This is a genomic window from Cetobacterium somerae (genome assembly GCF_022430525.1).
In the GTDB taxonomy this organism is placed as follows: domain Bacteria; phylum Fusobacteriota; class Fusobacteriia; order Fusobacteriales; family Fusobacteriaceae; genus Cetobacterium_A.
The window spans coordinates 1,095,759-1,153,429 of the sequence record NZ_CP092519.1; the positions used below are offsets into that span (position 1 = coordinate 1,095,759).

At 27.5% G+C, this 57,671-nt stretch carries 57 protein-coding genes (2 of these 57 cut by a window edge); 23 read left to right on the plus strand and 34 right to left on the minus strand.

Going from position 1 to position 57,671, the window contains the following annotated elements:
• Nucleotides 1-1,529, plus strand: partial view of a hypothetical protein gene (locus MKD34_RS04955; protein ID WP_240218507.1) — the 3' portion only. Its footprint begins 14,266 nt before the window's first position; 1,529 of the gene's 15,795 nt are visible here — the last part of the coding sequence; the start codon falls outside the window, past its left edge; the stop codon is at nt 1,527-1,529.
• A 515-nt stretch (nt 1,530-2,044) separates the two neighbouring features.
• Here the strand turns inward: MKD34_RS04955 and MKD34_RS04960 are convergent.
• Complete coding sequence (locus tag MKD34_RS04960; RefSeq protein ID WP_240218508.1) at nt 2,045-3,214, minus strand: MalY/PatB family protein; 1,170 nt, start codon at nt 3,212-3,214, stop codon at nt 2,045-2,047.
• A 190-nt stretch (nt 3,215-3,404) separates the two neighbouring features.
• Between MKD34_RS04960 and MKD34_RS04965 the strand changes: the two genes are divergently transcribed.
• The 4 genes from MKD34_RS04965 (at nt 3,405) to MKD34_RS04980 (ending at nt 5,575) form a co-directional block, all read left to right on the plus strand.
• Nucleotides 3,405-3,953, plus strand: coding sequence for a flavodoxin family protein (locus tag MKD34_RS04965; protein ID WP_240218509.1), 549 nt, complete (start codon nt 3,405-3,407; stop codon nt 3,951-3,953).
• Nucleotides 3,935-4,360 (plus strand): SDR family NAD(P)-dependent oxidoreductase, encoded by a 426-nt coding sequence (locus MKD34_RS04970; RefSeq protein ID WP_240218510.1) that lies wholly within the window; start codon nt 3,935-3,937, stop codon nt 4,358-4,360. The genes MKD34_RS04965 and MKD34_RS04970 overlap by 19 nt, the downstream gene beginning before the upstream one ends.
• Nucleotides 4,314-4,661, plus strand: coding sequence for an SDR family oxidoreductase (locus MKD34_RS04975; protein ID WP_240218511.1), 348 nt, complete (start codon nt 4,314-4,316; stop codon nt 4,659-4,661). The genes MKD34_RS04970 and MKD34_RS04975 overlap by 47 nt, the downstream gene beginning before the upstream one ends.
• Nucleotides 4,662-5,143: 482 nt before the next feature.
• A complete protein-coding gene (locus MKD34_RS04980) occupies nt 5,144-5,575 on the plus strand; it encodes a HEAT repeat domain-containing protein (protein ID WP_240218512.1) in 432 nt (143 codons plus the stop codon).
• Nucleotides 5,576-5,641: 66 nt separating this feature from the next.
• Here MKD34_RS04980 and MKD34_RS04985 read toward each other — a convergent pair whose 3' ends face one another.
• The 4 genes from MKD34_RS04985 to MKD34_RS05000 all read right to left on the minus strand — a co-directional run bounded on the left by MKD34_RS04985 (nt 5,642) and on the right by MKD34_RS05000 (nt 9,198).
• Nucleotides 5,642-6,310, minus strand: coding sequence for a cupin domain-containing protein (locus MKD34_RS04985; protein ID WP_240218513.1), 669 nt, complete (start codon nt 6,308-6,310; stop codon nt 5,642-5,644).
• 131 nt (nt 6,311-6,441) lie between these two features.
• Nucleotides 6,442-7,257 (minus strand): nitroreductase family protein, encoded by an 816-nt coding sequence (locus tag MKD34_RS04990; RefSeq protein WP_240218515.1) that lies wholly within the window; start codon nt 7,255-7,257, stop codon nt 6,442-6,444.
• A gap of 54 nt (nt 7,258-7,311) precedes the next feature.
• A complete protein-coding gene (locus MKD34_RS04995) occupies nt 7,312-8,790 on the minus strand; it encodes a helix-turn-helix domain-containing protein (protein WP_240218516.1) in 1,479 nt (492 codons plus the stop codon).
• Nucleotides 8,791-8,958: 168 nt separating this feature from the next.
• Nucleotides 8,959-9,198, minus strand: a complete 240-nt coding sequence (locus MKD34_RS05000) for a thioredoxin domain-containing protein (RefSeq protein WP_240218517.1) — start codon at nt 9,196-9,198, stop codon at nt 8,959-8,961.
• A 175-nt stretch (nt 9,199-9,373) separates the two neighbouring features.
• Here MKD34_RS05000 and MKD34_RS05005 point away from each other — a divergent pair, with 175 nt between their 5' ends.
• The gene (locus MKD34_RS05005; protein WP_240218519.1) at nt 9,374-11,932 is read left to right on the plus strand and encodes a DEAD/DEAH box helicase; all 2,559 of its coding nucleotides are present in this window, start codon (nt 9,374-9,376) and stop codon (nt 11,930-11,932) included.
• On the opposite strand, the gene MKD34_RS14145 is transcribed toward MKD34_RS05005, so the two are convergent.
• Nucleotides 11,924-12,040 (minus strand): winged helix-turn-helix transcriptional regulator, encoded by a 117-nt coding sequence (locus tag MKD34_RS14145; protein ID WP_407933859.1) that lies wholly within the window; start codon nt 12,038-12,040, stop codon nt 11,924-11,926. The two genes, MKD34_RS05005 and MKD34_RS14145, sit on opposite strands and share 9 nt — an antisense overlap.
• A gap of 184 nt (nt 12,041-12,224) precedes the next feature.
• Here MKD34_RS14145 and nfsB point away from each other — a divergent pair, with 184 nt between their 5' ends.
• Nucleotides 12,225-12,878, plus strand: coding sequence for an oxygen-insensitive NAD(P)H nitroreductase (gene nfsB / locus MKD34_RS05010; protein ID WP_240218521.1), 654 nt, complete (start codon nt 12,225-12,227; stop codon nt 12,876-12,878).
• A gap of 294 nt (nt 12,879-13,172) precedes the next feature.
• Here the strand turns inward: nfsB and MKD34_RS05015 are convergent, their stop codons facing one another.
• From MKD34_RS05015 to MKD34_RS05115, 22 genes are all read right to left on the minus strand, one after another.
• On the minus strand, nt 13,173-14,966 hold the full coding sequence (locus MKD34_RS05015; RefSeq protein ID WP_240218523.1) for an LlaJI family restriction endonuclease: 1,794 nt from the start codon (nt 14,964-14,966) through the stop codon (nt 13,173-13,175).
• 6 nt (nt 14,967-14,972) lie between these two features.
• Nucleotides 14,973-17,135: an AAA family ATPase gene (locus MKD34_RS05020; RefSeq protein ID WP_240218525.1), complete on the minus strand. Its 2,163-nt coding sequence runs from the start codon at nt 17,133-17,135 to the stop codon at nt 14,973-14,975.
• A 426-nt stretch (nt 17,136-17,561) separates the two neighbouring features.
• Entirely contained in the window at nt 17,562-17,867 is a 306-nt protein-coding gene (locus MKD34_RS05025) for a hypothetical protein (protein ID WP_240218526.1), read from the minus strand.
• Nucleotides 17,845-18,978: an HNH endonuclease signature motif containing protein gene (locus tag MKD34_RS05030; protein WP_240218528.1), complete on the minus strand. Its 1,134-nt coding sequence runs from the start codon at nt 18,976-18,978 to the stop codon at nt 17,845-17,847. Before MKD34_RS05030 ends, MKD34_RS05025 begins: the two co-directional genes overlap by 23 nt.
• Nucleotides 18,979-19,000: 22 nt before the next feature.
• Entirely contained in the window at nt 19,001-19,654 is a 654-nt protein-coding gene (locus tag MKD34_RS05035; RefSeq protein ID WP_240218530.1) for a M48 family metallopeptidase, read from the minus strand.
• Nucleotides 19,655-19,663: 9 nt separating this feature from the next.
• The gene (locus tag MKD34_RS05040; protein WP_240218531.1) at nt 19,664-22,858 is read right to left on the minus strand and encodes a type I restriction endonuclease subunit R; all 3,195 of its coding nucleotides are present in this window, start codon (nt 22,856-22,858) and stop codon (nt 19,664-19,666) included.
• Nucleotides 22,830-23,648, minus strand: a complete 819-nt coding sequence (locus MKD34_RS05045; protein WP_240218532.1) for a hypothetical protein — start codon at nt 23,646-23,648, stop codon at nt 22,830-22,832. Before MKD34_RS05045 ends, MKD34_RS05040 begins: the two co-directional genes overlap by 29 nt.
• Before the next feature lie 19 nt (nt 23,649-23,667).
• Nucleotides 23,668-24,930: a restriction endonuclease subunit S gene (locus MKD34_RS05050; RefSeq protein WP_240218533.1), complete on the minus strand. Its 1,263-nt coding sequence runs from the start codon at nt 24,928-24,930 to the stop codon at nt 23,668-23,670.
• 363 nt (nt 24,931-25,293) lie between these two features.
• Nucleotides 25,294-25,392 carry a RhuM family protein gene (gene rhuM, locus MKD34_RS14150; protein ID WP_407933860.1) on the minus strand — a complete coding sequence of 33 codons (99 nt, stop codon included), beginning with the start codon at nt 25,390-25,392 and terminating at the stop codon, nt 25,294-25,296.
• A gap of 211 nt (nt 25,393-25,603) precedes the next feature.
• Nucleotides 25,604-27,097 carry a type I restriction-modification system subunit M gene (locus MKD34_RS05055; RefSeq protein ID WP_240218534.1) on the minus strand — a complete coding sequence of 498 codons (1,494 nt, stop codon included), beginning with the start codon at nt 27,095-27,097 and terminating at the stop codon, nt 25,604-25,606.
• Nucleotides 27,098-27,676 carry a restriction endonuclease subunit S domain-containing protein gene (locus tag MKD34_RS05060; RefSeq protein ID WP_240218535.1) on the minus strand — a complete coding sequence of 193 codons (579 nt, stop codon included), beginning with the start codon at nt 27,674-27,676 and terminating at the stop codon, nt 27,098-27,100.
• Nucleotides 27,677-27,949: 273 nt separating this feature from the next.
• Complete coding sequence (locus MKD34_RS05065; protein ID WP_240218536.1) at nt 27,950-28,531, minus strand: class I SAM-dependent methyltransferase; 582 nt, start codon at nt 28,529-28,531, stop codon at nt 27,950-27,952.
• Between the two features lie 322 nt (nt 28,532-28,853).
• The gene (locus MKD34_RS05070; protein WP_240218537.1) at nt 28,854-29,438 is read right to left on the minus strand and encodes a hypothetical protein; all 585 of its coding nucleotides are present in this window, start codon (nt 29,436-29,438) and stop codon (nt 28,854-28,856) included.
• 109 nt (nt 29,439-29,547) lie between these two features.
• A complete protein-coding gene (locus MKD34_RS05075) occupies nt 29,548-29,925 on the minus strand; it encodes a GGDEF domain-containing protein (protein ID WP_240218538.1) in 378 nt (125 codons plus the stop codon).
• A 14-nt stretch (nt 29,926-29,939) separates the two neighbouring features.
• Nucleotides 29,940-30,095, minus strand: coding sequence for a hypothetical protein (locus MKD34_RS05080; protein WP_240218539.1), 156 nt, complete (start codon nt 30,093-30,095; stop codon nt 29,940-29,942).
• Nucleotides 30,096-30,146: 51 nt separating this feature from the next.
• A complete protein-coding gene (locus MKD34_RS05085) occupies nt 30,147-30,851 on the minus strand; it encodes a queuosine precursor transporter (RefSeq protein WP_240218540.1) in 705 nt (234 codons plus the stop codon).
• A gap of 1 nt (nt 30,852) precedes the next feature.
• The gene (locus tag MKD34_RS05090) at nt 30,853-31,818 is read right to left on the minus strand and encodes a nucleoside hydrolase (protein WP_240218541.1); all 966 of its coding nucleotides are present in this window, start codon (nt 31,816-31,818) and stop codon (nt 30,853-30,855) included.
• A 159-nt stretch (nt 31,819-31,977) separates the two neighbouring features.
• Nucleotides 31,978-32,289 carry a hypothetical protein gene (locus MKD34_RS05095; RefSeq protein WP_240218542.1) on the minus strand — a complete coding sequence of 104 codons (312 nt, stop codon included), beginning with the start codon at nt 32,287-32,289 and terminating at the stop codon, nt 31,978-31,980.
• A gap of 19 nt (nt 32,290-32,308) precedes the next feature.
• The gene (locus MKD34_RS05100; protein WP_240218543.1) at nt 32,309-32,635 is read right to left on the minus strand and encodes a cupredoxin domain-containing protein; all 327 of its coding nucleotides are present in this window, start codon (nt 32,633-32,635) and stop codon (nt 32,309-32,311) included.
• 43 nt (nt 32,636-32,678) lie between these two features.
• Nucleotides 32,679-33,053 (minus strand): GNAT family N-acetyltransferase, encoded by a 375-nt coding sequence (locus MKD34_RS05105; RefSeq protein WP_240218544.1) that lies wholly within the window; start codon nt 33,051-33,053, stop codon nt 32,679-32,681.
• An 11-nt stretch (nt 33,054-33,064) separates the two neighbouring features.
• A complete protein-coding gene (locus MKD34_RS05110; RefSeq protein WP_240218545.1) occupies nt 33,065-35,836 on the minus strand; it encodes an EAL domain-containing protein in 2,772 nt (923 codons plus the stop codon).
• A 24-nt stretch (nt 35,837-35,860) separates the two neighbouring features.
• Nucleotides 35,861-36,082 carry a thioredoxin family protein gene (locus tag MKD34_RS05115; protein ID WP_240218546.1) on the minus strand — a complete coding sequence of 74 codons (222 nt, stop codon included), beginning with the start codon at nt 36,080-36,082 and terminating at the stop codon, nt 35,861-35,863.
• Nucleotides 36,083-36,357: 275 nt separating this feature from the next.
• On the opposite strand from MKD34_RS05115, the gene MKD34_RS05120 reads away from it, so the two are divergent.
• Genes MKD34_RS05120 through MKD34_RS05160 form a run of 9 tightly spaced genes read left to right on the plus strand, consistent with a single transcriptional unit; the run spans nt 36,358 to nt 44,864 of the window.
• Nucleotides 36,358-37,410 carry a putative 2-aminoethylphosphonate ABC transporter substrate-binding protein gene (locus tag MKD34_RS05120; protein ID WP_240218547.1) on the plus strand — a complete coding sequence of 351 codons (1,053 nt, stop codon included), beginning with the start codon at nt 36,358-36,360 and terminating at the stop codon, nt 37,408-37,410.
• A gap of 13 nt (nt 37,411-37,423) precedes the next feature.
• Nucleotides 37,424-38,401 carry an ABC transporter ATP-binding protein gene (locus MKD34_RS05125; RefSeq protein WP_240218548.1) on the plus strand — a complete coding sequence of 326 codons (978 nt, stop codon included), beginning with the start codon at nt 37,424-37,426 and terminating at the stop codon, nt 38,399-38,401.
• Entirely contained in the window at nt 38,392-40,113 is a 1,722-nt protein-coding gene (locus tag MKD34_RS05130) for a putative 2-aminoethylphosphonate ABC transporter permease subunit (protein WP_240218549.1), read from the plus strand. The genes MKD34_RS05125 and MKD34_RS05130 overlap by 10 nt, the downstream gene beginning before the upstream one ends.
• Nucleotides 40,113-40,919, plus strand: coding sequence for a phosphonoacetaldehyde hydrolase (phnX, locus tag MKD34_RS05135; protein WP_240218550.1), 807 nt, complete (start codon nt 40,113-40,115; stop codon nt 40,917-40,919). Before MKD34_RS05130 ends, phnX begins: the two co-directional genes overlap by 1 nt.
• A 1-nt stretch (nt 40,920) precedes the next feature.
• Nucleotides 40,921-42,276, plus strand: coding sequence for a (R)-1-hydroxy-2-aminoethylphosphonate ammonia-lyase (pbfA, locus tag MKD34_RS05140; protein ID WP_240218551.1), 1,356 nt, complete (start codon nt 40,921-40,923; stop codon nt 42,274-42,276).
• On the plus strand, nt 42,269-43,381 hold the full coding sequence (locus MKD34_RS05145; protein ID WP_240218552.1) for a 2-aminoethylphosphonate--pyruvate transaminase: 1,113 nt from the start codon (nt 42,269-42,271) through the stop codon (nt 43,379-43,381). The genes pbfA and MKD34_RS05145 overlap by 8 nt, the downstream gene beginning before the upstream one ends.
• A gap of 3 nt (nt 43,382-43,384) precedes the next feature.
• A complete protein-coding gene (locus MKD34_RS05150; RefSeq protein WP_240218553.1) occupies nt 43,385-44,158 on the plus strand; it encodes a DeoR/GlpR family DNA-binding transcription regulator in 774 nt (257 codons plus the stop codon).
• Between the two features lie 40 nt (nt 44,159-44,198).
• Nucleotides 44,199-44,456, plus strand: a complete 258-nt coding sequence (locus MKD34_RS05155; RefSeq protein WP_240218554.1) for a thioredoxin domain-containing protein — start codon at nt 44,199-44,201, stop codon at nt 44,454-44,456.
• A gap of 24 nt (nt 44,457-44,480) precedes the next feature.
• Complete coding sequence (locus MKD34_RS05160; protein WP_240218555.1) at nt 44,481-44,864, plus strand: ankyrin repeat domain-containing protein; 384 nt, start codon at nt 44,481-44,483, stop codon at nt 44,862-44,864.
• A 14-nt stretch (nt 44,865-44,878) separates the two neighbouring features.
• Here MKD34_RS05160 and MKD34_RS05165 read toward each other — a convergent pair whose 3' ends face one another.
• On the minus strand, nt 44,879-46,099 hold the full coding sequence (locus MKD34_RS05165; protein ID WP_240218556.1) for a chloride channel protein: 1,221 nt from the start codon (nt 46,097-46,099) through the stop codon (nt 44,879-44,881).
• Between the two features lie 15 nt (nt 46,100-46,114).
• Entirely contained in the window at nt 46,115-46,963 is an 849-nt protein-coding gene (locus MKD34_RS05170) for a mechanosensitive ion channel family protein (RefSeq protein ID WP_240218557.1), read from the minus strand.
• A 150-nt stretch (nt 46,964-47,113) separates the two neighbouring features.
• Between MKD34_RS05170 and rd the strand changes: the two genes are divergently transcribed.
• Both rd and hcp read left to right on the plus strand, forming a co-directional pair.
• Nucleotides 47,114-47,272 (plus strand): rubredoxin, encoded by a 159-nt coding sequence (gene rd / locus MKD34_RS05175; RefSeq protein WP_240218558.1) that lies wholly within the window; start codon nt 47,114-47,116, stop codon nt 47,270-47,272.
• A gap of 72 nt (nt 47,273-47,344) precedes the next feature.
• Nucleotides 47,345-48,997 (plus strand): hydroxylamine reductase, encoded by a 1,653-nt coding sequence (gene hcp / locus MKD34_RS05180; RefSeq protein WP_240218559.1) that lies wholly within the window; start codon nt 47,345-47,347, stop codon nt 48,995-48,997.
• 16 nt (nt 48,998-49,013) lie between these two features.
• On the opposite strand, the gene MKD34_RS05185 is transcribed toward hcp, so the two are convergent.
• Nucleotides 49,014-49,739: a DUF305 domain-containing protein gene (locus tag MKD34_RS05185; protein ID WP_240218560.1), complete on the minus strand. Its 726-nt coding sequence runs from the start codon at nt 49,737-49,739 to the stop codon at nt 49,014-49,016.
• 140 nt (nt 49,740-49,879) lie between these two features.
• On the opposite strand from MKD34_RS05185, the gene MKD34_RS05190 reads away from it, so the two are divergent.
• Nucleotides 49,880-50,698 (plus strand): ZIP family metal transporter, encoded by an 819-nt coding sequence (locus tag MKD34_RS05190; RefSeq protein WP_240218561.1) that lies wholly within the window; start codon nt 49,880-49,882, stop codon nt 50,696-50,698.
• Between the two features lie 22 nt (nt 50,699-50,720).
• Here MKD34_RS05190 and MKD34_RS05195 read toward each other — a convergent pair whose 3' ends face one another.
• Complete coding sequence (locus MKD34_RS05195) at nt 50,721-51,362, minus strand: hypothetical protein (protein WP_240218562.1); 642 nt, start codon at nt 51,360-51,362, stop codon at nt 50,721-50,723.
• 192 nt (nt 51,363-51,554) lie between these two features.
• On the opposite strand from MKD34_RS05195, the gene MKD34_RS05200 reads away from it, so the two are divergent.
• Nucleotides 51,555-52,691, plus strand: a complete 1,137-nt coding sequence (locus tag MKD34_RS05200) for a M20 metallopeptidase family protein (protein WP_240218563.1) — start codon at nt 51,555-51,557, stop codon at nt 52,689-52,691.
• Between the two features lie 80 nt (nt 52,692-52,771).
• Nucleotides 52,772-53,206, plus strand: coding sequence for a hypothetical protein (locus tag MKD34_RS05205; protein WP_240218564.1), 435 nt, complete (start codon nt 52,772-52,774; stop codon nt 53,204-53,206).
• 40 nt (nt 53,207-53,246) lie between these two features.
• On the opposite strand, the gene MKD34_RS05210 is transcribed toward MKD34_RS05205, so the two are convergent.
• Entirely contained in the window at nt 53,247-54,104 is an 858-nt protein-coding gene (locus tag MKD34_RS05210) for a patatin-like phospholipase family protein (RefSeq protein WP_240218565.1), read from the minus strand.
• Between the two features lie 155 nt (nt 54,105-54,259).
• Here MKD34_RS05210 and MKD34_RS05215 point away from each other — a divergent pair, with 155 nt between their 5' ends.
• Both MKD34_RS05215 and MKD34_RS05220 read left to right on the plus strand, forming a co-directional pair.
• Complete coding sequence (locus tag MKD34_RS05215) at nt 54,260-55,966, plus strand: ABC transporter ATP-binding protein (RefSeq protein ID WP_240218566.1); 1,707 nt, start codon at nt 54,260-54,262, stop codon at nt 55,964-55,966.
• 19 nt (nt 55,967-55,985) lie between these two features.
• Nucleotides 55,986-57,509 (plus strand): ABC transporter substrate-binding protein, encoded by a 1,524-nt coding sequence (locus tag MKD34_RS05220; RefSeq protein ID WP_240218567.1) that lies wholly within the window; start codon nt 55,986-55,988, stop codon nt 57,507-57,509.
• Between the two features lie 3 nt (nt 57,510-57,512).
• Here the strand turns inward: MKD34_RS05220 and MKD34_RS05225 are convergent, their stop codons facing one another.
• Nucleotides 57,513-57,671, minus strand: the 3' end of a protein-coding gene (locus MKD34_RS05225; protein WP_240218568.1) for a thioredoxin family protein. 333 nt of this gene lie beyond the right edge of the window; 159 of the gene's 492 nt are visible here — the last part of the coding sequence; its start codon lies beyond the right edge, outside the window; its stop codon occupies nt 57,513-57,515.

The window sequence follows — 57,671 nt, forward strand, 5'->3', positions numbered from 1 at the left end:
ATGCCTATAATTTCAGTGGAGTTTTAAATTTTGCTGATTTAAATCCTGAAGTTTTCTCTCCTTATGGAAATGATATAAGAGCTTGGTATGAGAAAAAAGAATCAGGTTACTCTTTTGCTTCTGATTTAGGTGATAAAGAACTTGAAACTTACGGTAGTGAAATTAACTTCAGAAGTTCTGATAGAATGAAAGCAAAAATTAAATACGAAAGCATGGAGAAAAAAGACTATTTTAACTCTTTAATTGATAAAAAAGAAACTACAGGAATTCAATTAGAATATTTAATAACAGAAAGAATATCTGCAGGATTAGCTTTTAATCACGTTAAAGAGCTTGATCAAAATGAAATTGGATCAGGAGATTTAGTTGGAGCTAGAGTAGAATATGAAATTGACGAAGATACAACAGTTTATACAGAGGGACAAATCACTGTAAATAAAAACAGTAACTATGAAACTAACAATATTATAACTTTTGGTGGAGAGAAATCTTTAACTGAAAAGTTAACAGTAAATGGTAAAACTAGTTTTGGAACTAGAGGAAACTATACTGAAGTGGGTACTGATTATAACTTAACTGACGACTACACAGTGTATCTTGGATATAGTATGGATGGAGAAGAGGATATCAATAAAATTACTGGAGGACAAAGAGCTCGTTTAAATGACAAGATTAACATCTATCAGGAAAACCAATTTGTAAAAGAATCTGGAAGAAATGGAGTTATGCAATCTTATGGTGCTGACTATGAAATCTATGAAGATGTTACTTTTGGAGCATCTTTCCAACTTGGAAAAATTGAACTTCCTGATAACGAAGGTGAAAGTAAAAGAAAAGCAGTATCTCTATACTCAAGAATAGAAAAAGCTGATTTTATGTTAAAAAATAAAATTGAATACAGAGAAGAAAAAGAGGATCAAAAGATTAGGCAATATTTAACAACAAATACTTTTAACTATGTTTATAGCGATGAATATACATTTGCTGGAAAGATAAATTTTGCTTTTACAGATGATATTGAAAATTATAAATTTATAGAAAGTAGTATCGGATTAGCTTATAGACCTGTTGAAAATGATAAACTAAACTTTTTATCTAGGTATACTGTAATTTTAAATGAAGATCCTAATGATTCAGATAAATCAAAAGCTTATATTATAGAGTTTGAATCAATTTACTCTCTAACTGAAAGATGGGATTTAGGATTAAAAACAGCTTATCGAAAAGAGCAAGATACATATATTCGAGTTTCTGAAAACTCTATAGTTATAAATAATAATTTATACTTAATAGGATTAAAAGCTAACTATACAATTTTAAATGATTGGGATATATATGGACAATACCATTGGTTAGTAGATGAAAAAGAAAGTGATATTGCTTCTGGAGCTATTGTAGGAATTTACAAAAATATCCATCGAAATTTAAAGTTTGGAGGAGGTTACAACTTCTCTGGATTTAGTGATAACTTAGGTGTAGACGATTACAAAGCTCACGGATGGTTTATAAATGCAATTGGAAGGTTCTAAAAATAGTTTGATTTTATAAACTTTTTATTTCTTTAATTACACAGTAAAAGAAAAGCAACTCATAAATTTATGAGTTGCTTTTTTCCTTTATCTTTAGATACATTACTCTAGCACCATTATAACAGATTACTGTAAGTGGAATTTCTAAACTCTCAGCTATTTTTTTAATTATTGGATAGTGTACGTTCCTGTATATTCCTTTATTTTTGAATTACTACATGCTACAAATATTATAGTTATACTTAATAACATCATTAATTTTTTATTCATTTTTCTCACTTTCTAAAGAAGCTATCATCAACTCTATTAACTCTTCTAATGTTTTCCCTTTTGTTTTTTCTTTTAATTTTTGTTCTTTTTCACTTTTTAACATAAACTCCTCCTTTTTATGCACCTCTTTTTTATCATATTACTCTATTATTTTATAATTTTGTTAAAAATTACATGAAATAGTTATATTTAGTTGTATAATCATAAAAAATTTACATAAAATAAAAATGCATAAAAATAAAAGCTTATAATTCGTCAACTGCTTTTTTTAACTGATCCAATGCTTGTTTTAAAACACTTTTTGGACATGCAACATTTAATCTCATAAATCCATTTAAGTTTTTATCAAATGCTGTTCCACTATTTAAACCAAGTTTTGCTTTTTCAATCATAAATTTTTCTAACTCTGTATTACTAAGATTTAAAGCTCTGCAATCTAACCACATTAAGTATGTTGCATCAGGTGCATAAGTTTTAATTTCTGGGATATTCTCATTACAATACTCAACTACAAAATCAAAATTGTTACTAATATATGGTAACAGCTGATTTAACCACTCCTCGCCTTCGTTATAAGCTACCTCCATAGCAACAGAAGAAAAAGAATTATTACGATGAATATCTTTTGAAAACCACCATTTATCAAAATCATTTTTTAATTTATTGTTTGGAAAAACAACGGTACAAGCTTGTAATCCTGCCAAATTAAATGTCTTTGTTGCTGAAAAACAAGTTACTACTGTTTTTTTTGCTAAATCACTAACTGTCGCTGTTGGAATAAATTTTTTGTCATGAAAAATCAAATCTGAATGTATTTCATCGCTTATTAGTAAGACATCATTTTCTGCACAAAGATTTACAATTTTTTCAATCTCCTCTTTCTTCCATACTATACCTAGTGGATTATGTGGATTACAAAATAAAAACATTGATACTTTTTTTATTTTAGCCTCAAAATCCTCCCAATCAACAGACCACTTACCATCTTTTTCTACAAGATGATTTGTTAATACATGATTACCTGAATTTTGAACAATTTCATAAAACTCTCCATAAACTGGTGGTTGAATTAAAATACTACTTCCACTTTTACACCAAATTTCAGCCATCACTGTCATGGCAGGAACTACTCCTACAGAGAATGAACATAAGGATTTATCAATCTCCCATCCATTTCTTCGCTTTTGCCAATCACACCCTGCTTCGAAATAACTATCTGGTCTTGAAACATAACCAAATATACCCTCTTCGGCTTTATTTTTCAAAGCATCTATAATTGGTTGAGCAGTTTTAAAGTCCATATCTGCTATCCAAAGTGGTATTAAATCATCTGTTCCAAATTTTTTTATTCGTTCATCATATTTTGCACATCTAGTATTTGCTCTAGAAATCACTTCATCAAAATTATATTTCATCTTCTAGTTTTCAACTCCTTTTGTATTTATAATCAGATATTAACACGAAATAACATGGTTGTAAAATTGAATATGTAGATATATAATATAGAAAAAACGGTAATAATCTCTAGCAATAACTCTAGTTTTTCTGATAAATTGAAAATCAAATATATTTAATATTCTTAATTTTTTAAACAGGAGGTTTTTTATGAAAATTTTAGTTTTAAATGGAAGTCCTAGATTAGATGGCAATACTAAAACAGCATTAAATACTATTGTTGCTGGAATTAATAAAAACTGCACAAATTCTTTGGTCGAAATTTATGATGTTACAGAACATAAGTTAAGTGGATGTATCAATTGTGATGGTTGTAAATCTAACCATGGTAATTGCGTTCTTCCTGATGAAAGTGCTGATGTAATTAATAAAATTTATAATGCTGATACTATTATATTTGGTTCTCCTGTTTATTGGTGGGGAGTATCAGCTCAACTTAAAATGGTTATTGATAAAATGTACTCAAAAAGTGAGCAATTCCAAGAACAAAAAAAGAAAATAGGATTAGTTACTGTTGGAGCGGACGAACTTAAAGGTCCTCAATATAGAATAATTTCTGAGCAAATGGAATGTATATGTGAATACCTTGGTTGGGAACTTGTATTTTCTCATCCTATATCAGCATATGAAAAAACTGATGTTTTAAACAATAGTGACGAATTAAGAAAGTTAGGTGAATTATGGAAAAAGATAAGCTAAAGAAGATTTGCATTATCACAGGAGGAGCTGGTGGTATCGGTTATCATCTTTCTGAAGGATTTAATAAAAAAGGGTATAAAGTAATTGTTTTAGATATAAAAAAAGAAGAAGAGCTCTCAGAAGACATTGACTTTATTAAAGTGGATTTAAGATTAGAAACTGAAATTAAATATGCTTTTTCTAAAATCACAGAAAAATATGGAGCAGCCCATATACTTATAAATAATGGAGCTATTTCAAATTTTAATAAAAACATTGAAGATATTTCGATTAAAGAGTTTGATGATGTTATAAATGTTAATCTTCGTGGAAGTTTTATTTGTTGTAAAGAATTTATAGAAGTGAACAAAGGACAAATCTATGGTCGAATTAATAAATATAGCATCTACTCGTTGGAATCAAAATGAAGCTAATTGGGAAGCTTACGGTGCTTCAAAAGGTGGATTAATTTCTATGACTAATACCCTTGCTATATCTCTTTCTAAAACGCCAATCACTGTAAATGCTATAAGTCCTGGATGGATACAAGTAAATAATTATGGAAGTTTATCAGAAACGGATCATTCTCAACATCCATCAGGAAGAGTAGGAATTCCTAGAGATATTCTTAATGCTTGTTTATTTTTAGCTGATACTGAAAATGATTTTATTAATGCTGCAAATTTAGTCATTGATGGTGGTATGACTAAAAAAATGATTTATGAATAATAAATAATTTATAAATAAAAAAGTAGAGGGCAACCATCACAAATCCCTCTACTTCACTACTAAATCACCTTCGAATAACTTTAAAACTTTCAATCATTTTCTTAAAAAACTTTTTAAATCTCTTAATAGTAAAACAGTTTACTGACTTTAAATCTATTACCTCATATAATAGTTAGAAAAACAACTTCATGATTTGTTAAAATTAATTAAAATACTATTTTTCTTCATTTTTTAAAAATTAAAACATCTTTGAAACTGTGTGATGGCTATTTTTCTACTTTAAAACTTTTAAATTCTTTTCTACCTTCTAACTATTATTATAACTTTTAGACGTTTTTTTCTTAAATAAAAGTTTGAAAATTTTATTTTTTTTAAGTAATCAAAATTATTTATTATCTATTGTGCTTCTTTGAAAAAAGTTATATAATACTCTATAGTCTTAAAAATACTATATTGATAAAATATTCCTAGGAGAAAAATAAATGGAAACAATTATAAAAGATTTAAAAAATGAGTTATCTTATAAAACTAGATTAGAAGCTTTAGATAAAATTAAAGACTGCGATTTAAATGAGGATGAATATTTTCATATAAAAACTCTTGTAATTAAATTAGCGTTAACTGATAGAGTTTTTGCTGTGAAGCATGCTGCTTTTTTACTTTGTCAAAAAAATAAACTTAAAAAAAATAACGAACCTATTAACTTAGGAAAAAAGAATACAGGATATTCACCTAATGATGTTAGAAAAATGTTTTTAAAAATTAAAAGACAAACAGGAATGGAAACTTTGGACTTAGATCTTTTTAAAGAATACTTCCAAACTATCGCTCCTCAAATGTATGATGTTATGTCTTCTGAACATATGTATTTTGATAACTGGATAAGAGGTATTTTTAAATACTTATCTAAATAACTATAAATTTAAAATACCCCTTACTATATTTAAGTAGGGGGTATTTTTATATATTTATTTTTAAGTCTAATTAATTTCAATTAATAAAAATTTACTATCTGTCTTAGCTTTTATTTCATATAAAACATTATAAGGAATCACTATAATTTGATCTTCTTTTAAAATTTCTTTTTGATTATTAATAGTGATATCTAACTCTCCATCTAAATTTAAAACAAGCAATTCACCTTCAGTTTTATTATGCTCAATCTCTTCATTTTCAGATATAGCAAACATTAATGATGTTAGATTCTCTAAATTTAAAATTCTTTTACTAACAACTCCGCCTTTAAATCCAGTCACTATATCTTTCATTAAAAGTTCTTTTGAATACTCTAAATTTATAAACCCACCGATATCTTCATGTTTTTTTACTATTATCAGTAACATTTTAGATTTTTCTAAAGCTTTTAAAGCATGAGGAATATTTGCAGGCATTAATATCATCTCACCTTTTTTTACTTTGTGACCTATTTTATTTATAGAGATTTCTAACTCTCCATCTAAAACATAAACTAAAGCATCTGCTGGAGCACTATGTTCACTTAACATCTCCTCTTTATCAAAAGCAAAAACAGCTGAATTTAAAGAATTTTTTAAAGCAATCATCATACTATTTATTGTTTTTTCACCATAAGGAACTAAATCCTTTAAATTTATAACTTTATTATAATCCATATTTCTTATTGCATTCATTTTATTTCACCTCAATTTTTTATTAAATAAAAATTAAAACTATCTAAAATGAATTTTACCTGAATCTGAAGATAAAATATGTATCATATGTTACTTTTTTATATAAATAATCCACATTTTAAAAAATATTTTTATTTCCATATAATATCAGGACTTTTCCTAGGTACAGTTCTAAAATATTTTACATTTGGATAACCAATAGCCATACAAGAAACTATATTTTGATTTCCATTAATTCCCAAAAACTCTTTTATACTAGAATCTCTTTCACAAGCTCTTACAAGAAACCCACTAAAAACTGATCCTAATCCAAGTGTATCAGTCATAAGTTTCATATTAGCTGAAGCTATCCCCGCATTTAGAGAATGCTCTGATGTAACTATTATTAAAATTGGTGCTTTGTAGAATAGTCTATCATTTCCTAAAGGATTTGAAATATAATCGTTATACATTTCAATCCACATTTTGGCATATTTTATTTGTAACTTATTTGTTGAGCTTTCTAAAACTTCTTTTCCAAAATCATTCAATATTTCTAAAGTCATTTTTCTAAGCTCTTGAAGCTTATCTTTTACTACTATATATTTTACATTTTGCGTATTTCCAGAAGTAGGTGCAAATCTTCCAGCTTCTATTATTTTTAAAATCTTTTCATTTTCTATATCTTGATTTTTAAAATTTCTTATAGTTCTTTTATATTTTATAAAATTTAAAAAATTATCTGATTTAATATCAAAATCATTTTTATTATATTCAATTACTTCATTCATGTCGTAATCATCTGTCGAAATAGCTTTTACTGGGCAAATAGCAATACAGTGACCACACTTTACACAAGCATTATTCTTTATCGAGGCTTTTTTTTCAACAAATTCAATATCTTTTACTGGACAATCTTTTATACATGCTCCACAACTTATACATTTTTCAATATTCACTTTAAACATTTTTAAATCTCCCTTTTTATTAGTAATATTTATTTGAACTCTTTTATTGTATTCCTATTTTTTGAACAACCCATATTTTTCAAAATTTAAAAATAATACCTCCATAAACGGAATTTCAAACCATGGAATTTTTATGTTGTTTTCATTTTCACAATGAATATTTAAATAAAAAACTGCATCAAAATTATCATTTATAAAATCATAATCTAAATCTTCGACAAAATTGTAAATATTAATCTGTTTTATATAATAATATTTTTCTAAATGTGTTTTTAAAATATCTCCATGGATACTATTAAAAGATGAATCGATAATACAAATACTTTTATCCTTCGTTTTACAACTACTATCTATAAATTCCCAACAAATGTTTTTTATATACACTAATATATTAAAAATATCTTCGTTTGATAATAGAGGAAATAACTCTATCACTTTTTTTTCAATTTTATTTTTTATATAAAAAAATATATAGGAATCAATGGCTTCTGGAATTTTATATTCAGAATAATTAAAAAACTTTTTTAAAGCGCCTTTATTTATTGTATAAATTAAATAACTTTTATCTTCTTCATTTAAATTAATTTTTAGATTTTTTTCAATATAATTAAAAAATATACTAATATTAGAATTTATTTTTTTACTTTTTAAATATTTTTCATCTATATTTAATATAATTTCTATTAAAACTAAAAAATCTTTATCATCATTTATTTGAATACAATCTATTAATTTTTCATTTTTTAATATTTTTAAACTTCTTATAGCATTATCAGCTAAATTTTCTATTTCTAAAATTTGTGGTTCATATTCAAATTTACCTCTTATCTTATAATATATTAATGTCGCAACAAAAGTATAATATAAATGAATATCAGCTTTTAGAGAAAATCTATTAAATACTTTTTTTGAACATTTTTTTATTTTCAATTCTAAATCATAGTCTATTAAGTTTCTTATATATTCTATGCTTTTAGAATTAACAAACGTATAGTAAAACAGTGCTAAATTATAATTATCTATTTTTTTTATATAAAAGTACATTAAAAATTTAATACTAAAATCCAATATATTTTTATGATTTCCCTTTAAAACAACACCTTTCCAAGGGATACTTTCTAATTCTAAATCAAACTCTTTAAGAATACTTTTGATTTCTTTTACATCTGATAAAATAGTTAATCTATTTAAAAGAAATTCATTTGATATTTGAGATAAATTTATTTTTTGATTAAAAATTAACTTTAATAGTATATAGTGAATTCTTTCTTTTTTACAAATATCAATTATTTTATCTGAATTTAAAACTTTTATTTTTAAAAGTTCTTTTTTTTCAGAAGGTAACTTTATTTTATTTTCACTTATCAAAATTTCAAAATTAAAATTCTTTTTAAGAACTTTATTTATTCTTAATATTGAAACTTTTATGCTTGAAATTGATAAATTCATATTTTTTTTTAATTCTTTTATTGAAACTTCGTTATTTCTAACTAAAAAATCTAATATTTCAAAATCATAACTTTTTAACCCCATATGACTCCTTTAATTTTAAATCTTTTATTATAAATAATATCACATTAAAAAGCTAAGAACCCTTATATATAAAAGGGTTCTTAGCTTTTTAGTTATTATATCAAAATATATACAATCTAACCATATATATTTTTAAATATTTAAAATTTTAAAATATATATAAGTTAATTAGAAATCTTCTTCTTCAACTTCAAGAAAACTTTCAATCTCCTTTAATCCAACAAATACATTTTCTTCACTGACATCATCATCTGTTGAAACAATTAAAGTTGGAAATACTTTAACAGAATACTCTTCTGCAAGTGTTTTATTCTCTTCAACATCTACATATTTAACATTCTCAAAGTCTTTTAAAATCTCAATAACCTCTTCAGATTCTTTTGAATTTTTTTTATAAAAAAGTATCATTTCTAAACCTCCTAATTAATATAATTATAGACAGTTATTCTAAAAAATAGATTAATTTCCTACTTTTAAAATTAAAGTATCTCACTTACTACTAACTTTGTAATTTTCTAATCTTTTATCCTTGTAGACCTATTTTTTCTGATGTATACTTTATCTAGAATACAGGAGGGGATTAATGGAGAGATTAGGGTTTCAAAAAATAAAGACTATAAACTATTATAATCATAGAGATGATATATGCTCTAAGATTTATTATAATGAAATATTAGATACTATTGTAATTTTAGATTTTAATATAACTGAGATTGATAACAGTGGTGTTTTTTCATATAGAGAGTACACAAACCTTCAGAATCAATTTATGAAAAAGCATAAATTTTTATATAGATTTTGTAATGAAAATTTTAATAGAGAAAACCTATGCAAGATTTTAGATAAAACTTTAGAGATTCCATTAGTTCCAACTAAAAATGTTGGCCGTACTGGAATAGATGCATCTTATCTTGAGCATCACTTTGAATCTGTTTTCTTTGAGCTTTATGGAGAGGATAGTTATGATCTTCTTTCAAAAGAGGAGCAGCTTATTGGATTCCAAGGTGAAAATATTTTTGTTGATTATGTTGTAGAAAAATTAGATGAAAAGATTGTAATAGAGGAAAATGGCGAAAGCTATCACCATCCACAAAAAACTGGCTTATCTAAATATATAAAGCAGATTGAAAGACAAAATGCATTGGTTTACCAAGGATACAAAGTTTTTAGATTTTCAACTAATGAGATTGAGTTTAAAGATAGAATGGTTGAAGAGATGAAAATCTACTTGGGAAATAAAGAGGAGTTTATTGCTCAAAGACTATTAGTTCAAGATAGAAAATATAAGCTTTATGAACACCAAAACTTAACTCTTAATCAACTTCAGGAAATGAGAAAAGATGGAATCAAATCAACTGTTATAGTTCTTCCAACTGGAACTGGAAAATCAACTATAGCTGAAGAGGATATAAAACTATTTCTCCAGGAGAAACCAGAGGCTAGAGTTTTAATATTAGTTCCAACTATAGCTTTAAAAAATCAGTGGATAAAAAATTTAACTATAACTTTCTCTGAAAAATTAGTTGGTGACTCTATAGATAATCAAATTTATGTTTCAACATATTCTGGAATTATAAATAGAAAAAACGAATTTAAACCTGATGATTTCAGATATATAGTTGTAGATGAAGCTCATCATAGTGTTGCTCCAGGTATGGCTAAAATATTAAAATATTTTAATGCGGATTTTTTACTAGGAATGACTGCAACTCCAGAGCGTCTTGATAAGAAAAAATTAGAATCAATTTTCTCTACAACAGAGGTTAATCTAACTTTAAAAGAAGCTATAGAAAATGGAATTTGTTCTTCTATTAGAATCTTTAGATTAGAAAGTAATATAGATCTATCTGAAGTTAGATTTAATGGAAAAGATTATATCTCAGGAGATTTAGAAAAGAAGATTGTTGTTGCTTCTAGAAATGAACTTATAGCTGATACAATTGATAAATACTTTGGAAAAGATGTAGATGGCCTTTCTACAAAACAGGGAATAGTATTTTGTGTTAATGTAGCTCATGCATCTATGATGGCAAAACTACTTAATGAAAGAGGTATAAATGCTGCTGCAGTTTCTGGAAAAGATAGAGATTCACAAAAAAATATTAAGAAGTATTTAAATGGAGAGATTAGATTTCTTACTTCATGTCAACTTATATCAGAGGGATGGGATGCACCAAAAACTTCTGTGATAGTTATGGCTAGGCCTACAATGTCAAAAGTAATCTATTATCAACAACTGGGAAGAGGAACACGAAGAACTGAGAATAAGGAAGCACTATATCTTATAGATGTAGTTGATAACTACTCTTTTTCATCGGTACCTTGGACCGCTAACTCACTTTTTAAAAATCCGTTGTACTCACCTTTTGGAGATGTTTTAACGGGAGTTAGATCTTGGAATGGAGAGATGATTTACCTGGAACATCTTTTGGAAAAAGAGATGGATTTACAAGAGGTTGATATAGAAACTTTTGAAAGTATCTATGGAGATTATATAAGTTCTGAAGAACTTGCTAGAGAGTTATTCCTTTCTACAGATACTATAACTGCTTGGATAAAAAAAGGAGAAATAGTTCCTGATTATTCAACTAAATTAGGAAGAATTAGTTATTATAAATTTAAACCTGAAAGAGTTGAAGAGATAAGAGTTTTAAAAAATCTGAAAAAAAGAGATGAAACTACTATTTTAGATGATTTCTGGGAGTTTATAGAGGAGGGAAGTTATAGCCTTTCGTATAAAATAATATTTATATTAGCTTTAATTAAAAATCTTGAAAAAGATGGAGAAGCTGATTTTGAAAAGGTTAAAGCTGATTATATAAGTTACTACAGAAAGCGTTTAGAGGATGGACTACCAGTGGATAAAAAGTCATGTCCATATACGGCTGAGTATTTAAATAGTGACAAAGAGATGACAAGAAATATCATAGTTAATCCTTTTGAGAAGTTTGAAAGAAAAAGATTTATCTATTATGGAAAAGATCTTAAAAATATTGGATTTAGCTTTTACTTATGGCAAAAGGTAGATTCTGATTTTATAAAAAAATTAAAGAATAAGATGCTAAAAGATTTAGAGAACTACTATAAAGACCTAGGTGGAGCAGGAGATACATCAATTTTTAAATACAAAAATCTACTCTAACCAAATTTTATTAAAGAATATTCCATCATTAATTAATTCTTTTAAATTATTACTTAATATTTTATGAGATATTTTATAAACTAAATTTTTTAATTCATCATATCTAATAACTTTTTCAACATTAAATACGCCATAAAATAATTATGCTACTATTATAGCATAATAGCCAATACCAAAAAGGAATCTTTTATTTTATTTAGTACTTCTTACCTAATGTTGAAAATATAAATAGATTTAATAATGAGTTTTAAAATAGGATTCAAAAAAATTCAATATAAAAGGAGTGGTTTTCATGGATTTAACTAATATTTTAAAAAAAAGATACTCTACTAAAAAATTTGATCCAACTAAAAAAATATCATCTGACAATTTAGAGAAAATTAAAGATTTATTACAGCTTTCTCCTTCGTCAACTAATCTGCAACCTTGGCACTTTATTTTAGCAACAACAGAGTGTGGAAAAAAAAGAATAGCAAAATCTGCTGAAGGATTTTATAAGTTTAACGAAGATAAAATTTTGGAGGCCTCTGCAGTTGTTGTTTTCGCCACAAAGGTTGATATAACAGATGACTTTATTAGACATGCTAATGCTCAAGAGGATAAAGATGGAAGGTTTGTACAAGAACAATTTAAAAAGGATAATTATAATGGAAGAAAAAAATTTGCAAATATTCATAAATATGACTATAAAGATACTTTCCACTGGGCTGAAAAACAAACTTATTTAAATCTAGGAGTTTTTTTATTAGGATTAGGAGTTCTAGACATTGATGCAGTTGCTATGGAGGGTGTTAATATGAAAATTTTAGATGAAGAATTTAATCTTAGAGAGAAAGGATTTACAGCTTCTTTTGTTGTAGCTTTAGGATATCATGCAAGTGATGATTTTAATGCTGCTCTTCCAAAATCAAGACTTTCTAAAGATGAAATAATTGAAGAAATTTAAAAAATATAATTATACTAAACTACTTTTTTTCTAAAATTTGAGTATCCTAAAATTAAAAACCTGAGATTCTTTCTCAGGTTTTTATGTATTTTAATCTTTTATTTAAACAAAACTAAATACTATACTCATATTTTTTAAAAACTTCTATATACTTAGAAATTTCTGATAATAAGTAATTTATTTAATCGCCCCATGATTCCTCATTATATATATCAAATTCCACACTTTTCATAATCATACTTGATTTATTATCCTCTAAATTTCTCCATTCTAATTTAGAACCAATTTGATCTTCTATTTTAATTTTTCTGCTAAATACTTTTTATATATTCGTTCTTGCTCTGTATCTCCACATATAAAATAAATTTTTTCGATACTTCCTGGTGTAATAGAATTTAAAACAGTTTCTATAGCTATTTTGGCTCCTTCTTCAAGAGGCCATTTGTATATTCCCATACCTATACAAGGAATTGCTATTGATTTAAATTTATTTTCTTCAACTATTTTCATTATATTTTTATAGCATCTTTTTAAGTTTTCATATCTATCAGTTTCTTCTAAATAATATTTAGGCGCTACAGTGTGTACTATCTTTTTAGCTGGAAGATTATATCCATCTGTTAAAATTGCCTCTCCAACTTCTAATTTAGAATATTTTGAACACTCTACTTCTAATTCTTTCCCAGCGCCTGGAAAGATAGCACCACAAAGTCCAGAACCTCTCATCATATTACTATTAGCCGAATTTATTATAATATCTACCTCTAATAAAGTTATGTCCCGTACTTGGATTTCTATTTTTGGTTCTAAACTTATTTTTGTATTTTTTAAATAATTCTCATACATTTTTTCTGTAGATAATTTAAATAATTTGATTTTTTTTCCTTGGAAGATTTCAAAAGAAACTTCTCCTATATAACTATGTTGTGTTTCTTCTGTTGGAAACAAAAAAGCATTATAATATCTAGTTTTTTCAATTCCTACTTTTTTATAGTATGCTCTATATGATTCTTCATATAAAAATTGTTTACCTATATCTCCTATTCCAGGAGCGTTATTTTTTAGTTTTCCTTTTTCATCAAATTCTGTTTCATAGTATTTAGCATCATATATATGTAAATCATTATTTTCTTCAAATACAATATCTGGAATAAAAGAACTACTGTAGTTATCTTCTTCATTATTAATAGATTTCCAATTTGGTTTAGGAATATTTTTTCTAAGAGTAGAATCATGTCCTAAAACATTTTGACAAACATTTTCCCAAATTGAATGGTACGATTTAGTTCCATAGATATTAATATCTTCGTAAATACTATGTGCTTTTTCTTTTAAAATACTTCTCATTAATTTTAAAAGATTAATCTTTCTTTCTGAAAAATTTTCTCTTAATTCTAAATCTATTTTAAAAATTTGATATTCTTCATCTCCTATTAAATCTCCATCAAAATGAAAATCAAATTGAAAGCCATCTAATCCAAATTTTCTAAACTCTTCAAAATATGCTGCTGCATCTGTTAATAATTTTTTTTGGATACTTCTAATGTAATTTTCTTGTTCCTCTTCTATATCGTGAGTGTAATAGTTCAGATATATTGGATTTTTTAGAGTATTAAAGTGATTATCTAGCTCACCTATTGTTTTATTCCAATCGATCTCTCCATCACCACAAAGTGTATGAATGTGTCTTTCATTTTCATATAATCCATTTTCTATAAAATCATCAATTAAACTTTTATATAATGAAAATAAATTTAAATATTCTTCCTCTTCATCACAATCTTTTTCCAATAATGAACTTTTAGATTTTCTATATTTTTCAAATACTTTAAAAATAGTTTTTATATAATTTCTATGCTCCACTTCTCTTCCAATATAATTTTCATAAGGATCTACTTTATATTTTGGAAAAACTATAACTATACAATCTGTTAAAGCAATCATTCCTACAAATCTAAAACTTATACTTTGATTATCTCTGACAACTACATTACTTTCCATTAGTTTATTTAATATCTCACTATTTTCAAACCGGAAACATTCATCTAAAGCATATTTTTTTAACTCTTTAAAATACAATATTTTCATAGTAACCTATTCCCATTCTTGTGTATTTAATTTAGTTAAAAACTCATCCGAATAAATACAATTTCCTATTTTATATTCTTTTACCAATTGAGAAAAACTTAATATATCTTCTGTAAACAATTTTCTTCTAACACTTATTTTATGCTTTAAAACATCATCAAATATGTACATTAAAAGTTTATTAAGATATGGTGATTCCTCTATCCAGTAAAAATCTTCATCTCCTCCTGCATCTTGACCGAATTGTGATGGATTTATAAAAAATGGAGCAATTAATCTGTCTTCATTTATTCCATTTTTAAGTAAAAAATTATTTAAATTTTCTCTAAAGTCATTCCAATAAACACCTTTAGAAACTATTTTTATGTTTTCATTGTTTGTAGAAAAATTTATATCAACAAGATATTTTTTTCCTTCATCTCCAAAATTTTCGGCATTATCATCAAGTCCTATATACTCGAAGTTCCATCTTCTTTTAAAAGCTGTATCAAGAGGATAAACTCCTTGATCTGCATTGTTCATTGTTGCCCAAATATATAGATTGCTAGGAAGTGACAAGCCTTTTCCAAAATACTCTTGATATTGACTATCATCTTCAAATTGTTCTCTTAAATATTTTTCTACTTCTGTTGATATAGCTATTGGATACTCACTTTCGCCACTTTTATTTCTATCTAAAAGCTGAAATATATTCCCAAAAACTCTATCAGCTTTAGCTCTGTTTATTTCTTCAATTATTAAAAGAAAATTATGTTCTGGATTTTGAAAAGCTTTAACCAAACTTGTCATTAATGGTCCTGGAACATATTTATATATAATATTTTCTGAATTATTTTCACTAGGAACTGGTTTATATGTTCCCACAAATTGACCATATGTATAACCATCATAGAATGTAACTCTCTCTACTAATTTTAAAATTTCTTCTACAGTTTCTAAACTTTTAGAATTATCATTTTCTAAGTCAAATAGTGGTTCAAAAATTTTCAAATAATCTCCTGTTACTTCTTGGATAGTTGGACGAATTGATACTCCTACATAGTCATTTGATAAATTTTTTAATTTCCAATCAACCTTTACAATTTTTCCATCATCACTTTCTTTTGTTACAACTCCTAAAGCCTTTATTCTAACTGTAGCTGTTGGAATTCCATTTGGTCTTGTTACAAAAGCAGATTTAATAGCAATATAATCCCCTACTTTTATTCCTTTTACCTTATCTATAAACTTATCATCCCAACCATTTTCCCAATATCCATTTTCTACAAAATCATCTAATTTATTTTCAGGACCCCAAAATGCCCCTACTCCCCAATATCTTCTTTTATTTACTTCATCATTTTCATCTTCAGAATCAACAGGTACTTCTTTTATTAACTTTACCTCTTTAAATTTTTCTTTACTCTCTTTTTCTAACATATAACTTTTTCCAGTTCCAGGTGCTCCATATACAATTCTTTGATATTCCATTTTAATCTCCCCATTTTCAATTAGTTCAATATTGTCTTCAATATCTAAATTTTTTATAAAATTTTCTCCTGTTTCTATAAACTTTTTAAAAGCTATGAAACTATTAAAAGCAAATGCATAATCTTTTAACTTTCCAATTTTTTGTTCTAACTTTTCTTTTAAAACTGTTAATTCTTCAGAATTTAATAAAAAGAAAAATATTGTATCTTCTATTAAACTATTTTCAACTAGCTTTTCAATATTCTTATTTAATCTATAGATACTTGCATCCACAGTTATTTTATCTAATTTTGTATTTTTTCTAGTAACATAAACATCTTCTAACCAAACTCTATATTTTCTTAACACATTATCTTTTAAATATAATGTCGGTGTTTGTTGTTTTGCTGTTATAAACGAAATATCTGAAGATAAATATTTTTTTAAAATATTTTCTTTTATTAAAGTGCCATTAAAATATTTTCTTCCAAGATTTTCGCCATTATATTCTAAATTTTTTTCATCTTTTATTTCATGCCAATCATAACATTCAAACATCCCAACAATTTTTGAATTTGAAACGGCAAAAACATATTTTAAACTAGAAAGTTTATCTAATGAAACTCTCCAAGATTTTCTTGCTATTTTGTATACTTCTTCTTGTGTCATTCCCTCTCTATAGCTTTGGTTAACAATAACTAGTAAACATTCTTCTTTCATCTTTACCCACCTAAATATTTTTTACTTAAACTCTAATTTGATTATACTCTTTAATATGTGCTTTTACAATAATAGTTACTTTATTAATTAGTATAATAATTTTTAGTACTAAATAACTTGTTAAAATAAAATTAATATATCTATAAATTTAAATCCTATTTATTTTTCCATACCAGAGTAAAGAGAAAAGTTTCCTCTTTTTCACATCTATCATTGTATTATTAAATATATTTTTATTTTATAATGCAATATATCTGCAGAAAAAGAAAAAAACAATAGAAATATATACAAAATTATATAAAATTTACTATGTCGTTTGTGGTCTAGTCTAGATACAATACCTACAAATAAAGAAAAGAGAGTCCGCAAAGACTCTCTTAATCAAAGCTTATTTATTGTAAAAAATAAACATTAATCTCTAAAACTTTATTTTAGTTTTATGTATTTTGATTTAAGTCTTTCTAAAAAGTTTGTATCTTTTTCTTCTTCAACACTTAATACTGTCAAATCTATAGGTAAATTATTCATTTTTTTTAAAATAAAAGATATTGTATCTAAGTCGTTTATCAAATTATTTGAATATTTCGAGTATATTAATAATATGTCAACATCATTAGGAGTTTTAGAAGTATCTAAAATAGATCCGTATAAATAAATATTATCAAATGAATTAAACATTTCAATATATTCGTTTATTAAATCAATTACATTACATCTTACTAATATATCCATAAAAATCATCCATTGTTAATAAAGTTACACCTAAAATCTTTGAAAAGTTATTTGCTTCCATTGAAATACAACTTTTTCCATTCCAGTTGTGAAGATTAACAACAATACTATCAATTTCAGGTGAAAGATTTATTAATGCCATTTTACTCAAACAGTATTCATAAACAAAGATTATTTTAACTTTATTTACTAAAATTTCTCTCAAGTTATTATAATTTAAAAATTCAAATCCTAACCCTCTTGAAACAATATATTTTAAAGCAAAGTTAAGGCTTTCTAATCTTACCTTAGCACTTCTAAAACATCCATATTCATAATAAAGTTGTCTTAATCTAGGTGTATCATTTAAAAAAATTCTTTCTCCATCAGCGAATTCTATATAAGGTTTATCATTTCCTATAGAAATATTTATAACTTTACTCTCATTATTTAATTTTGAAATTAGAATTTCTAAAGATTCAACTGAAGGAAGAAATGAACCTTCTATTGGTTCTATTCCAAACATAGAATTAATTTCCTTAGGAAACAAAATGTATCTACTTTTTTCTTTATCCAAACGAGTAGCTTTAAATTCATCAATATGAGTCAAAAATATTCTTACTATTTCTAAATTTGAAAAAGCTTTGCTTTCATGACTTTGAAATAGATTAAAGTTATTTTCTAAAAGTTTTTTTAATTTTTCATTATTTATCAATATTTTATTCTCAAATTTATTCCATAATTCTTTTTGATCATTTAAATAATATTCTTCGTATATAGTTTTATTTTCTAAAAGTAAAGGAAATACTGCAATTTTTAGTTCATTAAAAGTTTTATATTTTTCACCAAAAATTTTCTCAAATTCATCTTTTCTATTTTGCTTCCATCCTTTAACTTCATCAGATGAAAATGCAAAGTTTTTATCAAAATCTGTGTGACAATTAGGACATAAAATAATTAAGTTTTCAAATGAATTATCTTTTGTATCGCAAAAAGGAATTATGTGTGCTCTTTCGATTATATCACCACCATCTACAAATAATTCTTTTCTACAATTTGGATTCATACATCTTCCCATCGATTCAGCATACAGTCTTCTTTGTATATCTTCCTTTGTTTTTGGTCTTGCCATTTTACCTCCATCGCATCAAATTTTATTTATATAAACTTTCTCTTCTTTTCTCCCAATCTGGAAGTTTAACACTCACATATTTAAAAAAAGTCTTGCTATGATTATTGCACTTCAAATGAACTAGTTCATGTACCACAACATACTCTATTCCATAGGAAGATTTCTCTATCAATTTCCAATTAAAAATTATCCTTTTTTTTTCAGAATTACAAGACCCCCATCTTGTTTTCATATCCCTAAATTTTATATGAGGTACTTCTTCTAATCTATCTAAATATTTTTTTGCAATAATCATGATCTTATCTTTTGCTCGTTCTCTTAACCAATTTTGTAAAAGTTCTTTTTTATCCTCCAAATCACTATTTTCTAAACAGTAAAGATGTATATATCCCCTCATGAATTTCACATATTTTTCTTTTCCTTTATGAACTTTAAGTCTATAGTTTTTCCCCAAATACTTTACACTTTCTCCACTTATATATTTTTTTTCGGTTTCATTTGTCAAATTATCTTTAAAAAACTGTATTTGCTTTTTTATCCAATCTTTTTTCTTTTCTAAAAAAGAGTCAATATATTCTTGAGAAGCCGATTCAGGAGCACTTAATTCCACAGTAAAATCTGGCCTAACTTTCAAATTAATATTTTTTATTTTTTTCCTCGTTACCTTTACTTGCATCTATACTCCTTAGTACATACTATGAGCTACCATTATTACTTTTTCAATAATAGTATCATTATCAAATTCTATACCAGAACAGCTATCCTCTAAATCCCAAAGTAAATCTTCTAACTCTTGGTGTAACTTATTATGTAGTGTTGGATTTTTTGCCCAATCAACTTTGCAAGTTTCTAAAAATACTTTATCAAAATCAATTGCTAATTGCGAAAGTAACATCGTATTATTATAAGCCACATCTTCCATAACTTCAAACTTGTCAACACTATTTTCAGAAAGATTTGTGTTATATGAAATATCATTCACTCCTATTAATTGATCACCTATAAGCATTTTTAAGTTTTCATAAATTTTTTGAGCTCTAAAATTATCTTTTATAAGTTTAGGGTAACTTTCTTTTTTTAGACTAGCTCCATTCTTTAAAATATCTAAAATCTCTTCCATTGATTTCAAATAATCCTCTTCAGAAATTCTTTTCGATTTATATTCTTCTAAAGTTTTTTTAATTTTATCAGCTAATGGTTTATATAAAGCTGGATTTTCTTCATATTTTTTACTTATAGTTTTTGAAACAGCACTTCTTATAGTATCTGCTTTTGCTCTCTTTCCTTCTAATCTTTCTACCTCTTTAGCAAATTCCACATTAAAAATATCCACAACTTTTGATAATTTATTAACTCCTGTTGCATCTATAAAAGTATCTAACATTTTTTGCATCTCTTTTTCAAATTTACCAAAATCAATAGCTTCATGATACCTAATTCTTATAGATGCTCTTAAATCATTATAAAATTTCAAGGCTTTTTTATATCGTTCTAAATCATCACCTAAATAATCATAAACCTTTTCTGAAGATAAAGAATATTTTAAAGCTTTTGAATATTCTTTTAAAAGATCGTAAAACTCTTTTCTCAATTTATTATCCTCTAAATAAACCTCATATTCCTCTCTATCACTTTTATTCTTTATTTTCATAAAAAATTCTTGCAGATGTGAATAGTAACTTTTTACTCTACTTATTTCCTCTTTTATATCTATTAAAGAACCACTTATATCCTCTTCATCAAAATTTTGAAAAGTACTATATGTTGTAAGTGCTCTATCTAGATTTCCAAGAAGTCCCCTGTAATCTATTATATATCCATAATCTTTTTCATCAAAAAGTCTATTTACTCTGGCTATAGCTTGCAGTAATGTATGATCTTTTAACTCTTTATCAAGATACAAAGTTGTCGCTCTTGGAATGTCAAAACCAGTAAGTAGTTTATCAACAACAATTAATATTTCTATTCCATGATCTGATTTAAACTCATCTTTCATTGCCGTTTCATATCTTTCCTCATCACCATAGTTGTTGATAATTTTTTTCCACTCATTAACTACAAGCGATTTATTTTCATCTTCTATTTCTTCATTTCCCTCTCTATCATCTGGTGGAGAGATTATAAAAGCTGTATTTATTTCTCCTATCTGTTGAAATATTTGATGATATTTTACAGCTTCATATTTAGAGCTCGTTGCAAACATAGCTTTAAACCCTGTATTTTTCCAGTTATTTTTATAATGTTCATTTATATCCATTGCAATTTCCCAAAGTCTTGTCTCACTTGAAGCAACTTCTTTAAACCTAGACCACTTTTTCTTCAGATCCTCTCTTTGCTCTTCATTTAATCCTTTGGCCAATATATCAAATCTTCTATTTAATGCATTCTCATTAGTTATATTCTGTTCCACGAGTCTTCCGTCATAAAGAAGTGGTAAAACTGCCTTATCCTTGACAGCACTATCAATAGTATATTTATGAATCATTCCTCCAAACTTATCCATAGAGTTTTTCTCTTTTTTCATTAAAGGGGTTCCTGTTAATCCTATAAAACATCCCAATGGGAATGTCTTCTTCATCTTAGCATTTAAAGCACCGTATTGAGTTCTATGAGATTCATCTACCAATATAAAAATATTTGAATTATTCAACACAATATTTTCATTAGCTACACTTTCAAATTTATTTACAACAGTTGTAATAACTGCTGATCTATCGCTTCTAAGTAATTTAGATAGTTCACTACCACTACTTGCTTTTACTACATCCACTTCTGTAGCTTTAAATGTATCTTTTATTTGCTGATCTAGTGCTTTTCTATCCGTAACTATAATTATCTTAGCGTTATGAATTTTTCTTTGAATAGCCTTTGCTAGCATAACCATTGTTAAAGATTTCCCACTTCCTTGAGTATGCCAAATTAGTCCACCATGTCTAGAGCCATCTGAATCTGTTTTCTCTATTCTTTTAAGAGTTTTCTTTATTGCGTAGTATTGCTGATATCTCGCAACTTTTTTTACTCTATTATCAAAAAGTGTATATTGATATAGTAAATCTATAAACCTATCTTTTTTTAAAAGAGAATAAATATTCTGATCTAATCTATTTATCATTCTATCTTTTATAAGATTTTTTAATTCCTTTTCTAAATCTTCCTCTTCATTCCAAACTGCCCAAAATCTAGCAGGAGTTCCCGTAGTTCCATATCTAAACTCATGGGTATTCCCCGCCATTAAAAGTTGAGCAAATTTGAAAAAATGAGGTATGTTATCTTCTCTTTGATTTCTAATTGTCTGAGATATTCCCTCTTCCGCTGCTACCGATGACTTTTTAAGTTCTATTGAAGCTAAAGGAATTCCATTTATAAAAATCACGATATCAGGTCTTTTATGTTTTTCTTTTCCATTAAGATCCATTTTTTCTACTTCAAACTCTTCTGTAAAATAAAAACTATTTTCCCCAAAATCTTTCCAATCTATATATTTAAAAGAAAAATTTTTTTTAGTACCATCATTAAGTTTTTCCTCAAGTGTAGTACCATAGTATAAAAAATCTGTAATCTCTGCATTGGCACTCATAAGACCTTTTTCTAAAGAAATATCTAATTTTTCTATAGCCTCTTCTATATTCTTTTCGCTAAATTTATATTTAATACCCTTATATTCATAAGAGTTTATTTTTTTTAGATTCTCTGTTAAGATACCTTTAAGCAGAACATCCTTCAATTTATTTTTTCTTATCTTAATACACTCATCTTCTGAAATATATCTATATCCCATATTTGTAAGAAGTTCTACTACCTTTTTCTGATCATATAATTCTGAAGTATAAATTTTAATCCCCCTCCTGTTACTATTTTTTCTCTTCAATTCTTGAAACATTTTCGTTCATAGTATAATGTACAAACTGCCTTCCTAAATTTGTTATTTCGTATGGTTCCGTATTATCAAAAGCAGATTTTGCTAGAGACGTTTTAGTCACTGGTTGCTTTTTTGTTTTTAAAAAATTTCCATTATAATCTGTAGGTTTATATTGTCTAATAACTCCACCCATGCTCAAATCTCTAATAATCATTTTAAATAAATCAGCTTCAGCAGAATCTTCTCTAGGAGGCTCTAAATTTTCTGAAAGATTTCTCCAAATTTCTCCTCTACTTATGTGAGGAATTTTATAGATTAGAGAAATTATTTTAAAATGAAGTTCATGATAATTCTTTATCCAATCTATAAAAAGTCTTATCACATCATCAGAACAAAGTTTTGTTCCTGAAGAGTTAATTAAAAGGTTAGTAATAAACTTTCTTTTCTCCTCTGTTGCAGATTCATCCCATACTCTATAACTTAAATTAACTAGTTGAAGATATTCTGGTGATTCTATTCTCTCTACTATCTCCTCTCCAAAATTTGAAATTCTATTTATTATTTCTTCTAAAGAGTTTTTTAAAGCAAGCAATTTAAATTCATGCTCTTTTAACCATTCTGTTCTTAAATCATTAGATATTTCATCTTTATTTTCTATCGGTATACTTGCCATAGCACTTATTACCCCACCTACCCATGGAATTGCACTTAACGCAGCTAATGAAAGCTTTTCAAAAACTTTTCTTTTATTAGATGTATTTAGTTTTAACAACTCTTGTTCATAATTTATATTTAATTCTTTCATTTTCAAATATTCCCCCTTTAATTTTTTAAACTGTTATAACAACTCCACTTAATAACATGCTCATTAAACTTTGTTTTTCACTTTTTAAAACAAATAATTCTTTTTCTAATAATTCAATTTCTCTATCTAAAGTTGAAAGAAAATTAGCAATTTTAGTTTGTTCTCCAAGAAAAGGGACCAATATATTTAATAATAATAAATTAGCTGGTTGAATTCTTTTAGACCCAGTTCCTGTAGCTAATATTTCTAAATTTTTATAAAATATTTCTCTAGACATAAAATAAAAAAACCATTTTTCATTTATTTCTCCTAGAAAATCAAAAGCAGGTATATCTGTCGATGATTGAAAATCATTTAGTTCTTGTGGTATAATCCCAAAAGCTCCCTTATGTAAATTTTGCTTCCCATAGATAAATTGCCCTGCTTTTCTGAGATAATTTAAAGTTGCTCCTTCTTTTTCTTCAGGATTTACAATCCTTTTTTCCACCCCTTTTAAATTTAATCTAACAGTTATTCTTTTCGATAAAGTTTGCTCTATTGGTATAATTTTGCTCTCTTTTAAAATTTCTCCTATTTTCTGTTCTTTCCACTTGGGATAATCATTTCCATTTTCATCCCTAAATCTTAATTCTTGAGAAAATATTTTTTGCATCATACCTTTTTTATATTTTTTCTTAGCTTCAATCAATTTTTCTTGCTTTAATATTCCTTCATCCCATTTAGATAAAATAGTAGATATTTTTATTTGCTCCTCTATTTTGGGCAAAACTATTTCTAATCTATCAAACTCCTTTTGACCTAGAGTTTTATTTCTTCCAGCTCCTCCTGGCGAAGCTAATTCTAACTTTTCTTTTCCTCTTTTTGTTTTAAAATAATATGTTATATACTCTAAGTCTAAAACATCCTTAACAGGCTTGTACATTGGAAATCTATGAGATGCAATCATTCCAAATTCTTTTTCTGTAGTTTTTGCAATTGCTTGCTCCCAAGCAAAAACTATATTCACTATAAAAACATTAGGTTCTATCCAAAAAACTCTCTTATTTCCTAACTCTACACCTAATTTATGTTCTTTATGAAAAATGCCTTTTCCATGAGATCTAATCCCTATCTCTTGATATAATTTATCTTTTTCTACTAAAACTGGATTATTAACTCTATTAAAAATTTCTTCCATTTTTACTTTTTTCCAATCAATTGGATACACTCCATCTCCAATTTTCCTATACCCTTGGGGTAGCTCTTTATTTTTAATTTTTTCTATTCTTTCTTTAATTTCTATTCTCATCTTATCTCCTAATATTAATTTCTATTATTTATTGGATTTATTAAAACTTTCACAATTAAGTCTTTTTCAATAGCCTTACTTTCAGCAATCATGAGAACTATAGTAACTAAAGTGTTATCACCAATTCTTTTATTTCCATCTAAAAAAGAGTGATTTTTTACTATAAAGTATAAAAGATTTAGTTTCTGAAATTACTTTTAATAACCCTTTAGCTTCATTTAATTGAACCTATTGCTTTTCAACCATTCTCTCTAAAATTTTTATTGTAACTTTTAATTCACCAAACTGAGCATATTTTTCTTTTAATTTTTTCTCATTTATCAAATAATCCTTTATCAAAGAATCTTTTAAAAGCTTTGTTGCTCATATTCTAAATTGAGTTCCTTGCTTTGATTTAACTCTATATCCTACAGATATGATGACATCTAAATTATAAAAAAGTATTTCTCTTTCAACCTCTATTTAAACTATCTGGGATTTCCAGATAGTTGATTCCTCAATTAATTCTTCCTCTTTATAAATATTTTTTATGTGTTCATTAATTATTTTTATACTTTTATCAAAAAGTTCTGATATCTGTTTTTGAGTTAGCCAGACATTTTCACTTTCTATCCTAACTTCAAATTTTATATTTTTTTACTGTCTTCATATATACCAATTTGATTTTCCATCTTTACCCTCTTAAACCTAGCTCTTCTAGAATCTTTTTCATCTCTCCTCTTATTGAAACTAATTCTGTCTCAATTTCAAGAATCTCATCTTCTAAAACATCTATATCAACAATCTCTTCATCCTCAAAAGTATCCACATATCTTGGAATATTTAGATTAAATCCATTTTCTTCAATCTCTTCTATTTGAGCTATATGAGAGTATTTTTCTATCTCTTTTCTTTCTTTATATGTGCTAACAATTTTTTTAATATCTTCATCTCTCAATACATTTTGATTTTTCTCTTTTGCAAACTCATTACTTGCATCTATAAATACAATATCCTTGTCTTTTCTATTATTTTTGAAAATAAGAATACAAGCTGGGATGTTAGTTCCAAAGAATAGATTTGCTGGAAGCCCAATTACTGCATCTAATAGATTTTCTTTAATTAATCCCTCTCTTATTTTACCTTCACTTGCTCCTCTAAATAAAACTCCGTGAGGTAAAACTACAGCTACCGTTCCCTCGCTATTCATACTCGCTATCATATGTTGCACAAAAGCATAATCCCCTTTCGATTTTGGAGGAATTCCATATATAAATCTTCCGTATTTGTCAGATTTTGCTTCCTCTTCTCCCCATTTATCAAGAGAAAATGGAGGGTTTGCTAAAACCACATCAAATTTCATAAGTTTATCATTTTCAAGTAGTAACGGGTTTCTTATTGTATCTCCCCATTGGATTTTTGCATCATTTATATCGTGTAAGAACATATTCATCTTAGATAAAGATTGTGTTTGACCATTTCTCTCTTGTCCATAAATCTGAAAGTTTTTGCTTCCAACTTCTTTTGAAGCTTTTATAAGCAGTGAACCAGATCCGCAAGTTGGATCATATATTCTATCTCCCTCTTTTGCTCCTGCTAACTTTGCAAGCAAAGTTGAAACTTCTGCTGGAGTAAAGAATTCTCCACCTTTTTTTCCTGCATCTCCTGCAAAATGGGCTATAAGATACTCATATGAATCTCCTATTACATCATTTCCTGCAAGTTTACTAGGTCTAAGATCTAACTCTTCACTATTAAAATCTTCTAATAAATGCTTAAGCATTGCATTTTTCTCTTTAGTTCTTCCAAATTGAGCTTCTGAATTAAAATCTATATTTCTAAATACTCCTTCTAATTTCCCTTTATTGTCTTCCTCAATTCTTTCTAGGGCAGAATTAATAATCTCGCCAATATTTTCTCTATTTCTATTTTCAAAAAGATATTCAAAAGTACAAGTTTCATCAAGAGTAAACTTTTCTCTAGATAACTGTTTCTCAACTCTATCCATTTTTCCATCATATTTTAATATTAGTTCGTCTTTCTTTTCTCTATAAAAATCTGATAGGTATTTTACAAATAACATTGTTAAAATATAATCCTTATATTGAGATGAGTCCATTGTTCCTCTGAAAGTGTCGCAAGCTTTCCAAATTATATTATTTATTGTTTCTTGTGTTGTTTTTTTCATTTATTTATCCTCCACTATTATTCTATTTATCTCTGCTTTATATTTTAATTTTTTTAGCTCAATTAACCTTTCAAAAAGTTTCACTTCTCTCTGATAAAGTTCATCTAAAATCACTTTTTTTCTTTGTTTTTCTATATCTATTATTGGAATTATTATTTCAGATAATACAGATGTTTTTAAAGTAATTATACTGCTCCCTGCAAGATCTTTTTCATATTGCTTTTTTACATAATTACTATTTAAAATCATAGTTAAATATTCAGGTATTATATTCATGCCTTTTTTTAATCTTATAATTGCAAATAATGATGGAATTAACATTTCTTCTTCATCCTTTATGCAAATTACTATATTAGGTTCTCTTAATCTTACTAAAACATCTCCTTTTTGAGTCTTAAACTCTTTTTCAATCTCTTCCTTTAAATCAATCTCATCACAGAAATTAGAAAGAAATTCTCCTGACTCATGAAATGATTTTAAAGTAATTTGTTTATATTTGAAAGGGTTTAATCCCAATTCATTTTTTTTTCTAGAAGTAACAAGTCCTGTTCTTATATCTGCTATTTCTTTTAAAAACATTCCTACCTCCTTTTGTATTATTTTTAAGTTTACAATAGTAATATAGCTTATAATTTTTTCTTTGTCAATTTTTTTGTATTATTTTTAAGTTTACAGATAAAAAAAGCGATTTATTTAATTATAAAATTCATTATTTTAATACTATCAAATATAAAATCCATATAAACAGAAAAAACAAGAGTTTTAAAAACTCTTGTTTTCACTAGATATAATATTACATACTCTATAAAAATGTATCTCTATTTTGAAAATTTTTAATTTATTTCTAAAATTTTATCCCTTTTTCAAAATTACATTAAGCCATCTTTCTTTTTCTCTTCCAGGCCTAACATCTCCAGTTTCAAAAGTTTCATAATAACAAAACTCTAAATCTTTTATTAAATCTAAAAATTTATCCTTTGTAAAACAAGTAAAACTTCTTCCATCTTTCTCATAGTTACTTTCTCCGTATTTAAATGATGCATATATAACTCCATCTTTCTTTAAAGCTTTATGACATCTTTTCAATGTTTCTAAAACCTCTTCCTCTCTTAGATGAAGTAATGAAGCACAAGCCCAGATTCCTATAAATCTATCTTGGAAATCTAAATCTTTCATATCCGCCACAATAACCTTTTGTCCAATAAATTCACTAGCTTTTTCAGCTAGAACTGGTGAGAGATCTAAAGCTGTAACCGTAAACCCTTCATCTAAAAAGTGCTTAGCATCTCTTCCGCTTCCGCAACCTAAATCAAGAATTTCCCCTGTTTTTTCTGAAAGTTTCTCTTCAAAAATCTTATAAGTAGCACTCATATCTGCATTTACTGTGTTGTTAAAAAAATCATCTGCATTATCATTATAAAATTTTACTGACATTTACCCCTCCAAATACTATATTTTACACTTTTTATAAAACACTACACTTTAAACAAATACCTATTTTTAAGTCACAAAGTTAACTTATTCCTATTTTATAAGTACTTTCATATAAATTAAAGTTAAAATATGCTGTTTTACTACTTTTTTGACAAAAGTTCATTTTTTTGACTCTCTAATTTCAATTTTAACCTTTTTGCTCATTTCCACTCTATAAAGTATGAGCACCCATATAAAATCAATTGAAACTGCACAAAATCGATTTTAAGGGTGCTCTTATCTTTTGTATTACACTTTATATATCTTTAGAGCTTCAACCTCTCTATTTCTTAACTCTCTTCAAGATTCTATCTTTTAAATTAAAATCTTTTTCAATTTTTTTATTGGTAAGTCTTTCTAAAGCAGATAGGTTTCCATAACGACAAATATCGTTCATTTCACTTTCAGAAAGAGTACTTGTTGTTTTTGACATCAACTCTTGAAAACGTGTTTTGTTAGCTATAAATTCTTTTATACAACTCTCCTCTTTTGTAGAAAAAAGATTATAAAAATCACTAACATAATTATCTGGAATCATATATGGATTTTCATTTGGAATAAACATAATCTGCATATTTGATCCTCTTGTCACATGGTGAAGAGTTTTATCAGGAGACTCCCAAACCGCGAACACTTGCTTTTCAAATAGAATATCCGACTCTAAAATTGATACTCCATATACAATTTTTCCACCGTGTAAGTCTATATATTTTGCAACCGTTTCAAAAGAATCATTAATATTGTATTTTCTTATTTGTATATTATGATCTAATTTTCGAGTTAAAAAAACATAACTTTTAGAATGGATAAATTGTTCTAATTCATTGTACATAATTTCTGGACAGTTTAATTTTGAGTGAGATTTCATTATTGCCTCCAAAAAATCAAATATTTTTTGATTTTACTTATATTATACCCCGTATAAGAAACATTTACAACAAATGATTGAAACTAAAACTTTTTTAGCTTTTAAAACATTAAATTTCTTTAATCAAATAACTACCCTTATTTGTTTTCTTTAAAGCATATAATGCTAAATCAGCTAACTTATACAACTCTTTAAAGTTACAGTTACCCTTTTTATCATAAGCTACTCCAATAGTTGATTTTATCTTTATTTTTTCAATTGTCATTTCTAATTCAGCTATCATTCTTTCTAAGTAAACTTCTAAATCAACCTTAGATACATTCTCTAAATATACCACGAATTCATCTCCGCCTAGACGTCCTACAATCCCCTCTTTATCAAATATCTCCTTAAGTTTCATCCCAATGAAAGTTATGACCTCATCTCCTTTTTGATGTCCCATACTATCATTTATACACTTAAAGTTATCCAAATCAATTAGTATCAAGGATTGTAGTCCTGTTACTTTTTTAGCTTATGAATTCTTTTCATTTCATCTTTTGTGTATCCTACCATCTTATAAAATGCTGAATTAGCTTTTAATATAGTAGAATATTTATCATTTTTACATATTAGTGCTCCGCAACTTATTTTTTCAAAAAAATCTATATCTTTCATATTATTTAACCTACTTTTTATTTTTCAAATTTAATTTATTACTCATACTTTTTAGCATAAACTCTTTTTAGAATCCATCTTAGTCGCCAAGTATAAAAATGGTGTATCCATAGCTGCAACTATCCATTTTAATATATATGTACTTAAAAATATCTCAAACATAACTTCAAAAGAGAAAATCCCTGTGAAGGCTAAAGTTGTAAATAAAATATTATCCACTAACTGACTTACCATAGTACTTCCATTATTTCTAATCCATAGATGCTTTGGAAACTTCTCTTTTAAAATCTTATACAGATATATATCTACATGCTGAGATATTGCATACGAAACTAATCCAACTATCATAAATCTTGGGAATAATCCAAAAATCGATTTTAGATTACTATGCATCTCTAGTCCGTCTGCTTCTGGAGTAAACATCAGTGCAAAGTTTATCATAAATGCTATAACTATATTAGTAAAAAATCCTATCCAAATAGCTTTCTTAGCCTCTTTTTCTCCATACTTTTCAGAAAGTATATCTGTAACTAAAAATGCACTAGCATAAGGTATATTTCCTAGTGATGCATGCAAACCAAAAAGTTTAACTAAAACCATTACCTCAACACTTGCTATAAACATAGATATTGGAATCCAAATAAAAAGTCCTGTTTTTCCAAAACATTTATAAGCACCTAAAACAATAATAAAACTTAAAAACAGTTTTATTATCCATAACATCTCATTTTGTAATAACATTCCATTCATCATCATATTAATACCCCTTTAACACTATTTCGTTATCTTTTTTATTTTCAGGAAAAATTCTATGAAAGAAAAACTCAAAGAATCTTTTCTCATCCACCTCTGTATTTATAAATACATTTGGTGTTTTTCTATAAAAATCTCCAATATCTATTAACGTCTGTCCAATGGCTCTTCCATTTTCAACACATTCTAAGTGAGTTAAAACTCCACTACATAGACTTGGCTCTATAAAATAAGCTACTGCTAAAGGATCGTTTATTACACAACCTAAAGTTCTTTCTTGCATCCAATGAAAATCAACATAAAATCCTGTTATATTATAAATAAAATCAGCTATTTCATTTTTCATCTGCTTTAAATACTCTCTATAGTTTAGTGTTAAAACTATTTTTCTAGTTACATCTAGTGGAATAAGCTCTATTGGCTTATCTACATTTTCAAAAACAATATTTACTGATTCTGGATCTACCCAGTAGTTAAATTCAGCTACTTGAGAACAATTCCCGTTGGTTCTAAAAGCACCTCCCATAGAAACAATTCTTTCAGCTCTTTTTAAAATCTCTTTTTCCCTCTCCACAGCCTTTGCTAAATTTGTCATTGGACCTAATGCTATGATAGATATATCATCATTCTCTTTTAAAGTTTTAATAAGATAATCCACAGCTCCTAATTTAATAGCATCTTTTGGAATGACAACTTCTGGTAAAACATCTCCAACTCCGTCGTCTCCATGGGTATCTTGAGCTGTTACTAAATCTCTTTTAATCGGATTATTATCTCCTAAGAAAATAGGAATATCCTCTCTTTTTAGTAACTTTAAAACTCGATAAGCATTAACTCCTCCAATCTCCACTGGAACATTTCCAGCACAAATAGTAATTCCAATAACATCTAGCTCTGGTGATTTCAGTGCTAAAATCAGCGCCAGTGAATCATCAATTCCTGGATCACAATCAATAATTATTCTTTTCATAACCTCTCCCTTTCTGGGATCCACACAAACAAAAAAGGCTAGAATAAACCTAGCCCCTTGCTGGTTTTTTTTACAGATGGATCTCCCAAACATCTTTTTTTATAAATTTAATTCTAAAAGAGTATATCATCTCTTTTAGATTTTTTCAACTAAATCTGATTACAGCTTTATAATATAAAACTTCACTCCATTTATTACAATAGTATCCTCTTTTTTCTTCCCAATCTTATCGAACTTACTGTGAGTATATCTTCTCACTAATTTAGCTGGATAATCTTTTGAAGTTTTAATAGAGATTAACTCAATTGTACTTAAAAGCTCCACTCTATCACTTGAAACTAAATAATCATCTGCACCATAAGAAAATAAAACTCCTTTATAATAACCATCTGGTTTTATCATCTTAAAATTAAAATTCTTTCCTGTTTGTTTTACTATGTACTGCCCTAAAGCAGATATTTTTTCCTTCATTTCTTACCTCTTTTATTTCTTATTCTACTTTTATCTTTAAAAGCATTTTTTTGTGTCCTGATCCACAAGGTAATGTACATTTAGCAGTATATTCTCCAACCTCTTTTGGTGTTATCTCCACTGTTTGGGCTTTTCCAGGAGATGCTTCTAAGTTAAACCCTAAGTCTCTTGATCCTAAACCATGATCTCCCTCTTTGCTTATCAAAGTTAATTTCACAGGTTCATCTTTTTTTAAAACAATCTCTTTTGGTTCATAACCCCAATTATACGCAGTTATATCAATCTCTTTTCCCAAAAGTGTCGCTGATAAAAATGTACATAATCCTAAAATTTTAAAAATTTTCATAATCTACCTCCTAAACTTAAAATAAGTTAAAAGGTATTACCAACTAAATCTCTTTTTTCATTTTTTCGCAGAATTTTTTTGCTTTTAAACTGCTTTCATCTATATCTAACTCTATTTTTTTTATAGAAGTATCCTCTTCAGGTAAATGAGTTAAAATAAAATACCCCAATCCTCTATTTTGATACTTGGGACAAATAAAAAGTTTTTCAACTTTAAAAGTTCCTACTTCACTTTGTGATTTTAAAAATATAGCTCCTATTATCTCATTTTCTAAAAATATAACTTTTCCAACACTATTTTCTGTTATATTTTTAAACTCTTCGTAACTCTCTTTTTTTAAACTTTTTCTAAATGCATTTCTATTTATATTCCAAAGAGCATTGCAATCACTTGCTTTAAAATCTTTAATCTCTACCATTTTCTCTCCTCCTAAATATTTTTTAGTTCCTTTTGTGGTCTTCCAAAATAATACCCTTGCCCATAACTAACTCCAATATCTTTTAAAAATTCAAACTGTACTTTTTCTTCTATTCCTTCTGCTACAACTTTAAGTTTTAAACTCTTTATCATATTTGTTAGTCCTAAATATACATTTTTTCCTTTCTCGCTCTCTCCATTAATGCTAGAAATTAGTGATTTATCAAACTTTACAACATCTATCGGTAGTGTTGTTAAAAGTCCTACAGTAGAGTATCCCGCTGTAAAATCATCTATAGAAAGATATATTCCCTTCTCTCTAAATTTATTTAATTTTGTTATAACATCCTCTGCATCTTTTAAAAATGTACTTTCTGTTATTTCTATCTCTAAATTTTTTCCACTTAAAGAGTATTTTTTTAAAAGATTTAATATAACTTCTACAACCTCTTTTCTTTTAAGAGTTTCTACAGACATATTAAAAGACATTCTAAAATCTTTATCTACAACACCATCTTCTATAAGTTGTTTTGTCTTCTTTATTGCCTTTTCAGCAATTTTATAATCAACTTTATAGATTATTCCTAAGTTTTCAGCTATTGGTATAAATTCACTTGGATAAATCTCTCCTAGTAAATTATTATTCCATCTTGTTAAAGCTTCCGCACCTATTACTTCTCCATTTTTCAACTCATATTTCTTTTGGAATACTGGATAAAACTCTGTATTTATTGATTTATTAATTAAATTTTCGATTATTTTTTTTCTTTTTTTAGTTTTTATAAATTCATAAGTTGCTTCTTGTGACCACTTTTCTTCACTTTTTTTTGCTGAATACATAGCTAAATCTGCATACTTAAAAGCATACTCCATTGAATTTTTCTCTTTTTTTAAATAATATCCTAAACTAAAAGAAATATTATACTTTTTCATTAAATTTGAATTTTTAAAAAGAGATTCTAATTTTTCTACTTTTAATTTTACATCTGTTGTATAACAAGAAAATATGTAAAATTCATCACCTGATATTCTAAAAATATAATCATTAGCAAAAACTTCTTTTAAAAGTTTTCCAGCTTCCACTAACACCTTGTCACCGTAATCATGTCCATAAGTATCATTTAATAGTTTAAAATTATTTAAATCCATTAAAAAAGTACAACCACTTATATCACTATTATTTTTACAAAATTCATTATAAACTCTTCTACTATATAAACCTGTTAATTCATCTTTTAGTAGTTCTTTATTTTTTCTTTTATGTATTAAAACTTTAAAGGTTTGATAAGCTACCAGTAACATTAGAGCTACACAACTAAGAATAACTACTGCAACTAGTTCTTTATGTCGCTCTTGCTGATGAAGAATCTCTCTTTTTTTATTTAACTCTGACACTTTAAGAATATCTTTCAAATCTACCATTTCTAATATAGCTTTATTTAAAATATTTTTTAATATTTCTCTGTCTTTATTTAAAGCTAAGTTTATAGGTACATTTTCAAGAATTTTTATATTATATCTATTTTTATCATATATGTCTGAATTTAAAGATAAAACTGCAGTTAATTTATTATTTTTTAAATCTGATAACATTTTATCTCCATTTAAGTAAGCTTTTATATCGCTTTTTAAAAAATGATCTTTAGCTACACTTTCTTCTATTGAATTTTTTATAACACCAACTGTTTTTTTATTAGATAAGTTTTTGAAATTTTCTATTTGATAGACATTTAAGTCATAAATTTTTTTAGTAAATATAAACGTCTGCTCTCTTTCAGCTGTTTTTGAAAGAGTTAAAACATCTATTTCACCTTTATTAAACTCTTCATAAATATTAGCCCACTCAATTTTTTCACCATTTTCTTTTTGAGTTATATTAATATTTAACCTTCTAAATAAACAACCTAGTAAGTCTGGAAGAACTCCTACAAATTTTTTATTCATAGATGAATAATTACTAACATTTTCAATATTTCCATAGGAAATTTTTAAAGGTTCTAAATTTTTTAGATATTCACTTTCTTCATCTGTTAAAGAATTTAGAAATTTATTTTTAAATAAATATTCCCTTCTTTTTTTTAACCAGTTCTCTATCTTTTTATTATACTTTTCATCTAAAGCATTATTTATTATACCACTTAAATTTTCATACTCTTTTCTAATTCCAATTGTAGTTTCAGGAAGTTTACCCACATTTAATTTATTAGATTCACCTATTGTACTCAGATTTGTTTTGGCAAAGTACTTAGGATTCTCCATATCTAGTTCATCAATTTTAATAACTTTCATATCTAGTTCATTTTTTAGTTTAAATCTTTCTAAAAATTCTTCATAGACACTATTTTTAGTTACATAAACCTCTACTCCATTTAAATCCTCTGGAGCATTTAAATTCTTATCTTTTGAAACAACAACTAGTTCCTCATCGAAAATTTTATTTGTAAATATTGTAAAATTACCTCTACTGTCAGTTTTAGATAATAAACCTAGAATATCAATTTTTTCATCTTGGAATTCACGATATATAGTATCCCAATTTCCTTTTCTTAATTTTATATTAAGCTGTAAATAATTTCCTAATAGCTCCTCTAAAATATCATTTAATGATTCATTATCTATTTTATCATTTGCAAAATAGTTAGTTTTTATCCCTAAAACTAACTGCTTTTCTCTCAACTCTTGAAGATATTCTTTCTCCTTTTGGTTTTTAGGAATATATATATCCATCGAAATTATAAATTTAAAACTTAAAAAGAAAACCAAAAGTATTCTTTTTATACCCATTCATCCCCCCTCGAAAATTAGAAGTTATAAAATTTTTTCTAAAAACTTTTCAATTTCGCTTTTTATTTCAGAAATAGAAAAAAATCTTACTTTCTTCATAATTTCTATCCCGCCGTAATATATGATTAAAACAGGCGTTACAAAAACTAAAAATTCTCCTGACACTTCAGGATTCTTTTTTGTATCTATTGGAAAAAATTTAGAATTTTTATATTCTTTAGAAAGCTCCTCTAACCTAGGGAGCATAGCACCATCCACTCAACATTTTTTTGTTCCATCATAGATATATACAAATCCAAATTTCTCATTTCTCATATCTTTATAGTTCATATTCCCCTCCCTATAAATGATTTTATATCTTTTATTTAAATTATATCTTGATTTCCATTTTTTTTCTAGGAAAAACTAAAAATTCTTTTCCATTTTTTATTTTTTGGTTTTACTTGTCTTTTACCTGTTTTTTATTTTACCTTTACATACATACCGTATAATACTATTAAATTGAAAAATGGGGTGATTTTATGACATTTAATAAAAAAATATTAGGTTCATTGGTTTTAACAACACTTTTAGCTAGTTGTGGTTCTTCTGAAAAACCTGTATCTAAAGAAAATAATAAAACAAAAGAGATTACAGTTTATACAGCTTTAGAAAATGAACAGATTCCTGAGTATCTTCAATCTTTTAAAGAGCAATATCCTAACATAAAACTTAATATTGTTAGAGAATCAACAGGTGTTATCGTTTCAAGAGTTTTAGCTGAAAAGGATAATCCACAGGCTGATGTTGTATGGGGAACTGCTGCTACTGGACTTTTAGTTTTAGATGAAGCTAACCTTTTAAAGGAATACTCTCCTAAAGACATTGAAAAAATAAATCCAAAATTTAAAGATAATACAGGTAAAGATCCTAAATGGGTTGGAAACAACGCTTGGATGACAGCTATTTCAGTTAACACTATTGAAATGAAAAAATTAGGTTTAGAAGAACCTAAAAATTTCTCTGATCTTTTAAAACCTGAATACAAAGGTTTAATCTCTATGCCTAACCCGGCTTCTTCTGGAACTGGATTTTTAACAGTTTCTGCTTTAGTCCAACTTTTAGGAGAGGAAAAAGCTTGGGAATATATGGCTAGCTTAGATAATAATATGGGTGTTTATACTCACTCAGGATCTAAACCTGCTAAAACAGCTGCATCTGGAGAGTATCCAATTGGAATATCTTATGGATATCCTGGAATAAAAATAAAAAATGATGGAGCTCCAATTAATGTTTATTTTCCTAATGAAGGTTCTGGTTGGGATTCTGAAGCTAATGCTCTTATAAATAAAAAGAATATTAAAGATGAAGCTAAGGTATTTTTAGATTGGGCTATCTCTGAAGATGCTATGAAAATGTATGCTAAATCTTACGCTATTGTTTCTAGAGATATCAATGTTGCTCCACCAAAGGGGTTCCCAGAAAATCCTATCAATCAATTAATCGCCAATGATTTCTCTTGGGCTGCTGCTAATAAAGAGCGTATTTTAACTACTTGGGAAACAAAGTTTGGTTCAAAAACTGAAAAAAAATAATAAAGGGGTACTAATGAGTTATTTAAAGATAAAAAATGTTGAAAAAACTTTTGGTAAATTTAAAGCACTAAATAATATAAATTTCGAAATAGAAAGAGGGGAGTTTATCTGTTTTTTAGGTCCATCTGGTTGTGGTAAAACAACACTTCTTAGAATTATTGCTGGACTTGAAAATGTAGATAGTGGTGAAATTTTTTTAAAAGATGAAAACATTACAAAAAAGCATCCTGCTAAAAGAAATATGTCAATCGTTTTCCAATCTTATGCTCTTTTTCCAAATTTAACAGTTGGAGAAAATATTGCTTATGGGATGAAAAACAAAAAAATACCAAAAGATATAATTCAAAAGAAAATAGATGAGTCTCTTGAGCTTGTTGGTTTAAGAGGTCAAGAGCATAAATATCCAAATGAACTTTCAGGTGGACAACAACAAAGAGTTGCACTTGCTAGAGCAATATCTTACTCACCAGATATTCTTTTATTAGATGAGCCTCTTTCAGCTCTTGATGCTAAAGTAAGAGAAAAGCTTAGAAACGATATAAAAGATCTTCAAAAAAAACTTGGAATCACAACTATAATGGTTACTCATGATCAAGAGGAAGCTCTTTCAATGTCAGATAGAATAATCGTTATGGATAACGCTAAGGTTGTTCAAGTTGGAACACCACAAGATATCTATGAAAATCCAGCTAACAATTTCATTGGAGATTTTATAGGAAAAGTTAATAAGTTTGAAATCAATGGAGCAAAAGTCATGGCTAGACCAGAGGATATCTCTCTTGCTGATGAACAAACAGATAATTTCTTTATGGGAACATTGGAATCTTGGGAGTATATGGGATCATACTACAGATTAAAAGTTAATAAAAAGAACTATATCATTGAAGTTGATATCTGTAGAAATAATATTGCTCATATTCCACTAAAAAAAGATCAACATATCTTTCTTAAAGTTGAAAGAACTTTAGGAGGAGGAGTTGAATGGAGCTAGTTTTTAAAAAATCAGAAAAACTACTTTCAGAAAAAATTAGAGATATCATTGTTTGGGGAATTGTAATCTTTTTCGTTGTTACTCTTCTCTTTCCACTTATCTCTTTAAGTATAAAAGCAACAGAGGACAATGCTGGAAACTTCATTGGTTTACAAAATTTTATACAGTACCTTACTAGTCCTGGAGTAGTATCCTCATTTTTTAATACAGTTAAAATAGCAACTTTAACTATGGTTATAACTTTAATTTTAGGATTTGGTTACTCTTACGGAATGGCTAGAAGCAATATAAAAGGAAAAGGAGTTTTAAAGTTTTTAATTCTTCTACCTATATTTGCTCCAACTATGCTACACGGTATCTCACTAGTTTATCTATTTGGAAGAATGGGTGTCATAACTACTGGATTCTTTGGTAGATTTCCTAATCTCGCAACAGATATAAATCTATACGGTTCAACTGGAATTGTAATTAGTGAAGTTATATATACTTTGCCTCAAGCTTACTTAATTATCTCTATGGCTCTACAAAATAGCGACTATAGACTCTATGAAGCTGCTAAAACTCTTGGAACAAGTAAAGTGAAACAATTTTTTACAATAACGCTTCCATCTTGTAAGTATGCTGTTTTTTCTACAGCTACAGTTTCTTTTATTCTTGCATTCACTGACTTTGGAGCACCTAAAGTTGTTGGTGGAAACTATAATGTTTTAGCTACAGATATCTATAAACAAGTTATCGGACAGCAAAATTTAGGAAGAGGGGCAGTTGTTAGTATTCTTTTACTTATTCCTGCAGTAATCTCGTTTTTCTTTGAAAAATCTTTAGAGAAAAAACAAAGAGATACCTTCAATGCAAAATCTATGAACTATCGAATTGAAAATTCAACTGGTAGAGATATTTTCTTCTACAGTTTCTGTTGGTTTATTGGTCTTAGTATATTAGGACTTTTTATTACAGCTGGAGTAGCTTCTTTTGTTAAAATGTGGCCCTATAATTTTGAACTTACTTTAAATAACTATAAATTCTTTGATTTTAATGGTGGAGCTTTCCATTTTTATAAAAACTCAATTACTATAGCTTTGCTTTCAGCTCTATTTGGAACTATCATTGCATACCTTGGAGCATATATATGTTTAAAAACTGAAAGTTTAACAAAGCTTAGAAATGTTATTAAATTTTTCGCAATAGTACCTTTAGCTCTTCCTGGAATAGTTTTAGGTTTAGGATATATTTTCTTCTTTAATATGAACTATATTAGAATTCCACTTCTTGGTTGGATAAATAATCCATTCAATAGTTTATATGGAACCCTTTGGATATTAGTTCTTGTAAACATAGTACACTTTTTCTCTGTTGCTTTTATGACAGCATCAACTTCTTTGAAAAAGTTAGACAAAGAGTTTGAAATTGTATCTCTTTCTATGGGTGTTCCTTGGTATAAAACATTTTTCAATGTAACTCTACCACTTACTAAACACACTATTGGAGAGATATTCATATATTACTTTGTAAACTGTATGACTACAGTTTCAGCAGCCGTTTTCTTATATACTTCAAAAACAACTCTTGCATCTATTGCAATGGTTAACCTTGATGAGGTTGGAGATCAGGCTAAAGCAGCAGCAATGGGAATTTTAATTGTTGGAACAAATCTTTTAGTAAAAGCAATTTATGAAATAATAAAAAAAAGAAATTTTGGGAGGAATAAATAATGAGAAAAGAGATTAAGGCAGTTATATTTGATTGGGCAGGTACTACAGTAGATTATGGATGTTTTGCACCACTTGATGTTTTTGTTCAAGTATTTAAAGAGATTGGTATTGAGATAACTTATGAAGAAGCTAGAAAACCTATGGGAATGTTAAAAATAGATCATATTAAAGCACTATTAAAAATGGATAGAATACACTCTTTATGGTTAGAAAAATTTAATAGAGAGTACACTATGGATGATATCAACTCTTTATATGAGAGATTTGAAGAAGTTTTATTTGCTTCTTTAGAAAACTTTGCTGAACCTGTTCCTGGAATACTAGATCTTCAAAAAGAATTAAGAAATAGGGGAATAAAGATTGGAAGTACTACTGGGTATACAAAAGAGATGTTAGATATTGTTGCTCCTAAAGCAAAAACATTTGGATACTGTCCAGATTTTAGAATTACATCAACTGAAGTTCCTGCTGGTAGGCCATTTCCATATATGATTTATCAAAATATGATAACTTTAAATGTTCCAAGTGTAAGCTCTGTTATAAAAATTGGAGATACAACTGTTGATATGAAAGAGGGAAAAAATGCTGGTGTTTGGGCTGTTGGTATCTTAAAAGGTGGAAGTGAACTTGGACTTTCTCAAAAAGAAGTTGAAACTATGGATTCTGCTGAACTAAAAAAATTAATGGATGCAACTGCAAAAAGATTATATTCTGCTGGAGCTGACTATGTTGTTGAGCAAGTTGGAGACTTACCTAATATAATTGATATCATTAACGCTAAAATGAATGCCGAAGAGGTTATCTAACATGAATAAAATTACATCTGAAGGGGATATTAATACCTCTTCAAATCGTAAAATTTGGCAAGAAAAAAATATAAATTATGAAACTAATTGCATTCTTAGAGATGATGAAGATATCTTTCTTCATCAATCTCTTTCAACACCTTGTCTAAATGTTTTAAAAAAATCTAAAGGTATATATTTAGAAGATATCTCTGGAAAAATCTATATGGATTTTCACGGAAATAATGTGCACCAAGTTGGTTTTGGAAATGAAGATGTTAAAAATGCTATTATTCAAGAGATGGAAGAACTTCCATTTTCCCCTAGAAGATATACGAATAACTCTGCTATAACTTTAGCTAAAAAACTTTCTGAAAAGACAAATGGTCTTTTAAATAAAGTTCTATTTTCACCAGGAGCAACCTCTTCTATTGGAATGGCAATGAAATTAGCTCGACTTGTCACTAAAAAAGATGGGTTTTTATCTTTTTGGGACTCCTTTCATGGTGCTTCAATAGATGCTATCTCCTTAGGGGGTACTGCTCATTTTAGAAATGGTATTGGGAGTCTTTTAACTGGGTGCGAACACCTAGTCCCTTATAGTAACTACAGACCTATTTTTGATGAGGACACTTTTCTAAATATTTTAGATTACACTCTAGAAAAACATGGAAATATAGCAGCCTTTTTTATGGAAACCATTAGAAATACTGAAGTGGAGATTCCATCATATAAACTCATGAGAGGAATAAGAGATATTTGTACAAAACATAATACACTTTTAGTTTTAGATGAAACTGCTATTGCTTTAGGAAGAACTGGAAAATTCTTCGCCTTTGAACACTATGATATCGAACCTGATATTGTTGTTGTTGGAAAAGGACTTGGTGGCGGGATATTTCCAATCTCTGCTCTTTTAACAAAAGATGAGTTTAATATTGGTCAATACACATCTTTAGGACACTATACTCATGAAAAATCCTCTGTTGGATGTGCTGCTGCTAATGCTACTATAGATTTTATCGATAGTCACAGCATTTTAGAAAAAACATCTAATATGGAGAAGTTTATTTTAAAAAAATTAAATATCCTAAAGGAAAAATATAAAATTATTGGTGATGTAAGAGTCATTGGAATGCTTTTTGCAGTAGAACTTGTGAGAGATAGAAAAACAAAAGAAAAAGCTGAGTCTGAAGCTGATAGGATTCTTTATAAATGTCTTGACCTAGGTCTTAGTTTTAAGGTTTCTAGTGGAATTTTAACTCTTTCGCCACCACTTATCATTGAAAAGCACGAACTTGAAAAAGCTCTTGAAATTCTTGAAGAGAGTATAAAAATTGAAAACATAAAACTTTTTGGAGGAAATAACAATGAATAACAATAACTTAACAGATAAACCATATATCCTTTTAACACCAGGACCACTTACAACATCTTCTGGAGTTAAATCAGCTATGCTTAAAGATTGGTGTACTTGGGATAACGAGTATAACTCTTTAGTTCAAGATATGAGAAAAAGAGTTTTAGATGTTGCTGAAGCTGGAGATGACTATACTATGATTCCTATGCAAGGAAGTGGAACTTTCTCTGTTGAGGCTGTTTTAACAACTGTTGTTGGAGAAAATGAAAAAGTTTTAATTCTTTCAAATGGTGCATATGGAGATAGAATGAAAACTATTTGTGACACAGCAAAAGTTAAAAATGCTATCTATAAAATTGAACAAACTGAAACTTATGATTTAACTCATTTAGAAAATATTTTAAAGGAAGATAAAGAGATTACTCATGTTGCTGTTGTTCACTGTGAAACTACATCAGGAATTTTAAATCCAATTAAAGAGATTGGAATAGTTGTTAAAAACTACAATAAAACTTTTATAGTTGATGCTATGTCTAGTTTTGGAGGAATTCATTTTAATATTCCTGAGTATCAAATTGACTTTTTAATTAGTTCATCTAATAAATGTATCCAAGGAGTTCCTGGATTTGGATTTATTATAGCTAAACAATCTGAACTTTTAAAGTGCGAAGGAAAAGCTCGTTCTCACTCTTTAGATATCTTCGATCAGTGGAAAGTTATGGAAAGTGGAAATGGAAAATGGAGATTTACTTCACCTACTCACGTTGTAAGAGCATTTTACCAAGCTCTTTTAGAGCTAGAAGCTGAAGGAGGAGTTAAATCTAGAGAAAAAAGATATAAAGAAAACCAAGATAAACTTGTTAACGGTATGGAAACTCTTGGATTTAAAGCTATCATCTCTTTAGAAAAGCAATCTCCTATTATTACTACATTCTATGCTCCGAATCATCCTGATTATAAGTTCGAAACTTTTTATTCAAAACTTAAAGAACAAGGATTTGTTATATACCCTGGTAAATTAACAAAAGAAGAGAGTTTTAGAATTGGTAACATTGGAGAAGTTTACCCTACAGATATTGATACTTTAATCAACTCTATTAAGAATTCAATGTTCTGGAGATAATCTATGTTAATGGAAGAACGTAGGCAACTTATTTTAAATGAAATAAATATTAAAAATATCGTTTATGTGAAAGATCTTGCAGTGAGATATAGTGTGACTATGGAAACCATTCGAAAGGATTTAGAAGAGATAATATTTGAAAACCAAGATATTAAAAAAGTTTATGGAGGAGCTCTAAAAAGCTCCTCTAGTATAATTGATGAAAGTTACAATTTAAGAAAGGAACTTTTCTCCAATGAAAAAACTATTTTAGCTCAAAAAGGTGTTACCCTCATCAATGATGGCGATTCTATATTTTTAGATGCCGGAACTACAATCTCTAAAATAGTTCCATATTTAAAAAATAAAAAAAATCTTAAAATTGTCACTATCTCTCTTTCTGTTATTAATGAATTTATAAATTTTTTTAGTAATATTGATCACACTCACTCTATATTTCTAATCGGTGGAGAGGTTAAACTAAATCTTTTATCAACATCTGGAATTAAAACATCTTTAGATATCAACAATTATTTTTTCGATAAAGCTTTTTTAACTTTAGATGGTTTATCTTTAGAAAATGGTATAACATCACATAATCACGATGAAGCACTAGTTACTAGAACAGCCTTAAAACATTCTTTAGAAAATATATTTTTAGTTACTGATGAAAAATTCAATACCTCTAAATTTTATAAAGTTTGTGATTTAAATCAAGTTAATTACCTTGTTTCTGTAAATCCTGAAAACAGTTTCCTTAAAAATTTAGTTAAAAATTTTAATATAAATCTCTATTAATGTGTTATAATTTTTTTATTAAATAACGGAGGTAGACTATATGAAGAAAACACTATTTATACTTAAAAATTGTGATAGTTGTGATGTAGTAAAAGGTTTATTCAATAATAGACATGATTTAACTATCTATGATTTGACTGAAGCTAAAGACTTAGCACAAAAACTTAATGTTACTTCAGCTCCTACTTTAGTAGTTGAAGATTGGGAAAGTGTTACTAACTACGTTGGAGTTGAAAAAATTAAAGAGTATTTAAGTGATGAACCTACACCAAATTATCCTTGTGTTTGTTCTGAATAGTTTTACTGATTAAAGGGGGATTTTATGATTGAATTTAAAAATGCATTGAAAAATGGAGATTTAGAAAAATTAAAAGCTAAATTAGAAGATGGAATTGATATTAATGATAGAAGCGGGGAATACAGATATCCTATTCATAAAGCTGTTCTTTTAAAGGATGTAGATATTGTCAGATTATTTTTAAAGCATAATGCTGACATCAATATCCAAGAACCACTACAAGGTAATACACCTATCAACCTTGCTATTTTCAATAAAGATTTACAGATGGTAAGTTTTTTTAAAGAAAATGGTGCTAATTTAGATATTAAAAATAGCTGGGGAATGAACTCACTAGAGTATGCTATCTATCTAAAAAATAATATGAATTTTGATGATATTGATGATATTATTGAAATCTTAAAATAAGAAAAAAAGAGCATTTAGATTTTTAAATGCTCTTTTTTTTGACCTTCATATATACTTATCTCTCCACTAAATAGATAAGCCATAGCACAAGCTACAAAAAGATATCCTGCCATATTGTAACCAAATATCTCTATTCCTATTAAAAATGATGCTAAGAAAGTATTTGTAGATGAAGCAAATACAGCACAATAACCTACAGCTGCTAAAAACTCCACAGGAATTCCAAACCAACTTCCTAAAATACCACCTAAACATGCTCCTATAGCAAAAATTGGAGTAACCTCTCCCCCTTGAAATCCTATTCCTAAAGTGAATATAGTAAAGAACATCTTTAATATCCAATCATAGGAATATAGTTTTTCTTTTGAAAAAGCTATATCAATTAGATTAGTTCCTAACCCACTATATCTTCCACCATAAACTAACCAGATTAAAAATGCTAATATTATTCCTCCAAAAAATATTTTTTTTATTGGATCTAAATTTACCATATATTTATTCTTCTTAAATTTTTTTAAGAAAAAAGCAAAACAATAACCAGCTACTGCAAAAATAAAACTTGCCATTATAAACATAGTTATATTTCTCATATCACTTTTTGGAAATTCCTCTATTATAAAATGAAAATGTTTCATCTCAAAATACTCTGATACTCCAAAGGCTGTATAAGCTGCTAAAAATGCTGGAAATAACGCTTTATATTCCACAACTCCCATATTCAAAATCTCTAAAGAAAATATTGTTGCTGCAAATGGAGTTCCAAAAAGTCCTGAAAATCCAGCTGAAATTCCTGTTGAAATAAGAATTTTTTTCAAATCATTTATATTTAATTTTATTTTTCTTTCTACATATATTGTTATAGTATTTGCTACTGTTGCTCCTATCTGTACTGCCACTCCCTCTCTACCAGCTGAACCACCAAAAAGATGAGTCGCCCATGTTGAAACAATAGAAAATGGTATTAATCTTTTAGGAATAATTACATTCTCCATATGTGCTGCTTCAAATACATAGCCCATTCCTTTTAAAGATCCTTTCCCATATTTTTTATATAAAAATATCATTAAAACACCCACAAAAGGTAAACAAATTATTAATTTATTAAAATATTCAACTCTTAAATTAGCTGCTAATATCAATCCTTTTGAAAAAAATACATCAATAATACCTACTATTAATCCTGTTATAATTGAAAATCCTGAAAAAAATAGAGCTCTTATTATTCTGTCCTTCATATATTCCTCCTTACTCTACTTGTTTTCAGTTACATTTACATCTAAAATATTAAATGGAACGTTTACTCCCTCTTTATTAAATACTTCTAAAATATAAGCCATTAACTCTCCTCTAACTTTATAATAACCTTTTGTTGGGGTCCAAACCATAAATAAAATATTTATACTTGAATCTCCATATTCCATTGTATGTATAAAGTTTTCTCTATCTTTATTTAACCCTTCGTAAGTGTTAGCTATATTTTCCAATATACTAATTACTTTTTTCATATCAGAATCATAAGATACCGATAACATAAGTTTTATACGTCTAAAAAGATTTGCATCATAGTTTATAATATTTCCACTAATCATTACATTATTTGGAACTATGACTCTTCTTCCATCTAAACTAGTTATATATGTTGAGAATACCTCTATTTTCGAAACTTCTCCCATTACACCATTTATCTTTATAAAATTTCCTATACTAAAAGGTCTTGTAAAAAATAGTACTACTCCACCTGCTAAATTCGATAGAAACTCTTTTAAAGAGATACCTACACCTAAACCAATAGCACTGATCATTGTAGCTATTGATGCTTCACTAAAACCAAATGCCAATAATCCTATTAAAAAAAACATTACATTTAATCCTAATTTTGTAACTGATTTAGTGAATTGCTTTGTATTAATATCTTGATTAACTACTGGTATTTTATCTATATACTTGTCTACTTTTTTTGTAAAATACGAACCTAAATACAGTATAATTATAAAAAAAAGGGTTCTAATTAGGAATTCAATTGCATCATGTCCTAAAGTTTGCAATAATGGTTCTCCTGAACTATTTTTTATTTGTAATATACTACCTAATGTTTTCATGCTACTTCCTCCCAAAATAAACTTTCTCTATAATTTATATTATAGATTTAATAAATATATCCTTTAATTTTTTTATAAATTTAAAAGGAAATCTTTATTTTTTTTGTAGAAATAGCACAGATACATTAACTAGCATAGGAGGTATTTTTTATGGAAAAATGGAGATGTAAAGTGTGTGATTGGATTTATGATCCTGCTACTGGGGATCCTGATAATGGTGTAGCTCCTGGTACTGCTTGGGAAGCTGTTCCTGAAGATTGGGTTTGCCCTATATGTGGTGCAGCAAAAGACGAGTTTGAAAAAGAATAACTTTTTTTACTGGGGTACTTTTTAATACCTCAGTTTTTTTTAATTTTTTAAATATAATTTAGGAGGTTATCTATGTCTATGTTTTGTTTTCAATGTCAAGAAACTGCTATGAATAAAGGTTGTACTGTTAGAGGTGTTTGTGGTAAAGCCTCTGAAACTGCTAATTTACAAGATTTATTAATACACATGGCTAAAACGGTTTCTGCTTATATTGAGCTTTTAAATGATAAAATTCCTATAACTGATGATTTACATCGTTGGGTTGTAAATGCTCTTTTTGTTACTATTACTAATGCTAATTTTCACGATGACGCTATTATAAGAGAGATTGAAGCTGGTGAATCTTATAGAACTGCTCTTGAAATAGAACTTTTAAATAATAAAATCTCTGTTCCTGAAAAATATGCAAAATATATCAACTGCCCTACTGATCTTAGTTCAGATGATTCTCTTTTAGATTATGCTGAAAAAGTTGGTGTACTTAGAACAAAAAATGAAGATATTCGTTCTTTAAGAGAGACTATTATATATGGACTAAAGGGAATGTGTGCTTACGTTGAACATGCTTTTAATTTAGGATTTGAAGATGTTTCAATATACAGATTTATTGAAGAAACTTTAGCTAATGTTGACGATGATTCTTTAACTGTTGATGAGCTAGTACAAATGGTTCTAAATGTTGGTAAAGTTGGTGTTGATGCTATGGCCCTTTTAGATAAGGCTAATACAACATCTTATGGACACCCTGAAATAACTAAAATTAATATTGGTGTTAGAAACAAACCTGGAATCTTAATATCAGGGCATGATTTAAAAGATTTAGAAATGCTTTTAGAGCAAACTAAAGGTACTGGAGTTGATGTTTATACTCACTCTGAAATGTTACCTGGTCATGCATACCCGTTTTTTAAAAAATATGATAATCTTGTAGGAAACTACGGAGGATCTTGGTGGCACCAAACAAAAGAATTTGTTGACTTTAATGGACCTATTCTATTTACAAGTAACTGTTTAGTACCTCCTAGGGGGACTTTAGCTGAGTATCTTGAAAGAGTTTATACTACAAATTCTGCTGGTATGGAAGGATGCGAACATATTCTTGCTGATGAAAATGGATTTAAAGATTTCAGCGAGATTATTGAAAAAGCAAAGGCATGTAAACCTCCTATTGAAATTGAACATGGTGAAATTATTGCTGGTTTTGCTCATAATCAAGTTTTAGCTTTAGCTGATAAAATTGTTGATGCTGTCAAATCTGGAGCAATCAAAAAATTCTATGTTATGGGTGGTTGTGACGCTAGAATGCAAGATAGAAAATACTATACTGAATTTGCCCTAGCTTTACCTAAAGACGCTGTAATTCTTACTGCAGGTTGTGCTAAATATAGATATAATAAATTAGACTTAGGAGATATTGGTGGTATTCCTAGAGTTTTAGATGCTGGGCAATGTAATGATTGTTATTCTCTAGCTGTCATTGCACTAAAATTAAAAGAGGTATTTGGATTAGAAGATGTAAATGATTTACCAATTGTGTTTAACATTGCATGGTACGAACAAAAAGCTGTCTTAGTTCTTTTATCTTTACTATATCTTGGATTTAAAAATATACATGTAGGTCCTACTATTCCTGCATTTTTAAGCTCTAATGTTCTTCAAGTTTTAATTGATAACTTTAATTTAGGAACAATTAGTAATGTTGAAGACGACTTAAAAAATTTCTAAAATAAAAAGGCAAACTTTAATAGTTTGCCTTTTTTAATATCTGTTTCATTTCTTTTATTTCTTCGTCTTGACTTAGTATAATCTTTTGAGACATTTTTATTAATTCTTGATTTTTACCATATTTTAAATATTCTTTTGCCATAAGAACAGCACCTTCATGATGAATAGTCATATTTTCTAAGTAACTTTTTGTAACCTCTGTTGCATCATTAGCTTGATTATTATAAGGTTTCATCTCTTTCATCATTTTCACCATTATTTTTTTCATTTTATTTAAAAATTCTGGATTATCATTCCCCCTTAACTCTCCCGACTCTAATAATTTTTGCATTAGTACAACCTCTTTTTCTTGAGAACGAATTATTCTATATGCTAAATTTTTTACATCCATATTCTGAGTATATTTTAGAATTCCTGTACTTGTTATTATTGCTGCTTCGTGGTGGGGTATCATATATATCACAAAATTATTTCCAACATCTTTTGTTAAAAATATTTGAGAACTATTTGACATCATCACACTATGAGCATATTCATCATACTCTTTAAAACCTCTTAAATTTTGCGGAATAATCTCTTCTAAAGGAGTTAATACTGTATAGATTTTACTATCTGACTTTATTTCGTAATTAGATATTTTATGAATATGGTTTTCATTTAAATCACTTCCAGGGGAATTTAAAGAAACTGTTGAAAAAAGTGCTGCAATTCCCACCATTATATTTATATTTTTAAAATCCATTTTTTCAAACCTCCTTGCACTTAAAGTATGTGCTATATTATTATATATAATCACCTAAATTCCTTTTTAATTTAAAGGATTTTCTCAATTCCTTTGTAAAAGTAAAGCATATGATACTTTTACATCTTAAGGAGGATTTTATGTATGAATTTCTAAAAAATTTAGACCCTGTTTTACAGGCTCTTTTGGCTACATTATTTACATATTTTGTTACAATGCTTGGATCTGCTATGGTATTTTTCTTTAAAACAATAAATCAAAAAGTTTTAAATGGAATGCTAGGTTTTGCTTCAGGTGTTATGATTGCAGCTTCATTTTGGTCATTATTAAATCCAGCTATTGAGTTAGCTGAAAGCATCGGTCTTCCTGGATGGAAACCTGCTGTTATAGGCTTTCTTTTTGGTGGCTTTTTCCTTTGGTCTATTGATAAATTTTTACCTCATCTACATCAAAACCAACCTATATCAAATGCCGAAGGAATTTCAACAAAATGGAGAAGAAGCATTCTTCTAGTTCTTGCTATAACTCTTCACAATATACCTGAAGGATTAGCTGTTGGAGTAGCTTTTGGTGCTTTGGCTGTAACTGGACCTGAATCTTCCTCTACATTAGTTTCAGCAGTAGCTTTGGCTATTGGTATAGGTCTACAAAATTTTCCGGAAGGAGCCGCAGTTTCTATCCCTTTAAGAAGAGATGGAATGAGTCGTAGAAAAGCTTTTTTCTATGGACAAGCTTCTGGTATTGTTGAGCCAATAGCTGGTGTCATCGGTGCCATTTTTGTTATTAAAATGACTTTCTTACTTCCTTATGCTCTTGCTTTTGCTGCTGGTGCTATGATTTATGTTGTAGCAGAAGAGTTAATTCCAACCGCTAAGGAGATTCGTCATGATGACTCAGGAACTATTGGAGTAATGTTTGGCTTTGCTATAATGATGTTTTTAGATGTGGCCTTAGGTTAATATATAACTAAAAAAAATGGAGCTATTTCTGAGCTCCATTTTTTTCTTTCTCTACTCTCATTATTATAACTGTTACTTTATTTGTATATTTAGATAACTCATTATAATCTTTTTCTACTTGTTCCCAATCTGGTTTTGGTCTTTCTATTTCTTTTGCTATTTTTGTGCTTAAATACTCCATTCTTTCAAGCTCTCTATCTGCCATTCCTTTTTTTATAGCCTTCATAACCTCTTTTTCATCCATAGAGTTTGATGTTACATCATCATCTAAAACCATATCTGACATTAATTCATTATTTATTTCCTCTTCAAAATTTGGCTCACTTTTATCTAAGCCACCTTCTTTTAAAGTTCTCATCATATTAACAGCCAATTTGTTGGTATACATTGATAATTCATTATACAAAGTTTCAACTTTTACCCAATCTGGTTTTTCTTTTTGAACTTCAGCATCAACTTGTTCCCCTATTTCGTTCATTTTATCCATATTTTCTGGATCCTCACCAATATTTCCCATTACATTTTGAATAAACTCCTCATTGGCCATATTCGTTACCGATATATTATCAATTGTTGGAGTGTTTGTATTTAAATTATTTGTATCCTTTGCAGAAAAAGACGTAATTGACAACATAATAGATAAGATAATTAAAATAATTTTCATCTTTTTATCTCCTTTTAATTTTATATAATCTTAAATATATACTACCAAAAGAGAAGTTAAATTCTTTGAAATTAATATAATTTTTCTAGATTTAATTATATTCTTTGTATCTAAAGTATTGATAAAATAAATGTGACAAAAGTACAAAAAATATGGTATTAATTTAAGTAACAATTCTAGGGGAGTGATTATATGTTAAATAATTTAAATACTCATCGAAACTATCTACATACTATACCGGAACTAGCATTAAACGAATTTAAAACTGCTGAATACATCAGAAAAATTTTAGATGAAGAGCACGTGGAGTATCATTGTGTTGGAACAAGTACTGTTGCTTTTATTTCTGGAGAAAGTGATAAATGCATCGCTTTTAGAGCTGATATTGATGCTCTACCACTAAATGAAGAAAGTATTAATCCATTTAAATCTAAAACTCCTGGGATGATGCATGCATGTGGTCATGATGGACACACTGCCATGTTATTAGCATTTATACAAGAAATTAAACTTTTAATATCTCAAGGAACTAAACTAAAAAAATCTTTAGTTTTCATATTTCAAGCAGGAGAAGAAGGAGCTGGAGGAGCTAGATTTATTATAGCTGATGACTATTATAAATCAAAAAATATAGAGGCAATCTACGCTTTACATGTATATCCTGAAATTAATGTAGGCGAATTTGCTGTAAAATCTGGTTTTGTATCTCTTCAAAATATAAACCTAGACATTGTTCTAACTGGAAAAGGTTGTCACGGTGCTCAACCACATAAAGGAATTGATTCTATACTTATTGGTGCTAAATTAGTTGAAGCATATCAATCAATTAAATCTAGAAATATACCATCTTATGAACACTTTTTACTTACAATTGGAGCTTTCCATGCAGGTACTGTTAGAAATATTATTCCTGGTACAGTTAATATGCTTGGAACTATTAGACTTGAAAATATATCTTTAATACCTTTTATTCAGGAGAGAATGGAGCATATTAATCAAGGATTTGAACTAGCTTTTGATGTTAAAATTGATATGAAATTTCAACCTTTTTATCCTCCAGTAATTAATGACTCCACTCTTTTTGAAAAAGCTTTAAAAGCTTTAAAAGATAAAAAAGTTTTTACTGATATAGCTTTAAGTGGATCTGAAGATTTTTCTTTTTATTCTCAAAATGGAACTCCTGGACTATTAGTATTAGTTGGTGTTAGAGATGAAGAAAAGGGGCATGTTTGTGCTTTACACAATAATAGATTTGATTTTGAAAATGAGGCTTTAATTCATGGTGTTGAATTCTTTAAAAGTTTACTTCAAGAAAATAACGTAATTTAGCTCTATTTTAAAGGAAGTCTTTAAGTTATTTTTAATAATAGAACATAACTATATTATGTATTATTTAGGAGGTTTTTTTCATGAAAAAATATGTTTTAGTATGTTCTTTTATTATTTCAGCTTTTACTTTTGCTGCATCACACGATAATCATCAAGATCATGTTCAACAAAATACAATGAATGATATGCCTATGATGCAATCTCAAAATAATAACTGCCATAATAATATGATGCAAAATATGACACAGATGCCTGGTTGGAAAAGTGACAAAAAAATGATGAAAAGCAATATGATGTATGCAACACCTGAAATGCAAAAAAATATGATTGATATCGAACAAAAAGAATTAGACATTAAAAAAGCGATGCTAGACGACAAAGTTGATTGGAGTAAAGTTGAAAAACTTAATAAAGAAATTGGTGAAATCAGAGCTAAAATGCAAACTGAAATGATGAAAAATCAATATGAAATGATGAAGGCTGCTCCTGCTCCTACAACACCAGCAAAACAATAGTAATTAATAAGAAGAGAGTCTAGTAGACTCTCTTCATTTTTTATCTATTCATCCAATTTAATAATCTCTCATAATTTTCTTTTGCATCTTTTAATCCTAAATTATATAAAGCTTTAATTTTATTTAAATCTCTTTCTAATCTATCTACAACTACTATTTCACTAGGTCTAAAAACAAAAACATCACCTTTATTTTCAAGTTCTTGTATATCTCTCAGTGTTCTATTATATACTAAGTGACGCTTAATTAATGCTTCAGCTACTTTAGGATACTTTCTATAATATAGTTTTATCAGTGGTTGTAATTTTAAAGGTTCTTTTTTATATCCTTCATCTTCCGTTAAAATAACTACATTTTTACTATTTCCATCTAGTATCGATTGAGCAATTGGAATTGGTGAAGCGATTCCACCATCTAAATAGATTCTTTCATTTATTATAGTTTCCTTACAAAAAAATGGTAAGCTTCCTGATGCAATTAGAGATTCTAAAAGATCATCTGTCCCCTTAAAATCTTTTTTAGAAAAAAATTCAGTTCTTCCTTTTACACAATTAAATGCACCTACTTTAAACTCTAAATCACAATTATAAAATGTTTCAAAATCAAAAGGTGATAATTCATAAGTCATTTTTTTATATGCAAAATCTATATTTATATAACTTCCATTTTTTATTAAATATTTATACCCCATATATCTTTCATCATTTAAATATTTTAAGATAATATCAATATTTCTTCTCTTTTGTCTTGAAGCGTAAGATGCTGAGTAAATTGCACCTGCTGAAACTCCAATTGTATATTTAAAATGCAACTGTTTAGATAAAAAATAATCTAAAATTCCAGATGTATAAGCTCCTCTTAATCCTCCACCTTCTAAAACTAATCCTATATTATCCATTAAAATCCTCCTAAAGCACAAACTAATATATTCACTATATTCTACTTTTAATTTAAATCTTTTCTTTCTTTTATTTTTATAAGAGTTTTAATATTCTTTGACTTTTAAGTTATTTTCTTTTAAAATTATAATAAAACTCACGGAGGAGGTTATATATGATAAAAAAATTTATAAGTTATTACAAACCTTATAAAAAGCTATTTTTTTTAGATTTACTTGCTGCTATAACAGTTTCTATTTGTGACTTAATTTATCCTATGCTAAGTAGAGTTGCTGTTAACAACTATATACCTAATAAAAATTATCGAAGTATTATGATTTTAGCGATTACCCTTTTAGGAATATATATTATTAAACTTATTTGTAACTATTTCATGAATTACTGGGGGCATGTAGTTGGAGTTCGAATGCAGGGAGATATGAGAAAAGATGTTTATACTAAACTTCAAAACTTCCCAATAAAATATTTTGATAATACACAAACTGGAAGTATCATGTCTAGAATTGTAAATGACTTACAAGAGGTTTCTGAACTTGCTCACCATGGACCTGAAGATCTTTTCATATCAATTATTATGATCTTTGGTTCATTTTTTCTTCTTTTAAATATTAACGTCCCATTAACACTTATTGTTTTTTCAGTTATTCCATTTATAGTTTGGTTCACTATTAATAGACGCCAAAGAATGTCAGATGCTTTTTTAGAAACTCGTGAAAAAATAGGTGCTATTAATTCAACTTTACAAAACAGTATTAGTGGAATTAGAGTTTCTAAAGCTTTTGTTAATAAAAATGATGAATTAGAAAAATTTAAAAAAAGTAATGTGGAGTTTAAAACTGCTCGTGAAGGTGCATATAAAGTTATGGCTGAGTATGTTTCTGGAATGACTTTTCTTACAGATATGTTAGATTATCTTGTATTAGTTTTTGGAGCTATTTTTACTTATCAAGGTAAAATTAATTTTGGTGATTTTTTAGCATATCTTTTATATATCCGTATTTTTAGTCAACCTATTAAAAGACTTGTTGGTTTTGTTGAACAATATCAAAATGGTATGAGTGGTTTTAAACGTTTCAAAGAGATGTTAGATGAAGATATTGAAAAAGATTCTACAGACGCTAAAGACCTTAAAAATGTTAAAGGGGATATTAAATTTGAAAATATCTATTTTAGCCATGATAAAAAGAATATTTTAAAAGACTTCTCTCTTAATATAAAAGCAGGAGAAACTCTTGCCCTTGTAGGTCCTTCTGGTGGTGGAAAAACTACCATTTGCAACTTAATTCCTAGATTTTATGATATTGATAGTGGTGATATTAAAATCGATTCACAAAGCATCTACAGCTTTAAAATTGATTCACTTAGAAAAAATATTGGTATAGTTCAACAAGATCCTTTCCTTTTCACTGGAAGTATCAAAGAAAATTTAACTATTGGAAAACCTGATGCTACTGATGAAGAAATTATTGAAGCTGCTAAAAAAGCTAATATTCATGACTTCATTGAAACATTACCAGATGGTTATAATACAGAGGTTGGAGAAAGAGGAGTAAAGCTTTCTGGTGGCCAAAAGCAAAGAATTGCTATTGGAAGAATTTTCTTAAAAAATCCACCAATTTTAATATTAGATGAAGCTACTTCTGCTTTAGATAATATAACTGAGCAGCTTATTCAAGAATCTTTAGATGAACTTTCTAAAAATCGAACAACTATTGTTGTTGCTCATAGATTATCCACTGTTAAAAATGCCGATACTATAGTTGTTTTGACAGATGATGGTATTGTTGAAACTGGAACTCACGATGAGTTAATTGCTAATAAAGGTTTTTATTATAATCTACACTTAGGTATCTTACAATAATCTTATTTAAAGGAGAATTATGAAAAAATTTATTCAAAAATATTTTACTTTATTACTTTTAATGAACTTTATATTTGTATTTAATAGTTCTTTTAGCAACAATAACAATATTATCACTGTAGCTCAAGGTTCAAAACCTAAATCATTAGATCCACATACATTTAATGAGTTTCCTACTCTAGGTATCACAGAACATATTTTTAATACTTTAGTTACCCTTGATGACAATGGAACACCGATACCTGAATTGGCTGAAAATTTTACCTATCTCTCTCCTACAGAGATTTTATTTACAATTAGAAATAATGTTAAATTTCACAATGGTAATACGTTAACAACTGATGATGTTATTTTTAGTTTAGAGAGAATGATGGAAAAACCTGGAAGTAGAGTTATATTAAAAGATATTAAATCAGTTTCTAAAACAGCTGATAATAAAGTTCTTATAACTCTGCATGAACCATCAGCACCATTTTTAGCAAACTTAACACTTCCTATAGCTGCTATTATGAATAAAAATTATGTGACAGCTGGAAATAATGTTGCTTTACACCCAATTGGTACAGGACCTTATATGGTTACTAATTGGGGTGATGGTGATAAAATTGTTATGAATAGTTTTAAAGATTATTTTAAAGGAGCTCCTAAAAATAACGGATTAATCTTTAAAATAATTACTGAAAATACCAGTCGTTTAGCAGCTTTAGAAACTGGTGAGGTTGATATTATTTATGCTATATCTCCCATTGATTTTCAAATTGTAGAAAAAAATCCTAACCTAAATCTACTTCATAAAACTACAACAACGACAGAGCTAATGGTTTTAAATGTTCAAAAAAATGGTTTAGATAATAAAAATATTAGAAAAGCTATTCATATGGCTATTGATAAAGCTGGAATTTTAGAAGCTATATTTCTAAATAGAGGTTCTATTGCAACCTCTCCAATAAATCCTAATATTTTTGGAAGTTATCAAAATTTAAAACCTATAGATAATGATATAAAAAAAGCTAAAGAGATTGTTCTCAATGAAACTAAAGAAAAAAAACTTCCAGTTTTTAAAATTTGGACAAGTGAAAATATAGTAAGAGTTCAAATAGCTCAAATTATACAAGCTAATTTAAAAGAAATTGGAATTGAATCAAATATTGAAATTGTTGAGTGGGGAACTTTTTTAAAGAAAACTTCAGAGGGTGCTCACGATATTCTTTTAACTACATGGATTTTAGGTGTTAGTGATATTGACACTGTGGTTACCACTCTTTTCCATTCAAACTCAATCGGAGCTGAAGGAAATAGATCTTTTTATAGTAATCCAACTCTAGATAAAGAGATTGATTTAGCTCGTACCACAACTGATTCATTAAAAAGAAAAGAATATTATAGAAATATTCAAGAGATAATTTTAGATGAAAATCCAATAGTTCCATTAGTTTATAAAATTGATGGAATTGGAATCAGCAATAAAATTCAAAATTTTCAATATAATAAAGCAAGTATGAGAAACTATTATGAAGATATGAAAAAAGTAGATGTTAAATAACATCTACTTTTTAGTTATCATCTCTATTAAATCTTTAATAGTTTCATTTAAATACTGACCTTTTAAATAATCCATTTTTACATCTTCGTAAACGAATTTTTTAATCTCTTTTGGTCTTTCTACAAAAATCTCCCCACACACTTCATATTCCTCTGTTAAAGG

What these genes read in the sequence shown, in the direction of transcription:
- MKD34_RS04960 (WP_240218508.1), bottom strand. Translation starts at nt 3,214, where the DNA reads ATGAAATATAATTTTGATGAAGTGATTTCTAGAGCAAATACTAGATGT.
- MKD34_RS04965 (WP_240218509.1), top strand. Translation starts at nt 3,405, where the DNA reads ATGAAAATTTTAGTTTTAAATGGAAGTCCTAGATTAGATGGCAATACT.
- MKD34_RS04970 (WP_240218510.1), top strand. Translation starts at nt 3,935, where the DNA reads ATGGAAAAAGATAAGCTAAAGAAGATTTGCATTATCACAGGAGGAGCT.
- MKD34_RS04975 (WP_240218511.1), top strand. Translation starts at nt 4,314, where the DNA reads ATGGTCGAATTAATAAATATAGCATCTACTCGTTGGAATCAAAATGAA.
- MKD34_RS04980 (WP_240218512.1), top strand. Translation starts at nt 5,144, where the DNA reads ATGGAAACAATTATAAAAGATTTAAAAAATGAGTTATCTTATAAAACT.
- MKD34_RS04985 (WP_240218513.1), bottom strand. Translation starts at nt 6,310, where the DNA reads ATGAATGCAATAAGAAATATGGATTATAATAAAGTTATAAATTTAAAG.
- MKD34_RS04990 (WP_240218515.1), bottom strand. Translation starts at nt 7,257, where the DNA reads ATGTTTAAAGTGAATATTGAAAAATGTATAAGTTGTGGAGCATGTATA.
- MKD34_RS04995 (WP_240218516.1), bottom strand. Translation starts at nt 8,790, where the DNA reads ATGGGGTTAAAAAGTTATGATTTTGAAATATTAGATTTTTTAGTTAGA.
- MKD34_RS05000 (WP_240218517.1), bottom strand. Translation starts at nt 9,198, where the DNA reads ATGATACTTTTTTATAAAAAAAATTCAAAAGAATCTGAAGAGGTTATT.
- MKD34_RS05005 (WP_240218519.1), top strand. Translation starts at nt 9,374, where the DNA reads ATGGAGAGATTAGGGTTTCAAAAAATAAAGACTATAAACTATTATAAT.
- nfsB (WP_240218521.1), top strand. Translation starts at nt 12,225, where the DNA reads ATGGATTTAACTAATATTTTAAAAAAAAGATACTCTACTAAAAAATTT.
- MKD34_RS05015 (WP_240218523.1), bottom strand. Translation starts at nt 14,966, where the DNA reads ATGAAAATATTGTATTTTAAAGAGTTAAAAAAATATGCTTTAGATGAA.
- MKD34_RS05020 (WP_240218525.1), bottom strand. Translation starts at nt 17,135, where the DNA reads ATGAAAGAAGAATGTTTACTAGTTATTGTTAACCAAAGCTATAGAGAG.
- MKD34_RS05025 (WP_240218526.1), bottom strand. Translation starts at nt 17,867, where the DNA reads ATGGATATATTAGTAAGATGTAATGTAATTGATTTAATAAACGAATAT.
- MKD34_RS05030 (WP_240218528.1), bottom strand. Translation starts at nt 18,978, where the DNA reads ATGGCAAGACCAAAAACAAAGGAAGATATACAAAGAAGACTGTATGCT.
- MKD34_RS05035 (WP_240218530.1), bottom strand. Translation starts at nt 19,654, where the DNA reads ATGCAAGTAAAGGTAACGAGGAAAAAAATAAAAAATATTAATTTGAAA.
- MKD34_RS05040 (WP_240218531.1), bottom strand. Translation starts at nt 22,858, where the DNA reads ATGTTTCAAGAATTGAAGAGAAAAAATAGTAACAGGAGGGGGATTAAA.
- MKD34_RS05050 (WP_240218533.1), bottom strand. Translation starts at nt 24,930, where the DNA reads ATGAGAATAGAAATTAAAGAAAGAATAGAAAAAATTAAAAATAAAGAG.
- MKD34_RS05055 (WP_240218534.1), bottom strand. Translation starts at nt 27,097, where the DNA reads ATGAAAAAAACAACACAAGAAACAATAAATAATATAATTTGGAAAGCT.
- MKD34_RS05060 (WP_240218535.1), bottom strand. Translation starts at nt 27,676, where the DNA reads ATGTTTTTAAAAGAAATAGCAGATATAAGAACAGGACTTGTTACTTCT.
- MKD34_RS05065 (WP_240218536.1), bottom strand. Translation starts at nt 28,531, where the DNA reads ATGTCAGTAAAATTTTATAATGATAATGCAGATGATTTTTTTAACAAC.
- MKD34_RS05070 (WP_240218537.1), bottom strand. Translation starts at nt 29,438, where the DNA reads ATGAAATCTCACTCAAAATTAAACTGTCCAGAAATTATGTACAATGAA.
- MKD34_RS05080 (WP_240218539.1), bottom strand. Translation starts at nt 30,095, where the DNA reads ATGAAAGATATAGATTTTTTTGAAAAAATAAGTTGCGGAGCACTAATA.
- MKD34_RS05085 (WP_240218540.1), bottom strand. Translation starts at nt 30,851, where the DNA reads ATGATGATGAATGGAATGTTATTACAAAATGAGATGTTATGGATAATA.
- MKD34_RS05090 (WP_240218541.1), bottom strand. Translation starts at nt 31,818, where the DNA reads ATGAAAAGAATAATTATTGATTGTGATCCAGGAATTGATGATTCACTG.
- MKD34_RS05095 (WP_240218542.1), bottom strand. Translation starts at nt 32,289, where the DNA reads ATGAAGGAAAAAATATCTGCTTTAGGGCAGTACATAGTAAAACAAACA.
- MKD34_RS05100 (WP_240218543.1), bottom strand. Translation starts at nt 32,635, where the DNA reads ATGAAAATTTTTAAAATTTTAGGATTATGTACATTTTTATCAGCGACA.
- MKD34_RS05105 (WP_240218544.1), bottom strand. Translation starts at nt 33,053, where the DNA reads ATGGTAGAGATTAAAGATTTTAAAGCAAGTGATTGCAATGCTCTTTGG.
- MKD34_RS05110 (WP_240218545.1), bottom strand. Translation starts at nt 35,836, where the DNA reads ATGGGTATAAAAAGAATACTTTTGGTTTTCTTTTTAAGTTTTAAATTT.
- MKD34_RS05115 (WP_240218546.1), bottom strand. Translation starts at nt 36,082, where the DNA reads ATGCTCCCTAGGTTAGAGGAGCTTTCTAAAGAATATAAAAATTCTAAA.
- MKD34_RS05120 (WP_240218547.1), top strand. Translation starts at nt 36,358, where the DNA reads ATGACATTTAATAAAAAAATATTAGGTTCATTGGTTTTAACAACACTT.
- MKD34_RS05125 (WP_240218548.1), top strand. Translation starts at nt 37,424, where the DNA reads ATGAGTTATTTAAAGATAAAAAATGTTGAAAAAACTTTTGGTAAATTT.
- MKD34_RS05130 (WP_240218549.1), top strand. Translation starts at nt 38,392, where the DNA reads ATGGAGCTAGTTTTTAAAAAATCAGAAAAACTACTTTCAGAAAAAATT.
- phnX (WP_240218550.1), top strand. Translation starts at nt 40,113, where the DNA reads ATGAGAAAAGAGATTAAGGCAGTTATATTTGATTGGGCAGGTACTACA.
- pbfA (WP_240218551.1), top strand. Translation starts at nt 40,921, where the DNA reads ATGAATAAAATTACATCTGAAGGGGATATTAATACCTCTTCAAATCGT.
- MKD34_RS05145 (WP_240218552.1), top strand. Translation starts at nt 42,269, where the DNA reads ATGAATAACAATAACTTAACAGATAAACCATATATCCTTTTAACACCA.
- MKD34_RS05150 (WP_240218553.1), top strand. Translation starts at nt 43,385, where the DNA reads ATGTTAATGGAAGAACGTAGGCAACTTATTTTAAATGAAATAAATATT.
- MKD34_RS05155 (WP_240218554.1), top strand. Translation starts at nt 44,199, where the DNA reads ATGAAGAAAACACTATTTATACTTAAAAATTGTGATAGTTGTGATGTA.
- MKD34_RS05160 (WP_240218555.1), top strand. Translation starts at nt 44,481, where the DNA reads ATGATTGAATTTAAAAATGCATTGAAAAATGGAGATTTAGAAAAATTA.
- MKD34_RS05165 (WP_240218556.1), bottom strand. Translation starts at nt 46,099, where the DNA reads ATGAAGGACAGAATAATAAGAGCTCTATTTTTTTCAGGATTTTCAATT.
- MKD34_RS05170 (WP_240218557.1), bottom strand. Translation starts at nt 46,963, where the DNA reads ATGAAAACATTAGGTAGTATATTACAAATAAAAAATAGTTCAGGAGAA.
- rd (WP_240218558.1), top strand. Translation starts at nt 47,114, where the DNA reads ATGGAAAAATGGAGATGTAAAGTGTGTGATTGGATTTATGATCCTGCT.
- hcp (WP_240218559.1), top strand. Translation starts at nt 47,345, where the DNA reads ATGTCTATGTTTTGTTTTCAATGTCAAGAAACTGCTATGAATAAAGGT.
- MKD34_RS05185 (WP_240218560.1), bottom strand. Translation starts at nt 49,739, where the DNA reads ATGGATTTTAAAAATATAAATATAATGGTGGGAATTGCAGCACTTTTT.
- MKD34_RS05190 (WP_240218561.1), top strand. Translation starts at nt 49,880, where the DNA reads ATGTATGAATTTCTAAAAAATTTAGACCCTGTTTTACAGGCTCTTTTG.
- MKD34_RS05195 (WP_240218562.1), bottom strand. Translation starts at nt 51,362, where the DNA reads ATGAAAATTATTTTAATTATCTTATCTATTATGTTGTCAATTACGTCT.
- MKD34_RS05200 (WP_240218563.1), top strand. Translation starts at nt 51,555, where the DNA reads ATGTTAAATAATTTAAATACTCATCGAAACTATCTACATACTATACCG.
- MKD34_RS05205 (WP_240218564.1), top strand. Translation starts at nt 52,772, where the DNA reads ATGAAAAAATATGTTTTAGTATGTTCTTTTATTATTTCAGCTTTTACT.
- MKD34_RS05210 (WP_240218565.1), bottom strand. Translation starts at nt 54,104, where the DNA reads ATGGATAATATAGGATTAGTTTTAGAAGGTGGAGGATTAAGAGGAGCT.
- MKD34_RS05215 (WP_240218566.1), top strand. Translation starts at nt 54,260, where the DNA reads ATGATAAAAAAATTTATAAGTTATTACAAACCTTATAAAAAGCTATTT.
- MKD34_RS05220 (WP_240218567.1), top strand. Translation starts at nt 55,986, where the DNA reads ATGAAAAAATTTATTCAAAAATATTTTACTTTATTACTTTTAATGAAC.